Origin of the sequence: Paenibacillus sp. FSL H3-0333, assembly GCF_038002805.1 — a bacterium.
Classification (GTDB): Bacteria; Bacillota; Bacilli; order Paenibacillales; family Paenibacillaceae; genus Paenibacillus_AQ; species Paenibacillus_AQ silagei.
On sequence record NZ_JBBODG010000001.1, the window covers coordinates 2652889 to 2710559 of the forward strand.

At 52.8% G+C, this 57671-nt stretch carries 44 protein-coding genes (2 of these 44 only partly in view); 28 read left to right on the forward strand and 16 right to left on the reverse strand.

Annotated features, from left to right (window positions below; all coding sequences use genetic code 11):
• Together MHH78_RS11755 and MHH78_RS11760 are read left to right on the forward strand one after the other, a co-directional pair.
• On the forward strand, positions 1-485 hold the 3' portion of the coding sequence (locus tag MHH78_RS11755) for an amino acid ABC transporter permease (RefSeq protein WP_076076315.1). It extends 271 nt beyond the left edge of the window; only the last 485 of its 756 coding nucleotides appear in the window; the start codon falls outside the window, past its left edge; its stop codon occupies positions 483-485.
• Positions 485-1234 carry an amino acid ABC transporter ATP-binding protein gene (locus tag MHH78_RS11760; protein WP_076076317.1) on the forward strand — a complete coding sequence of 250 codons (750 nt, stop codon included), beginning with the start codon at positions 485-487 and terminating at the stop codon, positions 1232-1234. The genes MHH78_RS11755 and MHH78_RS11760 overlap by 1 nt, the downstream gene beginning before the upstream one ends.
• A gap of 450 nt (positions 1235-1684) precedes the next feature.
• Here MHH78_RS11760 and MHH78_RS11765 read toward each other — a convergent pair whose 3' ends face one another.
• Positions 1685-3082, reverse strand: a complete 1398-nt coding sequence (locus MHH78_RS11765; RefSeq protein WP_083684593.1) for a helix-turn-helix transcriptional regulator — start codon at positions 3080-3082, stop codon at positions 1685-1687.
• 245 nt (positions 3083-3327) lie between these two features.
• Here MHH78_RS11765 and hflK point away from each other — a divergent pair, with 245 nt between their 5' ends.
• The gene (gene hflK / locus MHH78_RS11770) at positions 3328-4371 is read left to right on the forward strand and encodes an FtsH protease activity modulator HflK (RefSeq protein ID WP_341170311.1); all 1044 of its coding nucleotides are present in this window, start codon (positions 3328-3330) and stop codon (positions 4369-4371) included.
• The gene (gene hflC, locus MHH78_RS11775; RefSeq protein WP_076076320.1) at positions 4368-5234 is read left to right on the forward strand and encodes a protease modulator HflC; all 867 of its coding nucleotides are present in this window, start codon (positions 4368-4370) and stop codon (positions 5232-5234) included. The genes hflK and hflC overlap by 4 nt, the downstream gene beginning before the upstream one ends.
• 116 nt (positions 5235-5350) lie before the next feature.
• Here hflC and MHH78_RS11780 read toward each other — a convergent pair whose 3' ends face one another.
• The 6 genes from MHH78_RS11780 to MHH78_RS11805 all read right to left on the reverse strand — a co-directional run bounded on the left by MHH78_RS11780 (position 5351) and on the right by MHH78_RS11805 (position 12230).
• Positions 5351-6163 carry an undecaprenyl-diphosphate phosphatase gene (locus tag MHH78_RS11780; protein WP_341167511.1) on the reverse strand — a complete coding sequence of 271 codons (813 nt, stop codon included), beginning with the start codon at positions 6161-6163 and terminating at the stop codon, positions 5351-5353.
• A gap of 31 nt (positions 6164-6194) precedes the next feature.
• Positions 6195-6788 carry a DedA family protein gene (locus MHH78_RS11785; RefSeq protein ID WP_076076325.1) on the reverse strand — a complete coding sequence of 198 codons (594 nt, stop codon included), beginning with the start codon at positions 6786-6788 and terminating at the stop codon, positions 6195-6197.
• Between the two features lie 243 nt (positions 6789-7031).
• Positions 7032-9074 (reverse strand): serine hydrolase domain-containing protein, encoded by a 2043-nt coding sequence (locus MHH78_RS11790; protein WP_341170312.1) that lies wholly within the window; start codon positions 9072-9074, stop codon positions 7032-7034.
• A 358-nt stretch (positions 9075-9432) separates the two neighbouring features.
• Positions 9433-10734 carry an ATP-binding protein gene (locus tag MHH78_RS11795; protein WP_341167512.1) on the reverse strand — a complete coding sequence of 434 codons (1302 nt, stop codon included), beginning with the start codon at positions 10732-10734 and terminating at the stop codon, positions 9433-9435.
• Complete coding sequence (locus MHH78_RS11800) at positions 10721-11476, reverse strand: LytR/AlgR family response regulator transcription factor (protein WP_341167513.1); 756 nt, start codon at positions 11474-11476, stop codon at positions 10721-10723. The genes MHH78_RS11795 and MHH78_RS11800 overlap by 14 nt, the downstream gene beginning before the upstream one ends.
• A 226-nt stretch (positions 11477-11702) precedes the next feature.
• Entirely contained in the window at positions 11703-12230 is a 528-nt protein-coding gene (locus tag MHH78_RS11805) for a cupin domain-containing protein (RefSeq protein WP_341167514.1), read from the reverse strand.
• A 650-nt stretch (positions 12231-12880) separates the two neighbouring features.
• On the opposite strand from MHH78_RS11805, the gene MHH78_RS11810 reads away from it, so the two are divergent.
• Positions 12881-14062, forward strand: coding sequence for a hypothetical protein (locus tag MHH78_RS11810; protein ID WP_341167515.1), 1182 nt, complete (start codon positions 12881-12883; stop codon positions 14060-14062).
• Between the two features lie 263 nt (positions 14063-14325).
• Here MHH78_RS11810 and MHH78_RS11815 read toward each other — a convergent pair whose 3' ends face one another.
• From MHH78_RS11815 to MHH78_RS11830, 4 genes are all read right to left on the reverse strand, one after another.
• A complete protein-coding gene (locus MHH78_RS11815) occupies positions 14326-15459 on the reverse strand; it encodes a response regulator (protein ID WP_076086856.1) in 1134 nt (377 codons plus the stop codon).
• Positions 15460-15502: 43 nt separating this feature from the next.
• Positions 15503-18553, reverse strand: a complete 3051-nt coding sequence (locus MHH78_RS11820; RefSeq protein WP_341167516.1) for a hybrid sensor histidine kinase/response regulator — start codon at positions 18551-18553, stop codon at positions 15503-15505.
• A gap of 492 nt (positions 18554-19045) precedes the next feature.
• A complete protein-coding gene (locus MHH78_RS11825) occupies positions 19046-20800 on the reverse strand; it encodes a collagen-like protein (protein WP_341167517.1) in 1755 nt (584 codons plus the stop codon).
• A 43-nt stretch (positions 20801-20843) separates the two neighbouring features.
• Positions 20844-22610 (reverse strand): pyocin knob domain-containing protein, encoded by a 1767-nt coding sequence (locus tag MHH78_RS11830; RefSeq protein WP_341167518.1) that lies wholly within the window; start codon positions 22608-22610, stop codon positions 20844-20846.
• A 199-nt stretch (positions 22611-22809) separates the two neighbouring features.
• On the opposite strand from MHH78_RS11830, the gene rfbH reads away from it, so the two are divergent.
• The 5 genes from rfbH to MHH78_RS11855 all read left to right on the forward strand — a co-directional run bounded on the left by rfbH (position 22810) and on the right by MHH78_RS11855 (position 27686).
• Positions 22810-24138 (forward strand): lipopolysaccharide biosynthesis protein RfbH, encoded by a 1329-nt coding sequence (rfbH, locus tag MHH78_RS11835; protein ID WP_076086327.1) that lies wholly within the window; start codon positions 22810-22812, stop codon positions 24136-24138.
• Complete coding sequence (gene rfbF, locus MHH78_RS11840; protein ID WP_076086324.1) at positions 24135-24911, forward strand: glucose-1-phosphate cytidylyltransferase; 777 nt, start codon at positions 24135-24137, stop codon at positions 24909-24911. Before rfbH ends, rfbF begins: the two co-directional genes overlap by 4 nt.
• On the forward strand, positions 24893-25993 hold the full coding sequence (gene rfbG, locus MHH78_RS11845) for a CDP-glucose 4,6-dehydratase (protein WP_340827461.1): 1101 nt from the start codon (positions 24893-24895) through the stop codon (positions 25991-25993). The genes rfbF and rfbG overlap by 19 nt, the downstream gene beginning before the upstream one ends.
• A 9-nt stretch (positions 25994-26002) precedes the next feature.
• On the forward strand, positions 26003-27103 hold the full coding sequence (locus MHH78_RS11850) for a glycosyltransferase (RefSeq protein ID WP_143803911.1): 1101 nt from the start codon (positions 26003-26005) through the stop codon (positions 27101-27103).
• 184 nt (positions 27104-27287) lie between these two features.
• A complete protein-coding gene (locus MHH78_RS11855; RefSeq protein WP_076086321.1) occupies positions 27288-27686 on the forward strand; it encodes a MerR family transcriptional regulator in 399 nt (132 codons plus the stop codon).
• A gap of 231 nt (positions 27687-27917) precedes the next feature.
• Here the strand turns inward: MHH78_RS11855 and MHH78_RS11860 are convergent, their stop codons facing one another.
• Positions 27918-28274 carry a hypothetical protein gene (locus MHH78_RS11860; protein ID WP_143803910.1) on the reverse strand — a complete coding sequence of 119 codons (357 nt, stop codon included), beginning with the start codon at positions 28272-28274 and terminating at the stop codon, positions 27918-27920.
• Positions 28275-28483: 209 nt separating this feature from the next.
• Between MHH78_RS11860 and MHH78_RS11865 the strand changes: the two genes are divergently transcribed.
• Positions 28484-28762: a hypothetical protein gene (locus MHH78_RS11865; protein ID WP_076086315.1), complete on the forward strand. Its 279-nt coding sequence runs from the start codon at positions 28484-28486 to the stop codon at positions 28760-28762.
• Positions 28752-29411, forward strand: coding sequence for a hypothetical protein (locus MHH78_RS11870; RefSeq protein ID WP_076086312.1), 660 nt, complete (start codon positions 28752-28754; stop codon positions 29409-29411). Before MHH78_RS11865 ends, MHH78_RS11870 begins: the two co-directional genes overlap by 11 nt.
• Before the next feature lie 24 nt (positions 29412-29435).
• Here MHH78_RS11870 and MHH78_RS11875 read toward each other — a convergent pair whose 3' ends face one another.
• The 3 genes from MHH78_RS11875 to MHH78_RS11885 form a co-directional block, all read right to left on the reverse strand.
• A complete protein-coding gene (locus tag MHH78_RS11875; RefSeq protein ID WP_076086309.1) occupies positions 29436-29993 on the reverse strand; it encodes an acyltransferase in 558 nt (185 codons plus the stop codon).
• 60 nt (positions 29994-30053) lie between these two features.
• Positions 30054-32237, reverse strand: coding sequence for a glycosyltransferase (locus tag MHH78_RS11880; RefSeq protein WP_076086306.1), 2184 nt, complete (start codon positions 32235-32237; stop codon positions 30054-30056).
• 155 nt (positions 32238-32392) lie between these two features.
• Positions 32393-33589 carry a glycosyltransferase gene (locus MHH78_RS11885; protein WP_076086303.1) on the reverse strand — a complete coding sequence of 399 codons (1197 nt, stop codon included), beginning with the start codon at positions 33587-33589 and terminating at the stop codon, positions 32393-32395.
• Positions 33590-33767: 178 nt separating this feature from the next.
• Here MHH78_RS11885 and MHH78_RS11890 point away from each other — a divergent pair, with 178 nt between their 5' ends.
• The 7 genes from MHH78_RS11890 (at position 33768) to MHH78_RS11920 (ending at position 45804) form a co-directional block, all read left to right on the forward strand.
• On the forward strand, positions 33768-34892 hold the full coding sequence (locus MHH78_RS11890) for a glycosyltransferase (RefSeq protein ID WP_083685800.1): 1125 nt from the start codon (positions 33768-33770) through the stop codon (positions 34890-34892).
• Positions 34889-36139 (forward strand): glycosyltransferase family 2 protein, encoded by a 1251-nt coding sequence (locus tag MHH78_RS11895; RefSeq protein WP_076086300.1) that lies wholly within the window; start codon positions 34889-34891, stop codon positions 36137-36139. The genes MHH78_RS11890 and MHH78_RS11895 overlap by 4 nt, the downstream gene beginning before the upstream one ends.
• 14 nt (positions 36140-36153) lie before the next feature.
• A complete protein-coding gene (locus MHH78_RS11900) occupies positions 36154-36927 on the forward strand; it encodes a glycosyltransferase family 2 protein (protein ID WP_076086297.1) in 774 nt (257 codons plus the stop codon).
• An 18-nt stretch (positions 36928-36945) separates the two neighbouring features.
• The gene (locus tag MHH78_RS11905; protein WP_076086294.1) at positions 36946-37977 is read left to right on the forward strand and encodes a sugar phosphate nucleotidyltransferase; all 1032 of its coding nucleotides are present in this window, start codon (positions 36946-36948) and stop codon (positions 37975-37977) included.
• 235 nt (positions 37978-38212) lie between these two features.
• A complete protein-coding gene (locus MHH78_RS11910) occupies positions 38213-39925 on the forward strand; it encodes a glycosyltransferase (RefSeq protein ID WP_076086291.1) in 1713 nt (570 codons plus the stop codon).
• Positions 39926-39930: 5 nt separating this feature from the next.
• A complete protein-coding gene (locus MHH78_RS11915; protein ID WP_341167519.1) occupies positions 39931-40950 on the forward strand; it encodes a collagen-like protein in 1020 nt (339 codons plus the stop codon).
• 159 nt (positions 40951-41109) lie between these two features.
• A complete protein-coding gene (locus MHH78_RS11920) occupies positions 41110-45804 on the forward strand; it encodes a beta strand repeat-containing protein (protein WP_341167520.1) in 4695 nt (1564 codons plus the stop codon).
• An 88-nt stretch (positions 45805-45892) separates the two neighbouring features.
• On the opposite strand, the gene MHH78_RS11925 is transcribed toward MHH78_RS11920, so the two are convergent.
• Complete coding sequence (locus MHH78_RS11925; RefSeq protein ID WP_445668039.1) at positions 45893-46426, reverse strand: hypothetical protein; 534 nt, start codon at positions 46424-46426, stop codon at positions 45893-45895.
• A gap of 265 nt (positions 46427-46691) precedes the next feature.
• Here MHH78_RS11925 and MHH78_RS11930 point away from each other — a divergent pair, with 265 nt between their 5' ends.
• The 9 genes from MHH78_RS11930 to MHH78_RS11970 all read left to right on the forward strand — a co-directional run.
• Positions 46692-47132 (forward strand): hypothetical protein, encoded by a 441-nt coding sequence (locus MHH78_RS11930; protein ID WP_340827455.1) that lies wholly within the window; start codon positions 46692-46694, stop codon positions 47130-47132.
• Positions 47133-47331: 199 nt separating this feature from the next.
• Positions 47332-48429, forward strand: a complete 1098-nt coding sequence (locus MHH78_RS11935) for a collagen-like triple helix repeat-containing protein (protein WP_341167521.1) — start codon at positions 47332-47334, stop codon at positions 48427-48429.
• A gap of 28 nt (positions 48430-48457) precedes the next feature.
• Positions 48458-49561 carry a collagen-like protein gene (locus tag MHH78_RS11940; protein WP_076086892.1) on the forward strand — a complete coding sequence of 368 codons (1104 nt, stop codon included), beginning with the start codon at positions 48458-48460 and terminating at the stop codon, positions 49559-49561.
• Positions 49562-49866: 305 nt separating this feature from the next.
• Positions 49867-51087 (forward strand): collagen-like protein, encoded by a 1221-nt coding sequence (locus MHH78_RS11945; RefSeq protein WP_076086889.1) that lies wholly within the window; start codon positions 49867-49869, stop codon positions 51085-51087.
• Positions 51088-51152: 65 nt separating this feature from the next.
• Positions 51153-52364 (forward strand): collagen-like protein, encoded by a 1212-nt coding sequence (locus MHH78_RS11950; protein ID WP_076086886.1) that lies wholly within the window; start codon positions 51153-51155, stop codon positions 52362-52364.
• A gap of 31 nt (positions 52365-52395) precedes the next feature.
• A complete protein-coding gene (locus tag MHH78_RS33930) occupies positions 52396-54696 on the forward strand; it encodes a hypothetical protein (RefSeq protein WP_445668040.1) in 2301 nt (766 codons plus the stop codon).
• A 348-nt stretch (positions 54697-55044) separates the two neighbouring features.
• A complete protein-coding gene (locus MHH78_RS11960) occupies positions 55045-55407 on the forward strand; it encodes a hypothetical protein (RefSeq protein WP_076084113.1) in 363 nt (120 codons plus the stop codon).
• A 46-nt stretch (positions 55408-55453) separates the two neighbouring features.
• Entirely contained in the window at positions 55454-56335 is an 882-nt protein-coding gene (gene rfbA / locus MHH78_RS11965; protein ID WP_076084192.1) for a glucose-1-phosphate thymidylyltransferase RfbA, read from the forward strand.
• A gap of 37 nt (positions 56336-56372) precedes the next feature.
• Positions 56373-57671, forward strand: partial view of a thiamine pyrophosphate-binding protein gene (locus MHH78_RS11970; RefSeq protein ID WP_340827976.1) — the 5' portion only. The gene runs 477 nt beyond the window's last position; 1299 of the gene's 1776 nt are visible here — the first part of the coding sequence; the start codon lies at positions 56373-56375; its stop codon lies beyond the right edge, outside the window.

The window sequence follows — 57671 nt, forward strand, 5'->3', positions numbered from 1 at the left end:
ACGGGACGGACTATAATATCAATGCCATTCCGGCGATGATCTTCGTGCTGGTCACCTTCGCGTTCAATGAAGCGGCTTACAACTCGGAGACGATCCGCGCTGCGCTGCAATCGGTGAACAAGGGCCAGATCGAGGCCGCTGAATCCCTGGGGATGACCTATCTTCAGGTGCTGAGAAGAGTCATCGTTCCACAGGCGCTGGTGGTGGCGATTCCGCCGCTGGGCAACGCACTGATCGGACTGCTGAAGGGAACCTCCCTGGCTTTCGTTGCGGGTGTGATCGAAATGACGGCTAAGGGGAAAATTATCTCCGGCAGCAACTTCCGCTTCTTCGAGGTGTATCTCGCGCTGGCGATCATCTACTGGGTGATGACGATTCTGATTGAGCAGCTTCTCCGATTCCTGGAGAAGCGGTTCTCCATTCCGGATTCCGCTGCCGGGGCTATGAACCGCGGCTGGTTCTCTTGGGGAAGGAGAGGAATCTGATGATCAAGGTAAGTCATTTATCGAAGTCCTTCCATGGCAATCTGATTCTGGACGATCTGTCGTTAGAGATTGAGAAGGGCGATGTTGTAGCCTTGATCGGTTCGTCCGGTGCGGGTAAGTCCACCTTCCTGCGTTCGCTCAACTGCCTGGAGCAGGCAGATCAGGGAATGCTGGATCTCGAAGGCTTCAAGGTCGATTTCAGCACGATCACGAACAAGCAGCGGCTGGAGCTGCGGAAGCAGACGGCGATGGTCTTCCAGCAATTTAATCTATTCCAGCACCGGACGGCGCTGGATAATGTCAAGGAAGGCCTGAAGATCGTGAAGCGGATGAACGACCGCGAGGCCGCGCAGATTGCACAGGAGCAGCTGGAGCAAGTAGGTCTTGCGGACCGGGCGCATTATTATCCGAAGCATCTGTCCGGCGGCCAGCAGCAGCGGGTGGGCATTGCCCGCGCCCTGGCAATGAATCCGAAGCTGCTGCTCCTGGACGAGCCGACCTCGGCCCTTGACCCTGAGCTGGTCGGCGAGGTGCTGCAGACGATCAAGAAGACCGCAGCTACTGGTCAGACGATGATCCTGGTCTCCCATGAGATGAGCTTCGTCTATGAAGTAGCGAATAAGGTGCTTTTCCTGGACAAAGGGAAAATCGTCGAGGAGGGAACTCCGGACGAGGTGTTCAATCATCCCAAGTCCGAGCGTGCGAAGGAGTTCCTGCAGAATTATTTCCGTAATAAATCTAGTATTTAAGAAAAGCACCATTGCAAGAGCCGAGTAGGCTCCTAACGGGCCTGAGGGCCGTTATTTGCAAGAAAACACCACTTTTTGCGGCTTAACGGACCGAGGGGACCTTAGAGTCTGTCTGAGAGACGTTTTTGGGTGAAAGAGCGGGCGATAAGGGCTGTGGTGTCCGTAACTTGTCCCAACGTGGAGTTTCAGCAGAGATAAGTACTCCTGAGTCCGTTACGCTTAGTATATGAGTTACCAAAAGACGTTCCCGACCTGCCGGGAACGTCTTTTGGTGTGCGCCCTTCGTTGAAAACGAAGGGCAGTGGAGGAAAAATGAACTCAAATCATTGCTGTACAATAAAGCTTCATCCCTAGTCTGTACTGTGCCCCATAAATTGCATCAACATTTGAGTACTAGTGTTTGCTACGGAGTAAATAGTACCTGCAGGTATAATAATTACGGCTGCCATACTACACAAAGCTAGAAGAAGAACGCACTTTCTTAGTATTAGATTTTTTTACTGTCCTGATCAGAAGTTTGTATCGCTCCATCTCTTCTTTACCGGCTTCATACTGATACTGCTCAAACAGATCGGCACAAGTGAGTGCTATATTCTCATTGTTAATCGTTGCAGCGGATTCCAAACTTTGCAGGATGAAACTAAATTCTTCATTTCGCTTATTGCGGAGGTAGTAGACTGCCAGCTCGACAAGGAACCGGGTATGTTGGTCCGATAAGATCAACTGGTTGTACTCACCGAATTCTGTAGCATATGTCCGGTAGGGGATATAGGCAGCAAACTGTTCCAGAATATGATCCACATCCCAACGATAGCGGTTAGCCGATGTAAGGATATTATATAATGCAACGAATATCTCATCACTTTGAGGTGAGATATGATCGACATACTCTGAAAGAACCTCCTGTTGACCAGACATGACCTGGTAGAGCAAGGTATTTGCTGCACCCCACTCCTGAAACTGAGCTATAGTCCGTTGTGCCTGTTCATCATCTTGAGATATCCAGCTTGCATCTGTGTAGAGCGTTACGAATTTCAGTGCTGATGTGAAGTCACCGTATTCCTCGCAGACACTTGCACGCATTAAATGTGAATAGTAAATATAGAAGCAGAGCGGCTTTTCTGGCTTCTTTTCGTTACTTGGTTTACGGTTTGAACGGCGCTGAAGATTATAGCGAAGTGTAGCCAGATGGAGCATTTCCTGAGACAGCTGATCTGCCTTTTCCCACTTGCGCAGCGAATAATAGACATTAATCAAGTACTTTATTCCATCCAACTGATCCGCCTCATCGAGCTTATCCAAATAACATTCAAAGATATGAGCCGCCTGCAAATTCCTAGTCTGATCGTCACCAAGGGCGATCCGGAAGAGACGGTACTGGCACACCGCCAGCCGCTCGGAATTCTGGTATTTCTCACAGTCGCTCACATTTTTGTAGAGCAGAGCCGCAGCTTGCCATTGCCCCTCCTGAAATAGCCCCTCAGCCACTTCGAACAGCATGGGAGCGTAGGTCAGCTTCTCCAGCAATTGCTGAACCACCTGTTCAATGCAATCCAGACGCCCAAGCTCGGCTGAACGCAAAAGAAACGGCCGCAAACGCCGCCAGGTGGGGGGTGAGTGAAGAAAGCATTCGTCTACATATAAGCTGTAGAAGTGGTCCTCCGGCAGCTCCATCCCTTGGGTAATCCGTACCAGATGGTCCATAGCAATAGGCTGCTGACCCTTAAGCAACCGGCTAAGTGTTCCTGAATTAATACCGGTGTGAATGGAGAATTGATGAATGGACATCCCCTGCTGCGACAGATACATTGCCAATGCATCTCGAATCGTGGCAATCGTTGGGACCATGAATACACCACCTGACTGGATTCCGAAAAATATTTATAATTGTAATAATATTCTATAATATTCCAATGGTCAATATTTCAAATGAGTACAAACAGTGAAATAGTGGCAATTGACAGAGAGAAACGCAGCAAAATGAAGAAAGCTTGAACAAAGCTGAATTAGTTGCGACTTTTTTGTTTTGTATCCGTATATATACCTTTAATACGACTAAAATACGCCAAAAGGAGCGATGCATCTTGAATTTCATGAACCAGAATGGCGATAATATCCCAGGGTTCAAGCTGCCGAAGTTGAAGCCGGGTATGTACAAGAGGATAGGAGTGGGGGTAGCCGCTGCGGCTGTGTTGCTGTATATCGGCGCCACCTCATTTTATACCGTGCAGGAGCAGGAACGTGCAGCTATTCTGACCTTCGGCAAGTATACGGGTGAGTCCTCGGCGGGACTACATTTCAAATGGCCGTATCCCATCCAGGATGTGATTACAGTGCCTGCGGAGCTGACCCAGCGGATACATATCGGGTACCGCCAGGAGTCGGATGGAGCTGTACCTGTGGATGATGAAGCTATGATGATTACAGGCGATGAGAATATTGTCTCTGCCGATGCGGTAGTCCAGTGGAAGATCAGCAATATCCGTGATTACCTGTATAACATTGATGACCCGGACAAATTCCTGCGTAACTCGGCCAGCTCCTCGATCCGTGCGGTCATTGGTTCCGAGAAGCTGGATTATGCAATTACCGACGGTAAGACAGTAATTCAGGATAAGGTCCGCGTGCTGCTGGTGGATCTGCAGAAGAAATACAACACCGGCATTCAGATCATCGATATCAAATTCCAGGATATTGAGCCGCCAAGCGGCCAGGTCGAAGAGGCCTTCCGCGAAGTCACTAATGCCCGCGAAGAGAAGAATACGAAGATCAACAACGCCAAGAAGTATGAGAACGATATCATTCCGAAGGCGCGCGGTGAAGCGCAGGCGCTGCTGGAGCGGGCCGAAGGCGAGAAGAAGTCACGTATCCTGAATGCGCAGGGGGATGTGGCGCGTTTTAATGCGATTTTTGCCGAATATGCCAATAATCAGAGCGTCACCGAGAGCCGGCTGGTCCTGGAGACCCTGGAGACGATCCTGCCTAACGCCAAAATATTCATTACCAACTCGAACAGTGATACTGTGAACTATCTGCCGCTGAATGAGCTGATGCGCAGCACCAAGGACAGCCCCTCTGCTCCTGCTGCTGTGAATCCGGCACCTTCAGCCGCACCGCAAGGAGGAGATGCCAAGTGAAAAGAAACCCGATCATCTTATTGATATCATCAATCGTCCTAATTATTCTGCTGGCCGGCTCTATGTACATCGTGAAGGAAGGGGAGTATAAGGTCGTCCTCCGTTTCGGTGAAGCGATGCGTGCGGTGGAGGAGCCGGGGCTGAAGTTCAAGCTTCCTTTTATCGAGAATGTCTCGGAGCTTCCCAAGTATCAGATGACATACGAGAGCTCGCCGACCAGCATTCTGACCAAAGACCAGAAACCGATTGTGGTCGATAATTATACGGTCTGGAGAATCACCAACGCCTCACAGTTCCTCAGAACCGTGCAATCGGTAGGGGGCGGGGTTCAGCGTATCGATGAAGCCGTCTATAACTCGGTGCGCCGCAAGCTGTCGGAGATTAACTATGAGAATATCATCAGTGAGGATACCGGACGGGGCAATATTAACGATGAGATTACCAAGGATGTAAGTGACGCCCTATCCCGTGATAACTATGGCATTGAAGTCATTGATGTTCGGATCAAACGTACCGACCTGCCGGAAGAGAATAAGCAGAGCGTATACAACCGGATGATCTCGGACCGCCAATCCATTGCTGCGCGTTATCTGTCCGAAGGGGATGAGGAATCCAAGAAGATCACCTCCAAGGCAGACCGCGCTTCCCGGGAGCTGATGGCCCAGGCAGAAGCCGACTCCAAGAAGATTATTGCCGAAGGGGAAGGGGAAGCCGCCAAAATCTACAATCTGGCCTACGGCAAGTCTCCACAGTTCTATAGCTTCTACCGTACGCTGCAGAGTTATGTGACCACGCTGAAGAATGAGCCGGTGATCATGATCCCGATCGATTCGCCATATGCGAAGATACTGATGGGACAATAGAATAGTGTTACAATAAAAAGAGCAGCACTTTTCCTGAGATGGAAGAAGTGCTGCTCTTTTAGTTGAGAGTATCGCCATTCGGGCAAGAGGTGGATTTCCGCCAGGGCGGCTCCTTTTTACAGGAAGATCAGCAGCAGCGTACCCACCACGAAGCAGTAATAGGAAAAGTAAATCAGGTTCCCCTTCGCCATAATGCCGATGAACCAGCGCATGGCATAGTAGGTGGCGACAAGCGTGGTGAGGAAGGCGATCAGGTAAGGCATCGCCAGCGCGGCGCGGTTAGGGTCATGCACGATGTCGGATGCGCCCATGATCAGGCCCCCGATACTGATCGGGATGTACAGCATGAAGGAGAACTTAAGTGCGGTCTCCTGCTTCATCCCCACGGCAATCGAGGCGATCACCGTTGAACCGGAACGGCTGATGCCGGGAATCAGCGCTACCGCCTGAGCCAGCCCGACGATGATGGCGTCTCTCACGGTGAGATTGCCGTCTCTTTTCTGGCCGCGCAGATTGCGGATCAGCCAGAGGGCTACCCCGGTAATGAGTAAGCTGATGGATACGGTATGTACGGAAGTGAAGACACGTTCGATCGTATCCTTGAAGAATACGGCAGCAACCGCTGCGGGGATCGTGCCGATAACGATGTAAATGCAGAACATGAACTCAGACCGGTATTTCGTATCGCGCGTCTTCAGATAACGGAAGAAGCCTGTGATTAAGTCCATAATATCTTTGCGGAAAATGAAACAGATGGCGATCAAGGAAGCCGTATTGGTTAAGATTTCAAAAGATAGCCCATTCTGCTTCATGCCGAGCAGACGTTGTACGATGATTAAATGCCCGCTGGAGGAGACGGGAATCGGTTCCGTCACCCCCTGGACCAGGCCTAAGAGCAGGTATTTCAGCCAATCGAATGCAGATTCCATATTTTCCTCCTAAAGTTGAAACGCATCATTATTAAGCCTGCCGTCTCCGGTACCGTTTGGAAAAGACGTACAGCCCGAAGCCGAGCAGGAACAGGGTTGCCGCCGGAAGGATGTAAGGCTTGACAATCTCGTCCACATGCTCCCACTGCGCCCCTAATTTGTAGCCCAGGTAGACGTAGATCGAGGTAATCGGCAGCATGGCAAGGAAGGTGTATAGACTGAAGGCAAACACATTCATTTTGGCAATGCCGCATGGGATGGAGATGAGTGTTCTCACACCGGGAATGAAGCGCCCGTAGAAGGCCACACCGCTGCCGTATTTATCAAAGAAACGGTCGGAGGCCTCCAGGTGATGCGGACGGATGAAAAAATACTTCCCGTACTTAGCAATCGCAGGTCTGCCGCCAAACCGGCCAAGGGCATAGAGCGTAAGCGGGCCGAATGTCCCTCCAACAGTACCGGCAAGAATCGTAAGAATGAGCTTCATGTCCCCCAGATACACCCAATATCCGGCAAGCGGCAGCACGATTTCAGCAGGTACGAATTCAAACGACAAGGCGATAACGATTCCTGCATACGACAAATCTTTGAAAAAGAGTATAAATTCCGTGATCCATTCTGTCATGCATTTCTCTCCCTTCTCAAACAAAAAGCCCCCTAATTAAAGGGGGCAGTCTCATCAACTGTCAGCACCCTCTCATCTTTGCAAGGCATCCTGGACGCCTCTAGTGCTGTACCTGAGATGCTCATTAGCATTCCGGTCACAGCGGTATCATCGGGCGAAGCCCTCCACCGAACTCTGGATAAGAGTATTATTCAATTTGATAACATTAAAACACACCTGTATACCATTAAGCAAGTTTGGGCGTTATCTCAGTTCAATCCTGAACACATCGCCCGCCTGACCGCCGAAGACGGCCATTCCGCCTTGCGGCAACTTGACCGACGGGGCCTGGCTCACTCTGGAGTGGCTTACGATCATCCCGTCCGCATCATAGACAACGTATCCGCCGCTTGAGGGAGCCGTAACGGTCATGGTTTTGCCGGCGGCCTTCTTATCAATCTTGAACCACACGCTCTGTCCGCCCGCCGGAACGGTGCTGGTAGAGGCCGGCCCTCCGTAGATCGGCTTCACGGCATCTTCGCTGATATAAGCATTGCCGTCGATGGTTAAGTATTCGGTACCGTTCTGCTTGGAGAAGGTCAGATCGAAGGCGTCTCTGCCGTTCATCACCGGAATCTCAGCCGCATTGACGGCGGTGTTCTCGTCCACAATCCGCGTCCCGGTGGCGTAGCCTTGTTCAACCTCAATTGTCTTTGTCAAGATGGAAGGGGAGAGGTAGAAGAAGGAATTGATTTTCTCATCCACAGCATAGTAATGCTTCCCGTCTCTTTGCGCCCAGGCCTGCTTCGTAGAAGCATTCAGCGGACTTACATCCAGCTTCTGATACTCATACGTGACCATCAGCATTTGACCGATACCGGGGATAGTCAAGTGGGTGTTCAGCTTCAGATACGTCTTGCCGTTCTTCTGCTTATCGAAGCTCACGGCTGCGCTGCCGTCCGGGCTTGTGAACTGTCCCTTGCCGGTATAGATATACTTCTGTGCAGGAATGAGTCCCCCTTCAAGCGCAGGCAGATCCAGTGCCCCGTCCTTAATGGCTATCGTGGTGGTTGCTCCGACGGTCCCGTATAATCCCGAATAGGCTCCCAGCTCAGCAGGCATAGCCGCTTTGACCGGAGGAGTGAAGGTAGCATCCGGCAGAATCTTCTTAATCTTCCCGGTATCCTTCAGGTAAGCCAGCAGCACATTGGTGGCGAAAATAGTGTTATAGATTGAGCTTCCGCCTGAAGAGAGCACCGCGATGGATATATCCGATTCCGGCAGGGTAATCAGGTCAGCATGATACATGATGGTATCTCCGCCTTTGGATAAGGCCTTGATTCCGTAATCACCGAAGGGTGCCAGATCTACGGCATCCCAGCCCAGACCGTAATTGAAGCTGTTTCTCTCCTCAGGCACCCAGAGCCCGTTCTTATATTCAGGCTGCTGCATCGCTGTAGCGGAGGCTTTTGACAGAATGTCCGGATGCTTTCCGTTCAGCATCTCGGCGAATGTAGTCAGATCCTCGGCTGTGGAATAGAGGCCGCCTGCTCCGAGGATATTGGCATTCTCGCTAGGCAATGCCTGCGTTAGACCAGGGAAGTAGGTCTTGGCAAGCTGCTGCCGATTAAAAGTATCCAGCGGCGTCTTGGTAGAGCTTAGCTTCAGCGGGCTGCTCATGTGCTGTTCCAGGAACTTTGTATAGCTGCTGCCGGTCACCTGCTCAATCATCAGCTCCAGCAGCTGAAAGCCGTCATTGCAATATACGGAATATGCGCCGGGATCGGATTTGAGCCGCTCAGACTGAAGCCTTGTCAGCAGGTCATCATGATTCTGTGTATCACTATCGTCCATCAGAATGCTGTTCCCGTAGTGGCTGCCATACAGGCCCGAGGAATGGTTCATTAACATGCGCGGTGTAATCTTCTTGTAGCGCTCGTCGGCCATCTTGAACTGCGGCAGATACGTAGTCAGCGGCTGATCAATGTCAATGATCTGATCTTCGGCAAGCATCATCGTGGCTGCGGAGACATGCATTTTGCTGACTGAGCCGATGCCGAACATCGTATCCTTCGTGATGGGGGTCCCGGCTGCCTGATTGGACACACCGAAGCCGCCCGACACTGTAATGGCACCTTTATCCCTGATCGCATACTGCATGCCGCTTACCCCATAATCGGATACGATCTTAGAGCCCAGCAGGCGGGCCGTTGCCTGCACCGGGCTCTCCTTCTCCGGTGCAGCGGACACCTGGGCTGCGGGGATCACCAGCATGGCCGCCAATACGACTGAAGTTAACTTGTTCATCATGAATTCCTCCTCTTGTGTCTCTTGGGTAATCTTCCTGAAGTTATCATACAGGCAGAAGAGAGGAGCGTGGTCTGAATAACCCTGAAACGTTAATAACGATCCCTTAACGTAGAAACTTAGATTAAAAGGCACAAAAAACGGTAACAAAAAGTGAAAGAAGCGGAGGGGAAATTTGGAACTGAAGGAGCGGTAGCGACCGCCTGAAAGCTTTCCGCAGGAAAGCTCGCATCGTAAGCATATGCTTGGTTTGGATTTCTACCGCTAAGAGCGGTCCAATCAGTAAATCCAAATACAACAGCGGCCGGAAGTCCAAATGTTCACCGCAGTGACGGCGAAACTTAATGTTTAGTGCATTTTATATAGAAGCTTCGCGCGTGAAGGGGAGGACCACCATATTGTTGAATTCCCGATGCCCGGCTTCAATTGTCATATTCCCGCCGTACTTCTCGCAGATTCTGGAGATATTGGTCAGGCCGATGCCGTGGTATTCAGGGTCCGGCTTCCGGCTCTGCAAGGGGGCAGTCTCCGGGACGGTATGATTCATAATGCGGATGAACAGCGCAGATTCACTGGAGTGCATCTGGATCAGAATGTAGCGGTCCTCGGCGAGCCGTACTTTTTTGGAGGCTTCAATGGCATTATCCAGCATGTTGCCCAGCACAACGCACAGATCATAACGGTCGATGTGAAGCTCACCAGGCAGCAGCTTAAGCCGGGTATCGATCCGGATGCCGTTCGCTTGTCCGATATTCAGTGTGTTCGTGACCAGCGCATCCACCGCCAGATGGCCGGTGTTGACCCGCTGGTAGGCATCCTCTACTTTATTCAGCGTAAGCTTGATATGCTCCAGAGCCGCGGCCGTATCATCCCGCCGGATACACTCTTCAATGTAGAGGAACTGCTGATGGGTATCGTGGATGATTCTTTTAATCGACTTGAAGCTGTGCACCGTCTTCTCATAGTTGGCGTCCTGATAGTTCATCTGGTGCTGGAGCTGGGCGTTCTCATGCATGAACTGGAACTTATCCGTTATCGTATCGAAGATATAGACGATCATCACATTCAGGAACAGGAAGCCGAGAATCGCAAAGAAATAATAGAAATCCTTCGTGTTGTTCACCGTAAGGACGTTGATCTGATAGGTGCTGATGAGCGGGACGAGCAGGAACATTACATAATACCGGTAGGGCAGGGATACGCTTCGCCGCTTGGAGATCAGCCGGATGATCTGAATGACAGGGAACATAATAATGCAGCTCAGGATCAGCCCCTTGATGAAGGCCGGCCGGTCAATCCCCGCACCCGAGTTCATGCTGGTGTAGTCTACCGAATCTATCATTGAGAAAATATACAGCGACATAAAGCTGACCACCGTCATCAGCACAGCGTACAGCAGGGAGAAGATCACCTGAGTCTTCATCTCCACCTTATAGGCTTGCGCCATACTGAAGATCATCAGCAGAGCTATGCCGGAGGAGAAGAGAGGGGACAGCGGGGTGACCAGATAGAGGAAGCAGAGTATCCCGTAGATGAGGAAGTACATGATCCGGTTAGGCTTCCTGGCGGACTTATCAAATACGGAGGCAAAGAAGAACTGGGTCTGAAAGCACATCACCAGCACCACACAGACGACAAGGGTCAGATTATAGTGAGTCATAGGAGCTGCCCTTCATGATCATGAATTTGGTGTAGAAGTCCTTGACCTCTTTGATTTTGGATCGGCCGATGGGGAACTCCTGCCCGCCCGACATCAGCACGGAGCCGCCCGCGAACTTGTGGACATGCAGCAGGTTGATAATAATGGAACGGTGGATGTGCAGGAAATGGCTGTCCCGCAGTGCTGAAGCATACTCTGCAATAATTCCTCTGGTCTCATAGATTCCTGTGGTGGTAATCACATTCAGCTTGCTCTTGACCGTCAGGCTCTTGGCCGCCTCAATGCCGATGATATCATCATGCCGCAAGACGACCTCCTCATACCCGGACTTGATGACCATGAACTTCTTATCCTGGGCCTGGAAGTAATCACACAGCTTAAGAATCTTCTCCTCCAGGAGCTGCGGGGCGACCGGCTTGATCAGATACTGGAAGGTAATCACGTCGAAGCTCTCCACCATATATTCAGGGTAGCTGGTCAGGAAGATAATCTGTTCGTCAAAATGCTTCCGGCTTCTGAGCCGGTGCGCCGCCTGAATCCCGTTCATGCCGCCCATCTCCACATCCAGAATCAGGATATGGAAGGGGGCTTCGTCCTGTTCATAGTGGGAGATTAAGTCCTCTCCTGAAGGAAACAGCTCTATTTCAAATTCGGTATTCGTCTTAACGGATAAGCCGACCAGAATCTTCTTCACCAGCTCCCGCTGCTGTTCTTCATCCTCACATATCGCTACTCGGTACATCCAAGTGCCCCCCCTTTATTCAGGCGCACGGCCTAAGTGGATAGTTGTACACAACATTATATATTATGGCCAGAGAAATGAGCAGTACAGGGGGCCAAACGCAGAAGTTAATCCCTGGACTGCACAAGCGGAGTGCTGAAAATCCGGAGATCAAGGCGAACGCTACGCTTTTACGAGGGTCGTTCCGCCCGCTCCGCTGTTTAAATATATGCTCCAGAAACTGTTGTCACTTCCACAGCCGCAGCAGCGGCCCGGCCTCGCCATAGACGGGATCACGCTCGGGCAGCGGGACTTCGCGGATCTCGGGGAGACCCGCAGCGAAGTCCTCCGGGGTGGCCTGGCGGGTGTTATAATCGGCTCCGCCGGGATAAGCGCCGGCGATGCGGAAGTCCGGCGAGGCCGAGAGCTTCTTATGCGCGGTGCCGGCAGGCAGCACCACAACGTCCCCGGCCTTAACCTCGGCGGTGTACCCGGCATCTCCGCCAAGCTGGAGCCTGGCGCTGCCGGAGATCACACCCAGCACCTCATGCGCGTTGCTGTGATAGTGGTGGTAAGGAAAGACGCCGTTCACCCAGCTGCTCAGCCAGCCGTTGGCATTGAAGATCTGTTCGGTGTCTTCCGGGTGGTCCCGCAGCACCCCTTTATATAGCACGGCAGGAAGCTGCGGATTGTTCGGCAGCAGGCCGTCCGCCTGGAAGCTGAGCTTCACTATAGATTCGTCCGGCTCCCGGCATACCGAATTGTATTCTGACACACGGATCATCTCCTACGTGAATTTTGGTATATATATAGAATTACCCTAATGTTAGTAATGTATCTTGTCCGTGTGAGAATTACTACAATTAGAAGAAGGACTCCCGTTTCGCTGTTTCTAGTTGCACAGAATACACTTATCCCTGTTTTTTCGTTACGAACGCAGCTTTATCCCTTACCAATATTGGGCTGATCCTGCACCCGATACCGATTTCTGTCCTTACATTCAAGTAGGTGATTGTATTTCCTGCAATAGAAAACGCATAGCTGACCGTAAAAGGAGATTCTATTGTATTTCATACAGTAGAATGTTGTGTTTCGGGTGAAAAATGGCCTTTGTTCAACATTCCATTGTACGGAATGCAGTAGATTCTATTTCGAAGCCTTTTTTCCAGCATTCCATTGTACAAAATGCAGTTACTGTCGTTCCAGCACCTACAGCATCCGAATGACTACTGTGCGAAGGAGAAGCTGGTTCGTTAAGGTCCGGTAATACCTTAATTTGGATATGGCATATCCTCAGCCTGCGATTGGTGAAATTATAAGTGCAATAAATATAGCGGGGCTATTTTCTATCTGCTTGTAAAAGGGTAATTGATGGCATACAGGTAATGTAGCTGTTATAGAGGGTTGTGAAAGGGAGGGGTTATATTGAGAATTATCCGTAAAATCAGTACCCTGCTGGCGGCTGCGGTTCTGCTGCCAGCCATCCTGGTGCCGGCGGGAGCAGAGGCTGCTCCGGTACAGGCGAAGGCTGCATCGGCCGGGACAGTGGCTGCTGCCGCTTCAGCAACACCGAGTCCGGTAACGAACGGCCAGGTGCCGCTCACAGGGGCGATCAATGGCAATCTGCCGATCCATATGTCCATCAAGGTGGAGAGCGGCGGCAAGCTGACCGGCAGTTATTATTATGACAAATACAAACAGACGATCAGGCTCACCGGCAATGTCAACGGCAAAATCGCGCATATGTATGAGTATGACGCCAAAGGCAAGGAGACCGGCCATTTCCAGGGCTGGTGGATTCCCGGCACCGGCTTCGCCGGGGTATGGAGCAACCCGGACGGTACCCGGCAGCTGCCGGTTGAAGCGCTGACGAGCGCAGCGGCAGCGGGTCTCAAGGTTCCTAAGGCTGCCGATTGGAGCGGGGAATGGTATATGGCAAGTAATTCGCCCTTCTATGGCTCTTATGTGGAATTCAGCAATGTGAAGAGCGATAAGCTGGTCTTCTCGGTGGATGCCTATGATGGAGCCCATTCCGGCCAGCTGTATGAAGAGTCGGCAGTAGTCCGCAAACGGATGGCCGTCTATAAGGAAGAGGACGGTTCGGTGGTCTTCTTCTATCTGCTGAACGGCAAGCTGTACGTAACCAGCCCTTCGCCGGTGTATTCTGCTGGGGCTAATGTAACCTACACTGGCGAATATACAAGAGATCCGAACGAGAAGGTCTACACGCTGAAGGACACCGGCGTCTTCAAGACGGCGGCGGAGGACAAAGCCTTCCGTAAGCTGGTAGGGGAAGATTATGATCTGTTCCTGTACAGTATGCAGCTGCTGGATGAGCCGAAGGATCTGGATGGTAAGGGGGCAAGAGTGGTACAGGGCGGCGTGAGAGGGCTGTTCACCCTTACGGAAGCCATCATCATGTATGATAAGCAGGGCCATTACTGGGCAGCTGCACTCGACTCCGATGAAGGGGATGAACTGGAAGACATCGCTGACCCCTATGTCCGGTTCTATACGAATGTTCCCGGCACCAGCAAGCTGCCGAAGACGATTGTGCAATGGATGGAGCCTTTCTCTGATTACGAGGTGGTCTACATGAATTTCTAAACCTCGGGCAGGAGCGTTTTAACTTCTCCCTACCGGGTACAATGAAAGAGTGAGGGTCCGCCTGACATGGGTAGCTACTGCATGAGAACCTGTGTACACCGGTTATGTCAGCGGATTCGCATGTCCCGCAGCTTCTCACTGAAAGGACGGGACAGCGCCATGCGCAGGTCCTCCCGTTGGAATGGAGCTGCGGGTGCAACAAGAAACGGTATGCCTAACCCCTGACCGGGGGTGCCGGCATACCGTTTTTGTATACATAAGGGTCAGGTATATAGCCGCTTCCAGTTCCCATACCAGCGCTCGACCTTCGCGGAAGGAGTGAGCTTCAGGTCCCGCCAGAGCAGGTTGCGGAGCTTCTCATATTGCTCCTGGACGAAGCTGAGCTCCCCCAGCCGGTTGTAGAATTCCATAAGCGCCAGGTAGCCCGGCTCATGATAGGGGTGTAGCTCCACGATCTGCTGATAGGTGTTGACGGCTTTGGTGATATTCTCCTTGGCGGTATAATAATCGGCCAGCTCTGTGGCATGCTGCAGGGAGAGATTTCTCAGCCGCTGGCGCTCACTCTCGGCCCAGAGGTAATCGTAATCGCCCAGGAAATCGCCTGTATAGAGCTTCAGCAGCTCTTCATGCTCTGTGACATTACGATCACCAACCGGGTCCAGCGAGACAATGCCTTCTTCCCAGAGGACAAAATCAATCTGTGCGTCCCCGCTCTCCAGCATATAACCTTCACCCACGCTTGCATTACTGATGACGAGGCTGATGTCCGACCGCTTCAGCGATTGCCGGAGCTGATAGATCGCCGTATACAGATGGGTGGACGCACGCTTGAGCGAGATTTCGGGCCACAGCAGCTCAACCAGCTTGTCCTTGACGACGATCCGGTCGTGGTAATAGAGCAGATAAGCGAACAGTTCCTGAGACTTGGAGGTCCGCCAGCGAAAGTCCCTGATCGGTATTCCATCCCGCTCGAACTGGATGGAATTGAAGCCGCGGATCAGCAGCGAGTGTTTTTTGAGTTCTTTGTGCATAGCTTTTTTGCGGTTCCTGATTCTCTGAATGGTTCTGCTGAGCCGTTCCCTGGGGACGGGCTTGAGCAGGTAATCCTGGGCACTGGCCTCGAACGCCTCCAGCGCGAAGCTGTTATGGGCGGTTACGAATACAATGGCTGAACGGGGGCAAATCTCCTCCAGCCTCTTCGCAGTCTCCATTCCGTTTATCCCGGGCATATCAATATCCAGAAAAATAATATCTGCATCCCAGTCTGACGCTTCGCTTAAGGCCAGCAGCGGATTGGTATAGGTTGCCGTTACAACGGCAGATCCCAGCGCTCTGAGTGTCGATTCCAACTGGATCAGAGCGAGACGTTCATCATCAATCAGCACTACCCGAAGCATTGCCTCACCTCCTCATACAGGATATAGCCGGTGGAGGAAGGGTTCACTCCATCCACCGGACGGGAACAATAAAGGAGACGGTGGTTCCATGGCCGGGACGGCTCCGGATAGACAAGCCCTGCCCGTAACGTTCAATCAGCCGCCGGTTCGTGTTCCAAATACCGATACCGGAGTCCGTGTCTTTGTTCTTCTTCAGCAAGCGTTCAATTTCAGCCTGCTCCATGCCCTTGCCGTTATCCTGAACCTCGAAGCGGACATGATCCCCCAGCTCTTCAATGCGGATCATGAGGGTGCCTCCCTCGATAAGACTAAGCAGTCCGTGCCGGACGGCATTCTCTACCAGCGGCTGCAGGATCAGCGGAGGGATTAAGAGCAGTCCGCTGTAATTCCGTTCCCACGCGACCTCCAGCCGTTCCCCGAACCGGACCTTCTCGATATACAAATAGGCTTCGACCAGCGACAGCTCCTGACGCAAGTGAACCAGCTTCCCGGTATTCATCAGATCGAAGCTCGCGCGCAGGAAGGAGGAGAAGGCGTCAATCAGCTCCTGCATCTGGCGGATATCAATCTGGCTGAGCGTCGAGATCGAATTCAGCGTATTGAACAGGAAATGAGGACGGATCTGCGCCTGGAGGTAGGCGATCTCCAGGCGCAGGTTATGCTGGATGCTCTGCTTCATCCTCGCCAGCCCCGTAACCCGGTACTTCAATTCCAGGCTATCGACCGGCTTGGTCACATAATCATTGGCCCCCAGCCGGAATCCGTAATAGATCTCCTCACGCCGCGCACGAGCCGTCAGCAGCAGCACCGGCAATTCGGAGGCCGAATACCGCTCCCTGACTTGCCGGGTAAGCTCATACCCTGACATCTGTGGCATCATCACATCCGTGATTAACAGATCCCAGGATTCCTCTCCCAGGTGCTTCAGCGCCTCCTCACCACTGAGCACCGGAGTCAGCCGGTAGATATCCTCATGCAAAATGGTGGAGAGCACCCGAAGATTCACCGGATCATCGTCAACCACCAGAATGTGGAGTATGGCTCCATCCTGATCCTCCTCAGCCGCCGGGAACAGAGGTGAACCGGCAGGGAGCGGCGTTTCGCCTCTGCCCTGGAAATAGGGCGCCTGAGCGTTCAACGAAACGTCCGGCCATTCCTCTGCTTCGCTCCCGCCGAACCTGCCGTCCGTGAAGAAAGCCCCGTCTGCCAGCGGCAGGCTGAAGCGGAAGATGGAGCCTTCCCCCGGCCTGGACTCCACCGTAAGCCTGCCCCCGTGCAGCTCCACGAGCTGCCGGGTAATACTCAGGCCCAGACCCAGGCCGCCCCTGTCCTGCCCGCCCGCCTGTTCATAGGGCTGGAAGATACGGCTGAGTTCTTCCAGGGCGATCCCTTCACCGGAATCGGCAACGCTGATCAGCAGCTGCCCGTCTGCCTCCTCAGCAGATATCCGTATACTGCCGGATTCGGTGAATTTCACGGCGTTATGGATCAGGTTGAACAGAATCTGAATCAGCCGTTTCTCGTCCGCCCATACGCTCGGGAGCGCTTCGGATGCGCTTACATGAAGTGTCAGGTTACGGCCTTCCGTCAAATAACGGAGCATGTCCGCAACTCCTGCCGCAATTGTATAGACCGATAACGGCACGGGGTGAAGAACCATCCGGTTCTCCCGCAGCAGGGTCAGATCCATAAGATCATCCAGCAGCTGCGACATTTGTCGCCCGATGCGGACAAGCAGCTCCAGGTCGCCGGATTCTTCCTCAGGGTAGGCTGTCCGCCTCTTGTCATATTCGGTCTCAGCAATGCTGATCATTCCATGCAGCGGAGTCCGCAGCTCATGCGAGGTGCTGATCAGGAAGCGTTCTTTCTGCTTATCTGTTTGCACCAGCTGTTCATAGAGCACTCTGCTCTCGTCGGAGCGCCTGATATATTGCTTCAGTCCGTAGGCGGAGAATCCGACAATAGCAGCCAGAATGTCAATAGAGTAGAACGGGAGGTTCTGCCGTTCACCGTTCAGCGTATTCCCCCATACGACCCCTGATACAATACAGGAAGCGATGAAGGTAAGAAAGCTGACGTCCCTTTTCCGTTTATATACCATTATTCCGAATATTACAAACATCCAGCAGGGGGGAATCATATACAAAAGGCTGAAATAAATAGTGGCATTGGACAATACGAGATGGATCGGCAGCACACTTATACAGAGAGTGTATAGAACAAGGAGGAAGCTGTAGATCTTGAAGGCCCACCCTACGGCTTGAGCGCTGTAGAATTTGTAGGTCAGCAGCAGCATAAAAAAGACCATCCATACATAAGACAGGAGCCTGATCTTGATCATCCACGTATAGTTAAGCGGCAGCACAATTAGCAGCAGGACATCGTTGTCCGCTGCAATGGAGAGAGCTGTCGTAATCAGCATAAGAGCAAACAGCAGCAAGACCCGCTGTTTCTTGGCAAGCGCATACAGGATGCAGACATACAGGGCGTGGAGCAGAAGGATGACGATAGTGGTTAGCTGAAAAGCGGTGGAGTACCAGCGCTCCTTCTGAATGGAGGATTGGGCGCCGAAGCGGATGGAGTAAGAGATTCCTCCCTTCTCCCCATGCTCGAAATTGGCTGCCTGGATCAGCACAAGCATCTCCTGCTCTCCCGCAGGCAGGGGGTAGTCAACCGTATATGAAACAGCCATCGGCCGGTGTAGCTCCCTGTCTACAGCAGGCTGACCCATCGCCGGATACACCTGGCCGTTGACTTCGATCCGGGAAGAGGCCTGGATCTGCTGTACCCAGAAGGAATAGGGCTCATCCAGGGGCTGATCCACTAGAACACGCAGAGCATAAGTCCCGTAGCCGAGAGAAGAGCCGGACAGGGCGGACTTCCAGTTACCCGGAACATTCATCATGAGCGGAGCTCCGGCAGTCCCTGAGCGGATATCGCTCGCTGTCACGAGCCGGTTCGGATAAAAGGCCCATTCACCGTCGAGAACCAGCGAGTGGGCATTCTTGAGATGCCAGCCGCGCAAATCCAGCGCGCCTCTGGACGCCCCGGGCTGCTGCGGAGCAGCAAAAATCTGCTGCCATACCGTGTGCATTCCCAAGAGCAAAGACATATATAACATTGTTAAAGTCAAATGTTTGAAGTAATATTTGGAATTTGTATTCATCATAGTGTAATGAGTTCGACAAAGGAAAGGCTTAACCTTCTACAACATCAAATAAATTCTTGAACAAACTGGAGCTGCGGCGGCGAATTGTCACTGGAACCTTGACTGGTGTCAGATTCGGTCTTTTGTCCTGCTTTCCAGGCTGGCCAGTAGTGCTGCTTGCACAACCCTTTCGCATAATGCCTTCTGTCGCAGTTCTCTATCGTGCATTTTCTTTCATTAATGGCCCTGAGTCTCCCCATTGTATATCCCTCCATGAAAGTTTCGTTTCAAGTCAAGCCCATTATAGAGAGACCTCATAGACAAGAACTGAACAAAATTGGAATTTAAATTCCAATAATTCTCAATACAGAAATAAGCAGCCCCCTTGTGCAGAAGTGTCTTTGTCTGCCAGGAGGGGCTGCTGTATTCAAGTCAAATCTATTGTAACTCGTAAATACTTAGGTTTGACAGGTCTGTATTAAATGTCTGAGTTCCTCCTCCAGCGCTTAATACAGCATTTGCTCTGAGATAGAGTTCTATTGATGCCGTCGGTTTGAGGATACCCGCTGATTGAACCGTATAATCCCAGTTACCTGTTGTAGAACCTGCTGATTCAGTGCCGTAATAGGTAATATGCATAATTTGACTACCGAGATTAGTTAATACTTCTACAAGGGTCACATCACGATTTGCAGGTGCTGTTATTCGAAAAGAAAAAGAAACGTGATACACGTGATTTTGTAGTAGATCTATACTCTGGCCAGCGCTAGTTAGTGTAATACTTCCATTACTGTCATTATATATTTCTTGAAATACCAGTCTTGAAAGGGTACTGGGTGCGGTGGTAGTAATAAGGCCGAACAAAGCATTGGGGTTATTTATATTTAGGAAAATCCCTGTAGCCCCGGTGAGGCCGGTGAGGCCGGTGAGGCCGGTAACGCCGGTGAGGCCCGTAGCTCCAGTCAATGCGATGCCGGTAGCGCCGGTAACCCCAGTAGCGCCAGTAGCACCGGTAGCCCCAGTAGCACCGGTAGTGCCAGTAGCGCCGGTAGCACCGGTAGCGCCGGTAGCGCCGGTAACCCCGGTAACCCCGGTAACCCCGGTAACCCCGGTAACCCCGGTAACCCCGGTAACCCCGGTAACCCCGGTAACCCCGGTAACCCCGGTAACCCCGGTAATGCCTGTAAGGCCAGTGAGCCCCGTAACGCCAGTAACGCCAGTAACACCGGTAGCGCCCGTGAGCCCCGTAACGCCGGTAGCGCCCGTGAGCCCCGTAACGCCGGTAGCGCCCGTGAGCCCCGTAACGCCGGTAGCGCCCGTGAGACCCGTGAAGCCGGTAGCGCCAGTGACTCCTGTAGCTCCGGTAACGCCTGTAAGACCTGTGTTACCGGTGGCCCCTGTTTCTCCTGTGGCTCCCGTGAGGCCCGTGACTCCTGTAGCGCCGGTAATACCGGTAATGCCAGTCAGTCCGGTGTTTCCGCCTGTTCCGACTGGACCGGAACCTGTCGGGCCTGTAGGTCCTGTAACCCCGCTCTGTCCGATCTCTTCCCACGTTGTCCAGGTGCCCCCTCCGTCCTGGCTGCTGCGGTAATACAATGCAGGGTTCGAGATATAGAGCTGCTGTACATAAATTCCAACCCTGGAGACATACAGTGTCCAGACCTCAGGATGGACGACCGGCGGATTGAACGGGGGCGCCGGTCCATTAGGATCATCAGAGCTGTAGACGCCTGGTTGATTGAAGGATTCCAGAGGGGAATCAGAGTCCTCCTCGTTATAGGACACTGCGCCAACGTCGGCAGCGTCCAGAACAACTATACCGGCTTGGCCGTTGACGATAACTGCCCCACCGGGGGCACCCGTAGGCCCTGTAGGTCCGGTGGCCCCGATGACGGCAACGGGCAGATCCGCGGCGGTATCCATCTTCGAATCCAATATCATTTCCAGCATGGAGGTTGTGTTGAGCATGGATCGCACGTTGTTGTTAACCTGCAGTAACTGCGCTACTGTAGCGGGCGGTCCGCTTAGGCCCGGCAGGGTCCCCAAGGCATACTGGATTTTCTCACCTTCTGCATTAATAATGTGTGCCAGACCCAGTTCTTCCATAGCGATGGAAGAGAAGATCAGATTAACGGCATCATCCCGTGTCAATGACACGGACGGTGTTATATTGGGTAGATTGGGTGTTGACAACGAAAACCCTCCTTCGCTCGTACTTTCTCTTACCTCAAGAAGCTTACTTTACCTGAAAGATGCTTACATTGGACCAGGTGCTATTGAACACTGCTGAAGAAGGAGCTGTGGAAAAAGTAAAAACTGATTGTAGTATTAGGGCTTGCGTCGTTGTAGCATCCGTTTTAATTAACCCGCTGGATTCCAGCGTCATGGCTGTTGTGCCCGTGCCGCCAGCAGGAGCTTTGCTTCCAACATTGGTGATGTGTAGGCGGGTACCGTTCAGGCTGGCGAATACTTCCCCTGAAGTTACAGTAATGGTACCAGGAGTGATCGATACTCTCATGGAAAAGGACATATAGTAGGTGGTGTTAGGCTGTAGATTAATCGTGTTTCCTCCAGATAACGTAATGGTGTTGTTGCTGTTATCAATTAACATAGTGAGTGGTATGGTTGCGGTAACACCTACGGTTGCTGCGCTTGGCTGGAACATAGCACTCAAGTTCGCGCCGGTAGCTCCAGTCATGCCGGTCATGCCGGTCATGCCGGTCATGCCGGTAACGCCGGTAACGCCAGTAAGACCGGTCATGCCAGTAACGCCGGTCATGCCGGTCATACCGCTGACGCCGGTAACGCCGGTAACGCCTGTGAGACCCGTGAGGCCCGTGAGGCCGGTGAGACCCGTGAGGCCAGTAACGCCCGTGAGACCGGTGAGACCCGTGAGGCCGGTGAGACCGGTAAGGCCGGTGAGACCGGTAACGCCCGTGAGACCGGTGAGGCCGGTGAGGCCGGTGAGACCGGTATCGCCCGTGAGACCGGTGAGGCCGGTGAGTCCGGTGGCGCCGGTAAGGCCGGTCATCCCGGTGAGGCCAGTAACGCCGGTAAGACCAGTGAGGCCAGTAACGCCGGTCATGCCGGTCATACCGCTGACGCCGGTAACGCCGGTGAGTCCGGTGAGACCGGTGAGGCCGGTAAGACCCGTGAGGCCCGTGAGACCTGCGGCTCCGGAGAGGCCGGTGAGTCCGGTGGCGCCGGTGAGTCCGGTAAGACCGGTGAGTCCGGTGGCGCCGGTAAGGCCGGTGAGACCTGTAAGGCCAGTAAGGCCAGTGACCCCTGTCGGTCCGGTAACCCCTACCCCTGTGACCCCTGTAACGCCAGTCTCACCCTGTTGTCCAATTGGGACCCAGCCGCTAGGCCACGTGGCCCCGTTATCCTGACTACTGCGGTAGAAGAGGGCAGGGTTCGAGATATAGATCTGCTGTACATATTCCCCAACCCGGGAGACATACAAGGTCCAGACCGGCGGATGCGCTACTCCCGTCGGACCATTCTGGGGTGCTGGGCCAGTGGGGTCATTGGAGCTATAAACACCGGCCTCTATGAAGGAGTTAAGATCAGAACCAGAATACTCCTCAGTTATGGGAAATGCGCCTACATCTGCAGCGTCAAGTACCACATCCCCGATCTGGCCGTTGACGCTGGTGACCTCACCGGGTTCACCTGTGAAACCGGTAGCACCTGTGGGTCCAATCAGGGTGGGTACACTGGCGGCCGTCGACAGCTTTGAGTCCAGCATCATTTCCTGTCTTAGGATCATATTCAGCATGCTTTGCGTACTGCTGTTCACATCCAGCACCTGCTGCAGGGTGGCCCCTGGTCCGGTAATTCCCGGCAGCGTACCCAGGGCGAACTGAATTTTCTCTCCTTCTGCATTAATAATATGTGCTAGACCCAGCTCCTCCATTGCAATGGAAGAGAACAAGAGGTTCACGACATCATCCCGTGTCAATGTAATCGTCGGGGAAATATTAGGGATATTCGGTGTAGACAAAATAAAAAACCTCCTTATTTGATGGGATCATACAATGTATTCCTGACGGTTCTTGTCTGTACTAGACAGTAGCCTAAGTACAAGGTCCAATTAAATTTCATTAATTTTCATTCGTATTTAACCTCCGCTCTGCATATAAATGATTTACTAAGTCCGTTAAATCCACCAAACGCAGACACCTAGTGAAGGAGGGGATTGTTTGTCCACAGAAGCTTCAACCTTGCGTGAACAGATTCTGAAGCTGACCAGCCAATTCTACAGCAGCCGTTGGCCTGGCCGGTCATTCGTGCCCGGACGCGATTATGTGCCGGTCAGCGGCAAGGTGTTCGACGGGGATGAATTAATGAGTCTGGTCGATGCTTCGCTCGATTTCCATTTAACGGCAGGCAGATACACGGGTGAATTCGAGAGGCGCTTCGCCCAGATCATGGGAAGAAAGCACACCCTGCTGGTCAACTCCGGCTCCAGTGCCAATCTTCTAGCAGTTGCGGCGCTGACTTCACCGCTGCTCGGTGAACGCCGGCTGCTGCCGGGCGATGAGGTGATTACCGTTGCCGCCGGATTTCCGACCACGGTCAATCCGCTGATACAACATGGACTTATTCCAGTATTCGTCGATGTCGAGCTGCCTACTTACAATATAAATACAGCCCAGCTGGACGCGGCGCTCAGCCCCCGTACCAAAGCGGTTATGCTGGCCCACACCCTGGGCAATCCCTTCGACCTGGCCAGCGTTAAGGCCTTCACGGACCGGCACGGCCTGTGGCTGATCGAGGATACCTGCGATGCTGTTGGATCGCTCTATGAAGGGCGCCCGGCCGGTTCCTTCGGCGATCTGGCGACCGTCAGCTTCTTCCCTGCGCATCATATGACTATGGGTGAGGGGGGGGCCGTACTTACCTCGGGTGCCCGGCTCAAAAAAATTGTCGAATCTCTCCGCGATTGGGGCAGGGACTGCTGGTGCCAGCCGGGAGACGACAATACCTGCGGCAAGAGGTACGACTGGACCAAAGGCGAGCTTCCGTCCGGGTATGACCACAAGTATACCTACAGCCATATCGGCTACAATCTGAAAGCTACGGATATGCAGGCTGCGATTGGCGTCGCCCAGCTTGATAAGCTGGATAGCTTCCATACTGCACGTAAACGTAACTTTGATTATCTTAAGGCTGCGCTGAAGCCTGCCGAAGAATGGCTTATTCTGCCGGAAGCGACTCCCCGGAGTGAGCCTAGTTGGTTCGGATTTCCGATAACAATGAGAGAGGGTGCTCATCTCTCCCGTAATGATCTCGTGCGAAAGCTGGAGGAGGCGCGGATTGGCACCCGGCTCTTATTCGCCGGGAACCTGCTCAAGCAGCCGGCTTATTCCGGTGTAGCCCACCGCATTGCCGCGCCGCTGACCCAGACGGACAGGATCATGAACGACACGTTCTGGGCAGGCATCTATCCAGGACTAACTACGGAGATGCTTGATTATACTGCCGAGGTGCTGCTTGGCTTGCTGAAGGGTAAGGAGGTTAGACCATGAAGGTGGTTATTCTGGCTGGGGGATACGGGACGCGCATCAGCGAGGAGACCGATGTGAAGCCCAAGCCAATGATTGAGATCGGCGACAAGCCGCTGCTTGTGCATATTATGGAGAACTATGCCAATCAGGGATTCGATGATTTTGTCATTTGTCTGGGGTATATGGGGCATGTCATTAAACAATATTTCGCCGATTTCTATCTCCAGAGCTCGGATATTTCTTTCGATTTCGGTAATGGCAACCAGATCACCCGCCATAACCGTCAGTTACGGAACTGGAAGGTAACACTTGCAGACACAGGCAAAGAGACGATGACTGGAGGAAGAATCCGGCAAGTCCAGAAATACATCGGCAATGAACCCTTCATGCTGACCTATGGGGATGGTGTTGCGGATATTAACATACAGCAGTTACTGGACTTCCACCGTTCTCACGGGAAGCTGGCGACTGTGACTGCGGTTCAGCCGTCGGGTCGTTTCGGAGCGCTGGATATTGTGGAGGAGACCAGAGTAACCGGCTTTGTGGAGAAGCCCAAAGGGGACGAGGGCTGGGTAAACGGCGGTTTCTTCGTACTGCAGCCGGAGATCTTCTCACTGATCGAGGGGGATAGTACGGTCTGGGAACAGGAGCCGCTCCGGGAACTGGCCCAGCGGGATGAACTCAGAGCTTACAAGCACCACGGCTTCTGGCAGCCGATGGATACGCTCCGTGATAAGCGGTATCTGGAGCAGCTATGGCGGGAGGGAGGTCTCCCGTGGATGCAAACACTCTGACATCAGCGGATTTCTGGAAAGGGCGGCGCGTGTTCGTGACCGGACACACCGGCTTCAAGGGGAGCTGGCTCTGCTTGTGGCTGACGATGCTGGGTGCACGGGTAAGCGGGTACGCCTGGGACCGGGATGAGCATAAGCTCTTCACGCTAACCGGAGCCGAGCGGGAGGTCAAAACCGTCTGGGGGGATGTGCGGAATCGGCAGCGTCTCGATGCAGCATTGCGGGAAGCGACCCCGGAGATAGTGTTCCATCTTGCCGCTCAGCCGCTGGTCCGCGCTTCTTACCAAATCCCCGCAGACACCTTTGAGGTGAACGTGATGGGTACGGTGAATCTGCTGGAGGCTGTATGCAGCGCCGTGGATTCCGGAATGGGAATTAAGGCTGTCGTCAATGTTACAACAGATAAATGCTATGACAACCGTGAGTGGATTTGGGGCTACCGCGAGACTGATCCGCTGGGCGGATATGATCCCTATTCTGCCAGCAAGGCGTGTTCGGAGCTGGTCACACAGGCTTACCGGAGCAGCTATTTCCTGCCGGCGCGTTATGCCGAGCATGGAGTCGCTGTCGCAACCGCCAGGGCGGGCAATGTCATTGGAGGCGGCGACGATTCACCGGACCGGCTGGTACCGGATTGTCTGCGGGCATTCGCTGCGGGGGAGCGGCCGCTGCTACGCAGTCCGGGGGCAACACGGCCCTGGCAGCATGTGCTGGAGCCGCTTGGCGGCTATCTGCTGTTAGCCGAGCAGCTGGTGCGGGGAGGGGCGGACTATGCAGCCGCCTGGAACTTCGGTCCCGAAGAGGAGAGCATACACTCCGTGGAGAAGGTTGCGCTCCGGCTGGCAGGGATCTGGGGAGAGGGAGCCGGCATTGATATTGCGGCTTCCTCCGGGCTGCACGAGGCAGGCGAACTGCAGCTCGACAGTACCAAGTCCCGCCGCCTGCTAGGCTGGCGCTCGCGCTGGAGTGTAGAACAGGCGCTGCAGAAGACAGTGGAATGGCACAGGGCGCTGGAAGCAGGGCAGGATATGCGGAGGATCAGTGAGCTTCAAATACGCGAATATATGACAGAGAACCATTAGGAGGGCGAAATGATTACTATCAGTCTATGTATGATCGTACGGAATGAAGAGAACGGCCTGGGCCGTTGCCTGGATTGTGTAAAGGATATTGCTGACGAGATTGTAATTGTCGATACCGGTTCGACAGATCGCACTAAGGAGATCGCAGCAGAATATGGTGCGGTGATCTATGACTTTGAATGGATTGATAATTTCGCCGCAGCACGTAATGAAGCTTTCAGCAAGGCGACTAAGGAATACATTCTGTGGCTGGATGCTGACGATACCATTGAGGAAATAGATAAGGTGCGGTTCAAAAAGCTGAAGGAGACTTTGTCACCGGAATACCAGTCTGTGACGATGCCCTACAATCTGGGATTTGATAGCGAAGGCAGAGTGACCACGAGCTTGAGACGGAACCGGCTGGTCCGGCGTGAATGTAACTTTCAGTGGGTGGGACCGGTACACGAGTACCTGGCAGTCGCCGGTTATACACTGGACAGCGACATCTGTATCACCCATAAGAAGGATAAATTGCATACTGACCGTAATTTGCGTATCTACCGTGGACGTCAGGCCAAGGGTGAGGACTTCTCTCCACGTGATCTCTACTATTTTGCCAATGAACTTCGGGATCATGCTATCTACGAGGAAGCATTGGAATATTACGAAAAGTTCCTGCAGACCGGCCAGGGGTGGATCGAAGACAACTATCAGGCTTGTCTGAAGATGTCTGAATGCCATGGGCATTTAAAGAACAAGGAAGGTAAGCTGAATTCGCTTTACCGCACCTTGAACTATGATATTCCACGTTCGGAATTTTGCTGCCGTCTTGGTGTGGAGTTCTTGGAGGCAGGGCAGTATCAACAGGCCATTTACTGGTTTGAACTAGCGGTCACACTGCCAAAAAGATCGGAATCCCTGGGGCTGCAGGATATGACGTCTACAACCTGGGTGCCACATCTGCAATTGTGCGTCTGCTATGACCGTCTGGGTCAGTACATGAAGGCTAATTATCACAATGAATCTGCGCTTTTCTATTATCCCTCACATCCCAGTATGCTGCACAACCGGAAATATTATAAAGAGCTTCTGGGTGAATCCTTTACTGAATTATTTAAAGTTTCTTAGAAGCAGCATCCGCTGCCCGGAAGCAGTACAACAGACAGGCAACGTTCTTCGGAACGGGGCCTGTCTTTCTTTTTTTGGGGTAAGAATCACACAAATAGGTATTTTTACACATTTATTTTGAGGCACATGAATACCATTAAAGTAAATAAGTCCATTTATCCACTTAATAGAGGAGAGATGTTATATGGTACGCCACTACACGCAACTGGAAATGATCAATTTATCGAAATTGCCCCCCACTACAGTGAAGAGATGGTTGGAGTATTTCTCTTATTTTGTGCCGGGAACCCGTCAGGGAGACCAGGTGCTCTATCCCTATGAAACTCTGAAACTGCTAAAACGGATCAGTGAGCTGCGAATGGAGCGTTATCATCTAAGCACCATTGTGCGTCTGCTGATTGAGGAAGGATTCCCGATGTACGGCAAGGGAGAACAAGAAGCACCCGCTATAGAGCAAACGGAAATCGACGCTGCCGAGTCTCCACAGCCTGACAGGCAGCAGCAGCTTGTCGCCTCTCTATCGTCCCTTGCGAGTGAGCTTGTCCGAATTGCGGATCATCTGAATCACTGGAAGGTGCAATAGCTACACAAGTCCTGGAGAATTCCTTGAGCTGCTAATTCTGTGATTAAGGCTTGTCCCTCTCTAGGCACCAGCGTGCCTGTCGGTTCGAGTATACACCAAGACTGAGGGCTCCAGTCCCCGGAACAGGCAGAAAGCGGGTCAGCCGCCTGTTCTTAGCATCGGGTGTTCCGCTGTTGCGCCGCAACCCTCAGTATATTGTTACGAGCTGGCTGAAGAATTGACGGAGACCCGTTATTCTTCCTCCTCTTCAATGTCTATTTCAAGCTCTTCTTCCAGCAATTTTTCCGACAAGGCACCAGAGTCGCTGAGCAGGCGCAGAATCCGGTCCATCTTGCTTAGACTCAGCCATTGGCCCTTGGTGATCTCTTCCAACAATCTGGCAGTTGTATTATTTAACTGGATCATATTGCGGAAGTTCATATTTCCGGGATTGGATAGTACGAAGGCCTGCATAGCTTCCGCTTCTGCATTGATGATGTGAGACAATGACATCTCGTTGATAGCGATAGAGGTAAGCAGGAGAGAGATGCTTTCCTCCCGCGTAAGCGAGATATCAGGGGTTATATTGGGAATGTGGGGCATTGACATGCAGATCTCCTCCAAAACGTGAAAGGTTGCATTGCGCTTAATTGTCCGGTCATAGCTATGTATACTTCAGGCACAGATTGTCCTATTCCTGTTATTCTTTGAAATCCGTCAAATCCGATATACCTTGGACTAATGGTGATAGGGACAACTCAAAAGCACATATATATAATGGTATAGAAATGATGCTAAGCGGCGGAGGTGAACAAGCGATGCAGAAGCGTGAACAGTTGATCAAAGCGATTATTCTGGCTGCGGCACTGGAAGAGGAGGCGGTCTCAGCTTTGATCGCGGCTGAAATCCGCAAGCTTGAATATATGATGGCCGCCGAAGGAAGCTTGTGGACAGAATCGAATATAGAGAATCTCAGCGCTCTGCGGGAGGCGGTAGCCAGAGTCATCCTAGCCTTGGCGCAGAAGCAGGCCATGATCTGCAGGACACTGGATACCAGCAGGCGCCTGCTGGGAGAGGTGAATGATTATGAATACTGAATCCCGGAAATCGGAGGATGAACTGCTGGTGAACGCGATCCATAAAACCATGGGACAAATGGAGCAGCTGAAGCACGCCTGCCTGCGCCTCTCAGTCAATGCAGATGAGGAACTGGCGCTGTTTATGCAGGAGACCCGCAGGCTGCTTGACAAGGTTCAGACATCCGGTCAGGAGCCGGAGAAGGAATGGAATGAGCCCGAAGAAGAGGTTGCGGCATTCATTAAGAGCGCCGTCCAGAACGCCGTACGTCCCGCCGCTGCTCCATTTGTATCCATGCGTAAGCCTGCCTTTGCCCAGCGTAAGGCAGGCCGGTTCATACAGAAGCGCTCTCCGCAGGTTAAGCGCAAACGCACTTCCAGCGCGAAGAGAAGCAGGACGGAACACGTGCGCGCAACAGGAGAACGTACAAGGTCGCTGCGGCAGCCGAGTGTGCCTGAGCCGAAGGTGATAAAGCCTAAGCAGGAGCCGCAGTCGCCGAAGAAAAAGCTGGAGTCGCAGCCGCCGAAGCCGAAGCTCGAGCTGCAGTTGCCGAAGCCGAAGCTCGAGCTGAAGTCACAGCCGCCGAAGAAGACAACAAACCTGAAGGCAAGTGAACCCGTAGAATATTCAGGAATTATAACCTCGTCCAACCTGAAGCGTTCCTTCTAGAGTATGCCGGTCCGCCGGACGTTGTCATCTGCCGGGAAGCTGCCATACTCCGGCTTCCGGGTCATAACTATCCACAATTCTGGCGGGATTTCCCGCCGCAATGCAGAAATCCGGCAAATCTCTGGTCACTACACTGTTGGGTGTGATTCTGCATCCTTGACCGATACTGACGTTGCCCACAATGACGCAGTGGGCACCGATCTCACTTGTGGCACCGATCCGTACGCGTTGGCTGCTGGAGGTGATCCACTGGTCGCGTATAGGAACGCCGACCTGGCTGTACTGATGGTTGGTATCGGAGATATAGACATCAGGTCCGATGATGACATTCTCTTCAAGCACAACGCTGTTCGCAGCGGCGATAATCAGATTGCGGCTGCAATAACAGCCGTCTCCAATGGTGATGGCGGGTGGCTCCCCTTGACCGGGGTGTATCACGGTGAACCAACTGTTCTCAAGGATATGCACTTTGCTGCCGATAGCGACTTTCTCCGGACAGTTGATATCGGTTTTTTGTACGATCAGGCTGCCGGGACCATATTGGTAAAAACGATTTTGAAAATCCTCGCTGATGAAGTCCATCCACAATCCACCTTTCATTAATTGGGCGAGCCATCTTCAGACCCGCCCAGCGTTGCAGATTTACTGGTGTCTGGCCTGAATCGTTTTGATATGTGTATGGAGATCCTCAAAGTATGACTCGTTGCGGTAGGCCTCGACTAAGACCTCTTCGAAATCTGCGGGTTGCAGTTGCTGGAGGTTGTTCTCCAGTAAATAGTTGTACCACCAGAGCAGAAAGGAGTAGGCAATATGTTTTTTCTCGGCCGCAAGCGCGGCTTCACTCAATCCTTTATCCAAGAAGTAATTTAGAATATTCAAATAAGAATGAATGAACGTCTGGGCGAAGCTGTATCCGCCGGTTATCTTGCCGCTGCTCGTCAGCAGCTTGCGGCGATAGACGCAATAATCCGGTGTGATACCGAGAATGGAGAACTCCAGATAGACCTGGATAAGATTGGAGCCAATGAAAAGCTCTGGCGTGGGAATCTGTTCAAATTCCTTCCTGCGCATGGTGATTCCGGATACAAATGTGCTGTAGATAGAGACATGCCTTACATAATTGCTTATGCCAGCCCCCCGATCGACCCGTCCGGTGTTCTGAAGTATATCCAGGAAGATTAGGCTGCAGTCTTTGTTTTGTTCTATAACACTGTACAAAGCCTCAAGAGAGCCCGGCAGCCAGTAATCATCGTCACCGTGCAGCTTGATGAATTCACCGCGGGCATAGCCGGCACATTTCAGGAAATTGTAGTCCGCGCCTTCGTTATGTTCGTTGCGGTAGTAGCGGAGGTTGGGGTAACCTAATTGATACTTTCGGACGAGTTCCTCAGTGCGATCTGTGGAGGCATTGTCCGAGACGATCACCTCGAAGTCTTCCATTCTGGCGTTCTGGCTGTAAATACTGTTCAAGCAGACATCAAGCTCCTCTTCGCGGTTATAGGTTGGAATGCAAATGCTGAAGAGGAGGGGCTTGCTGTGAATTTCTGAAGGCAGGGTATCTTCTATTGTAGGCACAACATCTTCCAACACTGGCAAATGCTCTATTTCACCGGAGAGTACACCGACCCTTCTCCATTTCCTGATCATAGGATCATATTGTTTGATTACCCGGGCCGGAGCACCGACCGCCACGCAGTAATCGGGAATCACCGTGCCGGATACCACGACCGCGCCTGCACCAATGACACAGTTTCTGCCGATGGACACTTGTCCTGTTATCACGGCATTCATGCCGATCCAACTTCCGGAGCCAATGGTTACGGTGTGGCTCCAGGAATCCACGCCCTGTTGCATGATGGGAAGATCAGGGTTCTGATAGGCGAGGTTGTGGTCCGAGATATGGACACCCGGCGAGATGATTACCTGGGAACCAATTTCGATACGGTTGACCGCAGACAGGCAGCACCTGCGTCCGATATCACTTCCGGAGCCGATCACGATCCGCGGCTCACCGATGTAGTTGTTGTAAGGCAGCATCATCCAGCACTCAGCCTGCAGTTTGATTTCATTGCCCAGAGCTATGCCCTGCGTACCAAATAAATCGCATGTGGAATGGATGTCGCATCCGCTGCCCAGCCGGTGGAACTGGTGCGGTCCATAGCTTTGGCCATAGCCATAACGTTCCAGAAAGACCTGCTTGGCTTCAGCGAAACCGTTGGCCGTATTCGGAATACCGCAGTCATGCAGACACCAGGAAAGATGCTGCTTGGGTATGCCTACTTCATAACCGTTTGCGAGAAACTCCTGGCATTGCGAAATATCATAGAAATGCCATCCGTCAAACCAGTCTTTACGCCAAGGGATATCATATTGCGTGACCAGCATCAGTCCGTCGAGACTCTCCACACTTTCATAATCTCCCGCCGGCTGCAGAAATTCCATGGGCTTGAGCATACCCGTATGGCTCTCAACCACTTTGCCATATTTGTGTGGGGCCTCCCACCAGGTGCCGGAAGACGGAAGTACTTTAGCACCTACGACTCCAAGAATACCTAAAGACGGATGATCGGTGAACAGGCGTACGATGTCTGCAATAAAGTGGGGGTTAAGGATATGGACGTCCTGATGAATATACACCTTGTATTTGGCATCCGATTGGCGCATAGCCTCATCGTAGCCTGCTGTCAGGCTTACGGCTCCCCTCACCATTTGAATATCTGCTTCATATCCGTCCGGGATGATTAATTGCTTCAGATTCAGTTCGCTGCGTTGGGCCAGCCCCTCGTCGTTTACACAAATAATGAAACTTATTTTACAGTCATCCATGTCGCTCGATCCCTCTCTTTTAACCCTCCAGGTCCGGCATCTTCCTTATTTACTGGACTTTGTGGACCCGAGGCTTTCGGTTTTGCCATCTGTCCGGGCATAGTCTATGTATATTCAGACAATGCCCAAACATCAATGGAATTTGTCAAAGGTACTTATAATATCTGCTGCAAATGGATTGGTGGATCAGTCATTTTATAGCGACAAAGGCAGAAATGCGGATTGGATTGCAGTAGTGCATATTGTCGGGACACCCACGGGTTGACAAAATTCCCCGCTTGCACCAAATCGGCAGTCCGCTCCCATTCCCGTCTGTTTAGAACAAGCGGAAGAGGCGGAGAAGCGCCTGTTGCAGCATGTCTGACAAACTCGGATAATCCCTCCAGCCGTTCTGTCTGCGGGGAGCGGTGGATAAGCTCGGGCTGAATCAACACGATAGCACACTCAGGATGAGTGTGAAGCACATTCAGAAAACGATTGAGAGAGCCATTAAGGAAGGAGATTCCAGGCTCATGCACCATTATAAATTTCCCGCGCGCCATATCCGCCGCCTGAATGTTAAGGAGACCTTCTCCTGCATGTGCCGGATTGCGAAGGTAGCGGAAGCTGTGGTGATGATCTTCATAGTGGCGCGCCACTTCCTCAGTCTCATCTGCCGAGGCATCGTCCAGAACACAGACTTCGATTATTCCGGCATCATCGGTCTGTGTATAGATCGATTCCAGAGCTCGCCGCAGCTCGCCGGCCTGATTGTGTACCGGTAAGCAAATGGATAGCAGCGGTTCCTTGCTCCTGCGCTCCAATACCTCCCGGGCTTCCCCCTCACTGTGTACCCTGATCCATTCGCCGCTTGTCGGCTCGTAGATCCGGCGAAATTCGGCTGGGTTGCCGGCGACCACGCAGTAATCCGGTACATCCCGCATAATAACACTCCCTGCTCCTACCACGCAGCCTTTACCAATCTTCACATTGCCCAAGATGGAGGAATGTGCTCCGATCCAGGAGCCTTCACCGATCACTACTGTAGAAGCGCTGCTGCTCTTCTTATCCCATACTTGTCTGGCGTCAGTTATAAACACATGGGGGCCTGTTATTACATCTGCCTTCAGTACCACCTTGCCGGTTGCAGTAATGGTCAGGAACCGGTTGCATTCGCAACGGTCCCCGATCATGATTCGGGGAGAGCCATTCATGGCCGGAGAAGGGATATTCCACCGGTAGCCCTCCCGTACCAGCACGCCTGCACCGAAAGCCGTCTGTTCCGGCAAAGATAACACACCGTCTGAGGCTATCCTACAGCCTGTTCCGTAAGCATAGAGACGATAATAGAGCGAGGGGGGGATAGTATCCATATCTTCCTCCTTGTATCAGATGGAATACACACAGTGTGAAGACTCTGTACTAGCTTATGAACCGGAACAGGAATCATGCAAGTAAATCCGGTCGAATGATCCGCCAGGGCTGGCATATACATATACGAGAAATCCGTTAAATCCGAATTTTCAGAATCTGCAAGAGGGAGGAGAAGAGTTGCCGACCATCAGTCTATGCATGATTGTACGCAATGAAGAGCAGAGTCTGGGGCGATGCCTGTCATCAGTCGCGGACCTTGTGGATGAGTTAGTTATTGTAGATACTGGCTCGACTGATCGCACCAAAACAATAGCGGCCAGCTTCGGGGCAAATATCTATGATTATGAGTGGATCCAGGACTTCGCAGCAGCACGTAATTATTCATTCAGTAAAGCGACCTGCGAGTATATTATGTGGCTCGATGCGGACGATGTCATTGAAGAAACCGACCACGAACGCTTAAAGGCCTTAAAGGCCACTTTGTCTTCCGAATATCATTCGGTTAGCATGGCCTATATTCTATCCACCGATGACGAAGGGAAGCCGACGGCAAGCTTGAGGAGAAATCGGTTGTTCAGACGTGATTGCCAGTTTCAGTGGAGTGGCGCCGTACATGAATTTGTTGAAGTTACACCGCCAACGTTTGAGAGCGACGTCTGCATCACTCACAAGAAAGATAAAGAATTTACAGAACGAAATTTGCTGATTTACCGAAAGATGCAAGCTAAGGGTGAAGAATTCACCCCAAGAGACCAGATTTATTTCGCCCATGAGCTCTACGATCATGGTTATTATCAAGAGGCTCTTGAGAATTATCAGATCTTCCTGTCCCGCGGTGACGGTTGGATAGAGGATAATATTCAAGCTTGCATGCGCCTTGCGGACAGCTACGGTGCGCTGGGGCAGAAAGAAGAGCAGTTATTGTCGCTGTGCCGCACCTTCGAGTATGGCCCCCCTCGCCCGGATGCTTGCAGCAAAATAGGGTTCTATTTCATGGATTTACAGCAATATGAACAGGCTGCTTACTGGTTCGAGCTTGCGGTGTCCCTGCCAACGAGAAGTGACCCGGGAACGGATGAGGAAGCTGCAGGTTCATGGCTGTCCAACTTGCAGCGTTGCGTCTGCTACGACAAGCTGGGTCAGACCAGTTACGCTGACTTTTGCAATGAGATTGCACATGCGCAATACCCGAATCATTACAGTGTCCAATATAACCGGGATTACTACCGGAACCTGCTGGGGAACAGGCATGTGGAAATAGACAGACCAGTGCTTGAAGAACGAAAGGAGTTGACCCGATGAAGACAAGTATCATTATTCTCACACTTAACCAGCTTCAGTTAACGGTTCAATGTCTAGAGAGTATTAAGCGCGGAACTCCTGAGGAACATGAGATTATTATTGTCGATAATGCTTCAAGTGATGGAACCGTGAATTTCCTGAAGCATCATTATCCAGAGATGAAATTAATTGAGAACAAGAAGAATCTCGGGTTTGCTAAAGGCTGTAACCAGGGAGTTCAGGCAGCGCAAGGAGAGTCGATATTATTCCTGAACAATGACACTGTAGTTCCACCCGGCTGGCTGGCACCCATGCTTGATGCATTGCACAGTGACAGTACTGTAGGCATGTCGGGACCCGTGACGAATTACATTAGCGGACATCAGCGTATTCCAGTGACCTACAGTGATTTGAAGGATATGGAGAATTTTGCGCAGGAGTACTGTGAGAGCAAACGCGGGCTCGTGAAGGAGGTTGACCGTCTGATTGGCTTCTGTCTGATGGTCAAACGCAGCGTCTTGGATGAAATCGGCTTGTTCGACGAACGTTATGGCCTTGGAAATTACGAAGATGATGATCTGTGTCTCCGGGCGCTTCAGCATGGCTACAAGCTGCTCATCGCAGAAGACTCGTTCATCCACCATATCGGTCATGCCAGTATGGGACAGAATCCTTCCTTTGATCTTACTACGCTCCTACAACAGAATAAGACAAGAGCCTTTCAGAAATGGGGAGCGGACATTCACTCTTTGATCTATGCTCCTCCCGTACGTCTGTGTGTGGGTATTATTGCATCCGGCAATGAATCTGCACTGGAGAAGACACTAGATTCATTTGTAGATGTGGCAGAGCAGATGATTGTACTAGATCCATCGGGAAATGAAGACATTGCACGTACAGTTGCCCGTTATACCCAGTACATCTATTGCGTGAAGGGGGAGATAAGTGAGCAGATGTGCTTGGAATGGATCAGTCATATGGCGGTAGAGCCTTATATTCTCTGGCTCCAGGAAGGCGATGTCCTAAATACGGAAGAACGCCGGAGATTTGCTGGGCTCAAGCGTTCTTTATTCCACCAATACCATGTAATTTCTCTCAACTGTGCGGACGGTGTACGTTATATGATCAGGCAGTCCGGGGAGAAAATTTACCCGAAAGATATCGAACAGCCAAGGAAGAATCCATTTTTTGGATATTCCAGCGGAGCTACCATCAGCCGGTTCATAGACATTGAGCATGCGGACCGTGAGACTGCCAAACCACTTTGAATCGGAGGTTAGTTATGGAACAGGATTTGGTTACTATTGCGATATTGGCGAAGGACAAGGCACATGTGCTGCCGCTCTATCTTAAACTGATTGAGAAACAGACCTACCCGGCTTCCCGGATCAATCTGTATATCCGTACAAACAACAATAATGACCGTACCAAGGAAATTCTCGAAGAATGGGTAGAGCGGGTAGGTGAAAGATATCATGAGGTGTATTTCAATGCAAGCGATGTGGAAGAATCTGTACAAGACTTCACTCCACATGAATGGAATGATCTTCGCCTTAGGGTGATAGCAAAGATACGGCAGGAGTCCATTGAATGGGCCAAGGCGAGAGATTCCCATTATTTTGTGCCGGATTGCGATAATTTCATCATTTCCGATACGCTGGAGAGCCTGCTCTCTACCCATCTGCCGGTAGTTGGTCCTCTGCTCAAGTTGGCTGAGACGCCTTTGAGTTATTATTCCAATTTCCATGATAAAACAGATGACTATGGGTATTACGGATCATCCCCTTTCTATCTGGAGTATTTATTCCAGCATATAAAGGGACTCATTGAGGTCGATGTTATTCATTGCACCTATCTGATGCGCCGTGAGATTCTGGAGCATGTCCAGTATGAAGACGGCAGCGGCCGGCATGAATATGTCATTGTTAGCCACGGCTTGAGAAAAGCAGGGGTGCCGCAATATCTGGATAATCGCAAAGTCTATGGAAGTCTGACCTTCTGTGACACGGAAGAGCAAATTCTCGGAATTGGAATTACAGCAGATAATTTTGAATAGGAGAACGGGGGTGGAACCATGAAGCTGGTACTTCTATCCGGCGGGTCCGGCACACGCTTGTGGCCGCTCTCCAGCAGTATCAGGAGTAAGCAGTTCCTTCAAGTGCTGCCCGCTCCTGGCGGAGGCCGGGAATCTATGCTGCAGCGGGTTTGGCGGCAGTTGTCGGCTGCGGGTCTTAACCATGAAGTGTACATCGCAACGTCAAGCGGACAAGAGTCATTGATCCGGAAGCAGCTTGGTTCAACGCCGCCTATCATTATGGAGCCGCGGCGCAGAGATACATTTCCGGCAGTAAGCCTTGCTTCGGCTTATTTATATTCCGTGGAGAAGATTTCCCCGGAGGAGACGGTTATCGTCTTGCCGGTGGATGCTTATGTGAACGACGATTTCTTCTTCAAGCTGGCTGAATTAGATCATGCCCTCCGTCACTCGGGTGCAGAAATTGCCTTACTTGGGGCAAGGCCAAGTGAACCGTCAGAGAAATACGGATATATTGTTCCGGCCATTTCTCCAGTCTCTTCTACAAGCAATCAGGAGAATCAAGCATATGTGCATGTGGAGTGTTTCGTGGAGAAGCCGGATCGTAAGGCGGCTGAGACCCTAATGGCACAGCAAGCGATGTGGAATTGTGGCATCTTTGCCTTTCGCCTTTGTGATCTGCTGAAGCGGCTGGAGACAGTTGACATCCCGACAGATTACGCGGAATTACTGAAGAAGTATCAATGCCTTCCCAAGAGTAGCTTCGATATTGAGGTATTGGAGGGGAACAGCCGTCTTATCTGTGTACCCTATCTGGATAACTGGAAGGATCTGGGGACCTGGAATACTCTATCTGAAGAATTAGCTTCCTCAGTTCTGGGATGGGGCCAGATCAGCGCAGATTCACTAAATTGTCAGATTGTCAATGAGCTGGATATTCCGGTGATGCTTGTGGGACTGGACGATGTAATTGTTGCAGCAGGTCCAGCGGGGATCCTCGTTTCCCATAAAGACGCTGCGGATCATCTGAAGCATCTGCTCCCTACACCCGATACTGAGACCAGGAAATAGACGCTTCGTAGCGACTGATACCTGCTGTCTAAAGATATACACAAGGCTGTCCGACTTTATCCGACAATGTTCTATGCGGGCGGGAACTGTCATAAGGTAGAGAGGTGATGTCAATTGGCATCCATATCATCCTGTCCGGTCCGTCCGCACAGTCCGGTAAATCCATTATGGAAAGGAGGCAGCTCCAGCATGACAGACAGTAACGAAGGCGACCGTCCCTCTAATCTCTTTGTGTATGATCGTCAAAGATGAAGAGCCGTGGATTGCGCGCAGTCTGCTGAGTGTACAGGAGGCTGTGGACGAAATTATTGTCGTGGATACAGGTTCCGGTGACAGAACGATGGACATTGCCCATAGTCTCGGCGCGAAGGTTCTCCAATTCCCCTGGCCGGAGAGCTTCGCAGAGGCCCGCAATTACAGCCTCCGCCATGCGACAGGGAAATGGGTGATGTGGATGGATGCCGATGAAGAAATTGCCCTTGCTGAAGCCCCGAAGTTGAGGCAGGTAAGCAGCATCGGGAACAGTAAGCTGGCTTCTCTCGAAACGGTCCATTTCAGTAGTGTATTCCGGCCCGAGCCGAATGAAGCTTACCGGCTGAATCAGTGCCGTCTATTCCGCAATGGAGAAGGGTTCCATTTCACTGGCGGCATCCATGAACAGTTAAGCTTATCCGGGCGACATGACGGAGAGGACATAGATACTCCGTTCCCGCTTCCGGTCCGGCTATTCCATTACGGCTACCTGCAGTCCGTGACCTCACTTAAGTCCAAACATGAACGCAATCTGAAGCTGCTCCAGCAATCCACTGCAGATAACCCGAATCCCGATCCGTGGAGTCTTTATCATATAGCGAGTGAATATCAACGGATTGGGGAATATGCGAATGCCTTCAGGCAGGTCAATCTGGCCATAGCCGCCTCGCTTGGCGAGAAGAAGCTGCCACCCTCGCTCTTTTACAAGCTTAAATATGGCTGTCTGCTGGCGCTGGGCAGCTTCAGGGAAGGCTGGCCCGGCATTGACAAAGCCATCGGCCTCTACCCGGATTATGTGGATCTGCATCTCAATAAAGGATGCATTCTGATGAATATCGGGCAAGTGGAGGCTGCAATCTCCGCTTTCGAGCATTGTCTTACTCTTGGGGAGAATGCTCTTCATTATATGGTTCTCACAGGTGCGGGAACCTTCTACCCCTGCTATTATCTCGGTGATTGCTATGAAATGCTCGGAAAACTTGATGATGCCAAAGCTTGGTATCGCAGAGCGCTGGAGTACTCGCCTGGATTCGGGGAAGCTGCGGTTAAGCTATCGAATCTGAATCAAGATGTCAAAGCGGCTGAATGGCTTCCTGCAGTCAACCGCCGCCCCCCCTTACCAACTCACCGTCCCCCCCTCCTTCGTTCAAGTGCAACTCCGGAGAATGCATGGTGCATAGCAGTGTTGCTTAGCAGGGAAGAGGGTTCGTACCCCGCTCTGTACAAATGGGCTGAGAAATGGGGGTCGCTTGGGGATGAATGGATCATTATCGATGCAGATATGGGGGAAGAAGGCAAGCAGCTTGCCGATGAACTACAAGCACAGGTACTTCATTTCCCCGCCAGCGGAGATCTGTTTCAGCTCTGGAAGACTATACAGCAAATTCTCACAACTCCTTATGTGCTGTGGTTGAACCCTTATGATGAACTTAGTGGAGAGGATCTGGACGCACTCGGAAGTCTAAAAGAATCGTTAGTAAGTCAGAAAACTATGATTTCTCTTAATCTATGCATGCAGGAAGAAAAAATAGACCAGAAACTCTGGATGGTTCAGAGGAATCGTCTGGCCCACCGTGAGACAGTACTGGGCTGTAATCCAATCAGTGGAGAGCTTGTCGCTGTACCTGGAAGTATGAATAGGAACAGCCCCGTTACTTTAATGAATCGCAGGCCATCCGGACAAGACGGAAATTAAAAATCATGTTGTTTGGTGAAAGGGGAAAAAAGGATATGAATATCGGATTTACTGGACCAACGGGGCCTACAGGAACAACAGGGGCGCCGGGGAGAGGTAGTGTCGGAGCACCCGGTCCGCGTGGTTATGATGGTGATACAGGGGCAACGGGCTTCACAGGACATACGGGAACGACAGGATTTACAGGAGCGACGGGACATACAGGAGCAACAGGATTTACCGGGGCGGGAACAACGGGGGCAACAGGCTTCACGGGACACACGGGAGCGACAGGATTTACCGGAGCGGGAACAACGGGGGCAACGGGCTTCACGGGACACACGGGAGCGACAGGATTTACCGGAGCGGGAACAACAGGATTAACAGGAAATACGGGGATGACAGGACATACAGGAGCGACAGGATTTACCGGAGCGGGAACAACAGGATTAACAGGAAATACGGGGATGACGGGGCATACAGGAGCGACAGGATTTACCGGATATACGGGATATACGGGATATACGGGAATGACTGGGTATACAGGAATGACGGGGTTAAAAGGAGATACGGGAGCCACTGGTTCGATCTCACTTATTTTTGGAACCTTTATTGGCGGTGATACAACACCAACCGGGGATAATGGGCCTCTCTACGGCTTTATGGAAAGTGAGTCTGTTTCCGGAATAGAATTGATTGACGACGGAACTACTTTTAGATTACCAGGAGGGCATTTCTACTACTTCACATGTCAAGCAGCGGTGAATTTTCCACCAGGAACTGCGCCGGGTCTTGCATTGGCGATTTATGATAGTTCTAGCAATAGTTACGTAAGGGATGATGGTTCGATTTTCTTTTCTGGGGCAGTCAGTACTACCGCTAGACCAGTTGTTCCAGTATCTATCTCACGAATTCTAAATGCTACGAACGAAGATATGTTAGTGAGGGTTGTGTTACCTCTAGCTGGTACCTATGCCTCTTCAGATATCCAGAATGTTCCTTATGGATTCTATAACACCTCTGTTAATGTTTTTGCTCTGAATTAATTTTCAGAATCAAATATTTCTTTATGATTAGCCTCGGAAACGAATGCCTTCCTTATCAAAGGAATGTTGCATTCGTTTCTTAATAACTTAGAAACAAAGAAAGGTTTCTAGGAAGAAGGGTAGACCTGCTAGCTTAGAACAGCGAGGAGTTGATAACGCATGAGTACAGGAGTAACCGGCTTCACAGGTCCTACGGGTACAACCGGCCCGGCAGGACCAACTGGAACTACAGGGGTGCAAGGAAATCCAGGTATAGCTACCAGAGGGGCTTGCGGGGCGACGGGTCGAACAGGTCTAACTGGACGTACTGGTGTCACGGGAGTGACCGGTGTAACAGGGGTAACAGGGGTAACAGGTCTAACAGGTATGACAGGTATGACAGGTATGACGGGTGTGACAGGAGTAACAGGTGTGACCGGTATGACCGGTGTGACAGGTATGACAGGTGCTACGGGTGAAACAGGAGCGGGTGGAGCTACAGGATTAAGTGCTACGGGACTTACCGGAGAGACCGGGGCTACGGGACTTACCGGGGAGACGGGAGCAACGGGACTCACGGGAGAAACCGGGGCGACAGGACTTACCGGAGCGGGAGAAACGGGAGCGACAGGACTGACCGGGGAGACGGGAGCGACAGGACTGACTGGAGAAACGGGAGTAACAGGCCTCACGGGAGAAACCGGTGTGACAGGCCTCACCGGGGAGACCGGAGCAACAGGCCTCACCGGTGAGACTGGGGCAACAGGACTCACTGGTGAAACCGGAGCGACAGGCCTCACGGGAGAGACTGGGGCAACAGGCCTGACCGGAGAAACCGGGGCGACGGGCCTCACGGGCGAAACGGGATCGACGGGCCTCACGGGAGAGACTGGGGCAACGGGTCTCACGGGCGAAACGGGAGCGACGGGACTCACGGGGGAAACGGGAGCGACAGGACTCACTGGGGAAACGGGAGCAACGGGTCTCACGGGAGAAACCGGGGCGACAGGACTGACAGGAGAAACGGGAGCGACAGGACTCACGGGAGAGACTGGGGCAACGGGTCTCACGGGCGAAACGGGAGCGACGGGCCTCACGGGGGACACGGGAGCGACAGGACTTACTGGTGAAACGGGAGCGACAGGACTCACTGGGGAAACGGGAGAAACCGGGGCGACAGGACTGACAGGAGAAACGGGAGCGACAGGACTCACGGGCGAAACGGGAGCAACAGGCCTCACGGGAGAAACCGGAGCAACAGGCCTCACGGGAGAAACGGGAGCAACAGGCCTTACCGGAGAAACCGGGGCGACAGGCCTTACCGGAGAAACGGGAGCAACAGGGCTCACCGGAGAAACGGGAGCAACAGGACTCACTGGGGAAACTGGGGCAACGGGACTCACGGGAGAAACCGGGGCGACAGGACTCACGGGCGAAACGGGAGCGACAGGACTCACCGGGGACACGGGAGCGACAGGCCTGACCGGAGAAACGGGAGCGACAGGACTCACCGGTGAAACGGGAGCGACAGGACTCACGGGAGAGACTGGGGCAACAGGCCTGACCGGAGAAACCGGGGCGACGGGCCTCACGGGCGAAACGGGATCGACGGGCCTCACGGGCGAAACGGGAGTAACAGGCCTCACGGGAGAAACTGGGGCAACGGGCCTCACGGGAGAAACGGGAGCGACAGGACTCACTGGTGAAACCGGAGCAACGGGTCTCACGGGAGAAACCGGAGCAACAGGCCTCACGGGAGAAACGGGAGCGACAGGACTCACCGGAGAAACGGGAGCAACGGGTCTCACTGGGGAAACGGGAGCAACGGGTCTCACTGGGGAAACGGGAGCGACAGGTCTTACTGGGGAAACGGGAGCAACAGGCCTCACGGGAGAAACCGGGGCGACAGGACTGACAGGAGAAACGGGAGCGACAGGACTCACCGGAGAAACGGGAGCGACAGGGCTCACTGGGGAAACGGGAGCAACGGGTCTCACTGGAGAAACCGGGGCAACGGGACTCACGGGAGAAACCGGTGCCACAGGACTCACGGGAGAAACGGGAGCGACAGGGCTCACCGGCGAAACCGGGGCGACAGGACTTACCGGAGAGACAGGAGCAACAGGACTCACGGGAGCAACGGGAGCAACAGGACTCACGGGCGAAACGGGAGCAACAGGCCTCACGGGAGAAACCGGGGCGACAGGACTCACTGGAGAAACCGGGGCGACAGGACTGACAGGAGAAACGGGAGCGACAGGACTCACCGGAGAAACGGGAGCGACAGGGCTCACTGGGGAAACGGGAGCAACGGGTCTCACGGGAGAAACCGGGGCGACAGGACTGACAGGAGAAACGGGAGCGACAGGACTCACCGGAGAAACGGGAGCGACAGGGCTCACTGGGGAAACGGGAGCAACGGGTCTCACGGGAGAAACCGGGGCGACAGGACTGACAGGAGAAACGGGAGCGACAGGACTCACCGGAGAAACGGGAGCGACAGGGCTCACTGGGGAAACGGGAGCAACGGGTCTCACGGGAGAAACCGGGGCGACAGGACTGACAGGAGAAACGGGAGCGACAGGACTCACGGGAGCAACGGGAGCAACAGGCCTCACGGGAGAAACGGGAGCAACAGGCCTCACGGGAGAAACGGGAGCAACAGGCCTTACCGGAGAAACCGGGGCGACAGGCCTTACCGGAGAAACGGGAGCAACAGGGCTCACCGGAGAAACGGGAGCAACAGGCCTTACCGGAGAAACCGGGGCGACAGGACTGACCGGAGAAACGGGAGCAACGGGACTCACGGGAGAAACGGGAGCGACAGGGCTCACCGGGGAAACGGGAGCGACAGGTCTTACTGGGGAAACGGGAGCAACAGGCCTCACGGGAGAAACCGGGGCGACAGGACTCACCGGAGAAACGGGAGCGACAGGGCTCACCGGAGAAACGGGAGCGACAGGGCTCACTGGGGAAACGGGAGCAACGGGTCTCACGGGAGAAACCGGGGCGACAGGACTGACAGGAGAAACGGGAGCGACAGGACTCACGGGAGAAACGGGAGCGACAGGACTCACGGGAGCAACGGGAGCAACAGGCCTCACGGGAGAAACGGGAGCAACAGGCCTCACGGGAGAAACGGGAGCAACAGGCCTTACCGGAGAAACCGGGGCGACAGGCCTTACCGGAGAAACGGGAGTAACAGGGCTCACCGGAGAAACGGGAGCAACAGGTCTTACCGGAGAAACCGGGGCGACAGGACTGACCGGAGAAACGGGAGCAACGGGACTCACGGGAGAAACGGGAGCGACAGGGCTCACCGGGGAAACGGGAGCGACAGGTCTTACTGGGGAAACGGGAGCAACAGGCCTCACGGGAGAAACCGGGGCGACAGGACTGACAGGAGAAACGGGAGCGACAGGACTCACGGGAGCAACGGGAGCAACGGGACTCACGGGAGAAACGGGAGCGACAGGGCTCACCGGGGAAACGGGAGCGACAGGTCTTACTGGGGAAACGGGAGCAACAGGCCTCACGGGAGAAACGGGAGCGACAGGACTCACGGGAGCAACGGGAGCAACAGGCCTCACGGGAGAAACCGGAGCAACAGGCCTCACTGGAGAAACCGGGGCGACTGGCCTTACCGGAGAGACGGGAGCGACTGGACTCACGGGAGAAACGGGAGCGACAGGGCTCACCGGCGAAACCGGGGCGACAGGTCTCACTGGGGAAACCGGGGCGACTGGCCTTACCGGAGAGACGGGAGCGACTGGACTCACGGGAGAAACGGGAGCGACAGGGCTCACCGGCGAAACCGGGGCGACAGGTCTCACTGGGGAAACGGGAGCAACAGGCCTCACGGGAGAAACCGGGGCGACAGGCCTCACGGGAGAAACCGGAGCGACAGGGCTCACCGGCGAAACCGGGGCGACAGGACTTACCGGAGAGACAGGAGCAACAGGACTCACGGGAGCAACGGGAGCAACAGGACTCACGGGCGAAACGGGAGCAACAGGCCTCACGGGAGAAACCGGGGCGACCGGACTCACTGGAGAAACCGGGGCGACAGGACTGACAGGAGAAACGGGAGCGACAGGACTCACCGGAGAAACGGGAGCGACAGGGCTCACTGGGGAAACGGGAGCAACGGGTCTCACGGGAGAAACCGGGGCGACAGGACTGACAGGAGAAACGGGAGCGACAGGGCTCACTGGGGAAACGGGAGCAACGGGTCTCACGGGAGAAACCGGGGCGACAGGACTGACAGGAGAAACGGGAGCGACAGGACTCACGGGAGCAACGGGAGCAACAGGCCTCACGGGAGAAACGGGAGCGACGGGACTCACTGGCGAAACGGGAGCGACGGGTCTTACAGGTCAGACCGGGTCGACAGGACTTACCGGAGCGGGAGAAACGGGAGCAACAGGTCTTACTGGTGAAACGGGAGCAACAGGCCTCACAGGAGCAACGGGAGCAACAGGCCTCACGGGAGAAACGGGAGCAGCAGGCCTCACAGGAGAAACGGGAGCAACAGGCCTCACGGGAGAAACGGGAGCGACAGGGCTCACCGGCGAAACGGGAGCGACAGGGCTCACGGGAGAAACCGGGGCGACAGGCCTCACGGGAGAAACGGGAGCGACAGGGCTCACTGGGGAAACGGGAGCGACGGGACTCACTGGGGAACGGGAGCGACGGGTCTTACAGGTCAGACCGGGTCGACAGGACTTACCGGAGCGGGAGAAACGGGAGCAACAGGTCTTACTGGTGAAACGGGAGCAACAGGCCTCACGGGAGAAACCGGGGCGACAGGACTTACCGGAGCGGGAGAAACGGGAGCGACGGGTCTCACGGGAAGAACGGGAGCGACAGGGCTAACTGGATCGACAGGTCTTACGGGTTCTACAGGAACAAGAGGACCTCAAGGGAGTCAAGGTTTACCCGGAGCTCCAGGTCCACGTGGCTATCAAGGTGATACGGGACCTACGGGATTCACGGGATCGACCGGAGCAACGGGATTCACGGGAGAGACTGGATCGACAGGATTCACGGGATCGACCGGAGCAACGGGATTCACGGGATCGACCGGAGCAACGGGATTCACGGGATCGACCGGAGCAACGGGATTCACGGGATCGACCGGAGTAACGGGGTTCACGGGATCGACCGGAGTAACGGGGTTCACGGGATCGACCGGAGTAACGGGATTCACGGGATCGACCGGAGTAACGGGGTTCACGGGATCGACCGGAGTAACGGGGTTCACGGGATCGACCGGAGTAACGGGGTTCACGGGATCGACCGGATCGACCGGAGCAACGGGATTCACGGGATCGACCGGAGTAACGGGGTTCACGGGATCGACCGGATCGACCGGAGCAACGGGATTCACGGGAGAGACCGGATCGACAGGATTCACGGGATCGACCGGATCGACAGGGTTCACGGGATCGACCGGAGCAACGGGATTCACGGGAGAGACTGGATCGACAGGATTCACGGGATCGACCGGATCGACGGGTCTTACCGGAGCAACCGGATCGACGGGTCTTACTGGAGCAACCGGAGCAACGGGTCTTACCGGAGCAACCGGATCGACGGGTCTTACTGGAGCAACCGGAGCAACGGGTCTTACCGGAGCAACCGGATCGACGGGTCTTACTGGAGCAACCGGAGCAACGGGTCTTACCGGAGCAACCGGAGCAACGGGTCTTACCGGAGCAACCGGAGTAACGGGTGTTGGTATTGTAGGTCCAACTGGCTACTTGTCTCAGAATTATGCTCAATTTGTTTCCAATCAAACATTAATTGTAGCAGACACAGATGACTTTCCAATTCCTCATTTCAGTTATCTTGCTAGTTCAAGTAATGGTGTTGCTATTGGGCCGGATAGTGAAGACACTGATGAATTTGTGGTTCAAGCCGGGAATTACCTGATTATCTATCAAGCTACTGTTCAGTCCACCCCTACCAGATCGGCTGGTCTGGAACTTATTATAGGCGGTTCAATAGCGTATGACACCCAAATTGCGGCTCCAATTAACAATAATGTTTCATCCTTACAAGGCACCTATATATTGTTGGCTACCGAACAAACAACAATTCAGTTGGCACTTTTGTTTAAGGATACTGCTGTGACTAACGATATCCGAGGTTTATCTTATGGCATTTTTGCGGCAAAAGTCACAATTATTATGCTTGGCTGAGACTGGCGTGACTTAAGCAATCATTGTAATTCCGTTCTATTAAGGCCAGCCGAAATCAGGGCTGGCCTTAATTTGTATCTGAAGGTGGGAGCTGAGCAGGACGTTTATGTATTCTTTACATAGCTTGGATGAATTAACGAACCATTTGCTGTGAGCGACATATGATGGACTATTCTAAACAAGAAAGGAGAGGATTGATTTGTCACAAGCCAATCTGCCGAACATTACACCAACCATTTCTCTCACCAGAAACGACGCTGTTAACATGATGTTGTCGGCAATTGCTATGGAAGAATTAGGACTTAGTCACGTTATCAATGCAGAAGGGGAGAAACTGCAGTATGTGCTGGGAACTCTTCCGGGAGTAGCCGCTCCGGTGGTCAACTTATCCAATCTTATGGACATTACATCGAGCATAAGGAATCTGTTGGGAGAAACCCTCAAAAGCGCATGGTTGCAGACCAGTCAATTAGAGAGTCTGCTGTCGGTGCCAGTTGATTACGGCGCTACAGGAGCACCTGGTCAAACAGGTCCAGACGAAGGTCCAATAGGTCCACGAGGTCTGGTAGGTGAAATAGGAGAGACCGGAGATAAGGGGGAAACGGGGAGTACCGGATTTGCCGGAGTTACAGGCTTAACCGGTTTTACAGGAGAGACAGGGGCTACGGGACTTACAGGTGCAACAGGGTTAACTGGGGCTACAGGTATGACCGGACTTACAGGAGAGACAGGAGCTACAGGTCTAACAGGTCTAACCGGAGTTACAGGTCTAACCGGTGCCACAGGTCTGACGGGAGAAACGGGATTGACCGGTCTAACCGGATTGACCGGTCTAACCGGTGTGACCGGCTGGACCGGCGCTGGCGGTGTATCTGCAGCAGACCGACTGCTGTACTATGTCGAGGCAGGGACTGCGGATGCTGGTGATCCGGTAGTTTTTACTAGTCCAGGTATAATATTGGGTACGAGTATCGGCCTTGGGACTGGAGGATCCTTTAATTTGCTTAATAATGATGTGGGAGGGGTAAATGAGCCGGCGATATACTATGTCCACTATTCGGCAACCGCAACTTCTGCTGCCGGACAGGGAATGACACTATCGCTGTCGCTTAACGGAAATGGCATTCCCGGAAGCGAAAGTTCCTCTGCTATTCCTGCAGCGGTAAACATGGTGTCGGGCGGCAGCGTCTTTCCAACAGAAACTACTCCGAATCCTAATGCATTAACGTTGATCAACACCGGCGCAGGCGGTCTAAGCGGTATAGCAGGAACGATTTCGATTATCAAATTGCTCTAACCCAACTTAATACAGAGGAGTTGATTCCATGTCTCAGGCGAACTTGCCTAATATCACCCCAACGATAAATCTTACCAGGGATGATGCCGTCAACCTGTTGCTGTCCTCCATAGCAATGGAAGAATTGGGACTCAGTCATATTATCAATGCGGAAGGAGAGAAGCTGCAGTATATTCTGGGTACTCTACCGGGAATTACAGCTCCTGAAGCTACCATTGGTGATGTGCTGGCCATGAATGATAGTGTAAGGAATATGATGCGCGATATTGTCAAAAAGGAATTCATTCTGACCAACAAACTGGAGACGGTACTCAGCGCTTCCATCATGGCGGGTCCAACCGGTCCAACCGGAGTAACGGGTAATCCTGGAGGACCTCAAGGACCTCAAGGAGCTCAAGGTGATCAAGGTGCTCAAGGTCCAGAAGGTGCAGTCGGTAACACTGGGTTGACCGGAGAGACTGGAATGACCGGGGCGACGGGATTGACCGGAGTAACTGGGCTGACTGGAGGGACCGGCGCTAGCGGAGCAACCGGAATGACGGGTCTTACCGGATTGACTGGATTGACTGGCGTTACGGGACTTACAGGTCTAACCGGGGAGACCGGTGCTACCGGCCTTACGGGTCTAACTGGAGAGACCGGTGCTACCGGAATGACGGGAATGACGGGTATGACTGGGATGACGGGGCTGACCGGTATTGCATTCTTCGCGGATTATGCTTCTTCTTCAACCACTGAGTTGGGCGTAGGACCAGATAGTCCTATCCTATGGGATGATCCGGGACCGTCAGATGGAGAGATTATAAATAACACCTCATACTTTGCTTTACCTGCAAATGCAACAATTTTCGTACAATTCTATGTAAGTGGCCAGAATCCCTCTCCTGCAGGTCCGATGGTCTTCCAATTATATTACACGGATGCAGCAGGAACGGTGGGAGCCGCTGTCACTGGAGGGTCAGCAACCTCTTCTATAGACAATGACGGTATTGCAGCCGTGTCAGGCGGAGGCATTATACAGACAGACGCAACCGCGGTGCGAGGTGTAGCCTTATACAATAACACCACCGGGGAGCCTATCGGGGAAAGTGCGAATCTCTCTGCCAACATCCAACTAATCAGAATTAATTAATTCCCTTGTATTAAGAAAAGCAAGGCACCGAGAAGCCAAAACTCGGTGCCTTGCTATGTTAAGATTCGGGAGAACATCCGGTGATTCGCCTCTTTGGAGCTTCTGCCAGCATTATCCCATACTTAATGGATGGAGCAGCATAGAATATTCCATGCTGCCGGACCAGAAGGATGTATAGGATTCCTTCATTGATACTGGACTTGGACAATCCGGCTTCAGCATACAATAGTACTGGAGGTGTAGTTGGGCAGTTGTCAATCAGCGGGAGGTAAGCAAATTGAAAGAGAAAGAAGGGTTGTGTCGACATGTCATCATTGATTCCGGTTCAACTGGGAAGTCCGGGAGCGGCAATCAGGCTGAATAGTCCTGTATTTTTTGAAATTAGCCATCCCTTGTCCCAAATAGATTTCAGCGTACCTCTGTCGTTCAGGCCGGCAGTGCCCGGCAGTTATCACTTAATTATCGGATTAACGATTCTGAAAGACGGTCAGGTCCTTCATACCTTTAATGATCCGTATATAGGCAACGCCAATACCGCTGGCGATTCCCTGTCTACTGATGTAAATGCAAGTGTTACAGGAAGATTTGACCAAGGGGAACAGCAGTTTGAACTGGAGCTGAGGGTTCTGTCGTATCAGAATATCCAGGGGAACCCGCTGCTTGGTGTCCCAGCCGTTTCCGTCCAAGGTTACTCCGTGGCAGCCGAAGAAGTTGGTCCCACGGGTCCAACAGGAGAAACAGGGCACCCCGGTAATCGGGGATTGAAAGGTGCTACGGGGACCCGGGGGCCAACTGGGCAACTAGGCGGTACTGGTATTACCGGAACGAAAGGGATGAGGGGCGCTGTAGGAGCGTCTGGTATCGTGATTAACTTAGGGAGCGAAACCGGTGAAACCGGAAATACAGGGGTCACCGGGCCAGGTATTATCGGCCTGACCGGGGCCACAGGAATCGGCCGGACAGGTCCGACCGGTGCTGGTCCAGCCGGGCCCACAGGAGCGACTGGAGCCAAGGGAGTGACCGGACAGACCGGTCCTGGATCATCCATTACCGGACCAACTGGTCCGACAGGAGCTACAGGCGCGCCTGGACCAAGCCGATCGTTGCCAGTGGTCGTGAGTGACACCTTACTATCGAACAGCCCAAGTGAAGGAGTGCTTGTTGGCCAGCTTCCGCCGGTGCAGATTGATGCGGCTGACCGCTGTGTAATGATTGAGGGGACGCTTCAGATCAGCTATGGGAACCCTCCGGATCGTGAGTTCCGGAATGCTTTATACTATCAAGTCCATCGGAACGGCCAACCTGTGGGTAGTCCCCAGTTCTGGGTATTACAGTACAGTTACAGTGATATAGAAAGTTCCACTCCGTCCAGCGATGGGTTAGCATTCTTTAGTATTGACCCTAATCCGCCGGTTGGACAGAATGTGTATACGCTGACAGTTCAGGTCTATACAATATCTCTTAACACATCCATCGCCTATACATCGTTCAATGCAACGGCAAAAGTGTTCCTGGATGGAAACTGACCTTATACAAACCGATTATTGGAATAGAAAAGAAACGTATCTTAGGTATAAGGAGATGAACTTACGTGACGGAGATCTATTCGTCGCTTCTTCTGGGAAGCGGCAATATGCTGGCCCTTACGGGAATACGGACGGATGTGGAACAGCAGATTGCTAACGCAGATTTGCGGTTGGCTGTCCCCCTGTTGCTGGATATCCTCAGTCCGGGGGAATACCACCTGCATCTGGATTATGAGCTGTGGAGAGACAAATCGCGTATTACAGCGGGTGCCGTATCGGTTGAATCGCAGACCTCTACAACGGGGCTGGTCCAGACAGAAGCAATCATAAGATTCAGGGATCAGCTGTCAGCAGGGGTTCACCGCTATGAACTGAGGCTGAAGGGGCTTCATGACCAGAATATCGCTTCCGATATCCGGGTGGGGTCGCCGCTGCTGCAGACCGGACCCGGGCCGATCATATTGGCCGGTCCTATAGGTGCCAAAGGTCAAACTGGTCTTACGGGTCTAACCGGGCCAACGGGTTCACAAGGACTGCCAGGGTATCCGGGAGATCCAGGTCCGTCACTCTCCGGAGCTACCGGACTAACAGGCCCGACCGGAGCAACCGGAGCGACCGCATACATTGGAGGATCTCCCGGACCGAAGGGTGCGACAGGAATAACAGGCGGAAGCATTACCGGCCCTACGGGAACGAACGGAGTGGGAGCCACTGGAGCTACGGGGATTGGAGCTACAGGCAATACAGGACTCACTGGCTGGACTGGAGTGCCAGGTGACCCCGGTCCGGCCGGATCAGGGAATGAGCCGGGAGACATGGGACCCGCCGGGGCCAGGGGACCTACAGGATCTCCAGCAGACGGCTCCTACATTCCAACATTAACCTACGCAATTAATTCAGTTATTTTACAACCAACTCAGTTCAATGGGCCTGTTATTGTTGTAACACTACCGGCGAGTTCCCCGGAAACGGGACGCTGCCAAATTGCCGGCGGTGTGCAGCTCCGGTGGAATGGCCCACAGGCTCAGATACCTAACAAGGGTATAAAGATATATTTCGTCCTCACCGATAGTGATGGGACGATCTACTATCAATATAGTGATTCCAGTGGGACACAAGGTATTAATTTAAGTCAGTTTATCCCATTCGTTGCTATGTATAGTGGGTCGCCGACAGAGATGAAACTTGTTCTGATGGTAACGGCCGATATATCTGATCAGTGGTTAGTAACAGCTTTGGGTACCTTAACCGCAACTGTACTTCCCGATAATACATGAAGACCGGAAAATATAAAGGAGTGGTGAAGTGATGTCAAACCTTACGTTTCTTCCGCTGGGAATGCCGGGACCGGCAGTCCATCTGGCTGAGACACTTCAAATCGCAGCAGCACAGCCTCAGACGCAGGTTACTTTCCATATCCCGCTCGTCTTCCAAAGCCTCACAGCCGGGCCATCCCAGATGGGGATTGAACTGGAGACCACGCTCTCCGGACATCCTGTTCAGACCCAATTGGTTACGCTGTCCGATAACGGTACAGAGGAAGCGGCCAGAACGCTACAGGTTACAGTCAACCATCCGGGAAATCCGGGAACGTATGCTTATAGCATCCAAGCCAGGGTGGTCAGCTATAGCAACATTAAGGCCAATCCCCTGATAGGGAGAGCCGTTGCCGGTATTGCCTCGGTAGCCACAATCAGAGCGGATACCGGCATTACCGGTCCGACCGGTCCGACCGGTCTAACGGGGGTCACGGGCTACCCGGGGTTCCTCGGTGGGGGGGGGCTAAAGGGGCCGGTGGGACCGACAGGGTACGGCCCGACCGGTCCCACCGGAGACACGGGTACTACCGGAGCCGATGCTACCGGAGGGACCGGCGGTGCTGCCGGGGCTGCCGGTCCGACCGGCCCGACGGGGCAGACTGGAGCTGGCGACCGTGGGGCGACCGGGGCTGCTGTAACCGGGGCTACAGGCGGAGGCCGCAAGGGGACCACTGGGGCCAGGGGCCTCACAGGATTAACGGGCGACCGGGGAGCGACAGGTACGGGGGATAAAGGCCCAACCGGCCCGGTAGGTTTGACAGGAGCTGCAGGTGCTACTGGAGAGCCGTTGCTTCCTCCCCAGTATCAATATAGTGCCGATCCATTAGGCTTGACTTATGACTTTCAGACTGTTCTGACCTTACCTCAAGTGGTCTTTGAGGGTGGACCGAATGTCGTATTACAGGGGAATGTTCTGGTTACTTTTCAGCCGTATTTGACCGCCACGCGGGTTCCCATTGTTATCAATGTACTCTTCAACGACACCATCCTCCAAGACTTCTCTTTCTATTCTATTCAGCAGAGCTCTGACAGCTTCCCGGGCGGGGAGCGGGCGAGTGTGGACTGCCCGTTCAGTCTAACTCATTATAACGCTGGTGGTCTCGGGGCGTATTCTGTACAAGTAAAGATAGATCAGCCTGTGCCAGATGGTTTCGACTTGAGGGTAGAAAGCCGTTATTTATATGCTGAACCAACAGAACGGGGCCAGCCTTATGTCAAGGACAGAACGATCTATTATCTTGCTTCAGGTGCAGTCCAGATTTTTGATGCGGCCAATGGTCTGACAAATTCCGTCCCGATGTATGACAATACCATTAGGCCTTTATATACTGCCTATGCCGCTACAGTGGACGGCCGTTATATTTACTATGGAGTAGTTGGCAGGTTGTACCGGTTCAATACGCAGGAAGAGAGGGTGGATTGGGGAGTCGATCTGATTCCAGGTATGTATGTTACAGGTATGCTGCTGATGCCGGATCAGAGATATCTCTTTATCTGGACTCAGAACAGTACTCAGGTACAGATTTATGATCTGGATAACACCGCTATAGTCAACACGGTGACCCTGGAATCCAATGTTATCTACGCTGCAGCTTCACCTGACAGCCGCTATGCCTTCTTTTACACTTACTATGGAGACATATATGGCTATGAGATCGAGACGAATTTGCTTACTCAGAGTATTCTTCATATAGGCAGCGATAGTAGTCTGACTACTGCCACCCCGCTGCTGGTGGTTACGCCGGACAGCGAGGAGCTGCTGGTTACACCTGGAGCATCGGGTATCTACTACACCCACACAGAGATTGGAAACTTCAGCAACACCGGCAGCATTACATCCTCTCCTAATGCCACTACGGGCATACGGATTTTGAAGACGGGGAATGTCTATGTGCTGGATAACGGATTATTTACTACCGACACGCGTTATGTCAGCCTGCTTAACGCGCAGGGAGAACTGGTGAACACCTGGACGATTGTAAATGCTGGTAATAGTACTATGTATCTGTCTCCGAATGAACAGTGGATAGCCGTTCTGGTGCAAGTACAGCTCATACTGATTTCAACTGCTGATCAGAGTGCACAATACATTCCCTTATCGGATTATCAGGGCCCTGGTCTTGCTGCTTTTACAGGAGACAGCAGCTATTTTGTCAATATTGGAACTCAGGTTCAAGCTGTAAGCCTGGTAGATTTCTCCGTCCATAGCTTTGACATTCCAAGTGGATTCCCCGATTTCCCGCTCTCCAACTCTGTATCCAGTGGAAGATACCAGACGCAGAGCGAATAATGAGAGTATTGCCCGAAACAGGGCTATCATGAAGAGGCAACTCCCCTTCTCCGGTTACCGGGGAGTTGCTCTTCATTTCATAACGGGTGGACAAGTGAGAGAAGTCATACAAGCAGTTCAATGCCTTGAAGTTGCAAAAGGAGTGGTGAAGTGATGTCAAGCCTTACGTCTCTTCCGCTGGGAATGCCGGGACCGGCATTCCATCTGGCTGAGACACTTCAAATCGCAGCAGCACAGCCTCAGACACATTAAGGCCAATCCGCGGGGGGCGCGGGCTACCCGGGGTTCTTCGGTGGGGGGCTAAAGGGTCCGGCCCGACCGGAGAACGGCTATCTTTACGCGGAACAGGTGGAGCAGGAAGGTGCTTTTGCGTGGGCTTCCAAGGTCTATTTTGTCGGTAACGGGGCACTTAAAATTTTTGACGCAGTTAATGGTGTGATTAAATCCGTCCCGATGTGGGACACCACCAATCTTCCAAGAAACCCCTTCTTTGCTACCTATGCCGCTTCACCGGACGGCCGTTATATTTACTACGGAGTAGGAATTACGCTGTACCGTTTCAACACGCAGGAAGAGACAATCGATTTGAAAATGGATTTGATCCCCACCATAAATATCTCAGGTATGCTGCTCACGCCTGATGCAATGCAGACACTCCAGTATTCTACAATTCCGTATCCAGTGGAAGATATGAGTCGCAGAGCCGTTTAGAGAGAGTTTAGCCCAAAACCAAGGGGAGTAGGGAGTGTGGACAATTATGAAGGGAATCATTCTGGCAGGCGGCTCGGGGACGAGGCTGCATCCGCTGACGAAGTCGATCTCGAAGCAGATTCTACCGGTGTATGACAAGCCGATGATCTATTATCCGCTGTCTGTCCTGATGCTGGCGGGCATCCGGGACATTCTGCTGATCTCCACCGGGCGGGATATCCGGCTGTTCCAGGATTTGCTTGGTAACGGTGAACAATTGGGGCTATCGCTGCAATATGCGGTTCAGGAGCAGCCGCGCGGACTCGCGGAGGCGTTCCTTATCGGCGAAGAATTCATCGGCACGGATCAGGTGTGTATGATTCTGGGCGATAATATATTTTATGGGCAGAGCTTCGGCGCCATTCTGGAGAAGGCTGTTTCGCGTCAGGAAGGTGCCACAATATTCGGCTGCCGGGTACAGAATCCGTCTGCTTACGGTGTTGTCGAATTCGACAGCTCGGGCAAGGCGGTTGCACTGGAGGAGAAGCCGCTGTATCCCCGGTCCCACTATGCGGTGCCGGGCTTGTACTTCTACGACCGGCAGGTAGTGGAGATAGCCAGACACATCAAGCCCTCGCGGCGCGGCGAAATCGAGATTACCGATGTTAACATAGAGTATCTGAGAAGAGGACAACTACACGTGGAACGCTTCGGCCGGGGAATGGCCTGGCTGGACACCGGAACGCCCGAATCGCTCCTGGAGGCGGCCAATCTGGTCGAGACTATCCAGAAGCGGCAGGGGCTGTATGTAGCTTGTATAGAAGAAATTGCTTTTAACAAGGGGTATATCACCAGGGAACAGCTTCTGGAGCTGGCCAAGCCGCTGCACAAGCTGGCGTATGGACAATACTTATCAAGCATAGCCGAAGAATCCCTTACTGCGAACTGAGGTATATCTGATTCAAGACCATTAATGTAAGGAGTGAGTGTGCTTGAAGGTATCTGATTATGTAATAGATTATCTTAAGCAACAAGGCATATCGCATGTCTTTGAATTTATAGGCGGAGCCATTGTCCATCTACTTGATTCCGTTTCGGTTAGAAATGATATCGAATGTGTTTCGGTTCGCCATGAACAAGCAGGTGCTTTTGCGGCTGAAGCTTATGCCAGGATGAACGGGAAGCTCGGTGTGGTTATGGCCACAAGTGGACCGGGGGCATTGAATTTGCTTACCGGAATAGGCAGTTGTTACTTCGATTCAGTTCCTTGTTTGTTTATCACGGGACAAGTGAACACTTACGAATATAAATTTGAGCGGCAAGTAAGACAAATAGGGTTTCAAGAAACCGATATTGTCAGCGTAGCGAAGCCGTTGACTAAATATGCTGTCATGGTTACAGAGCCGGATCAGATCAGGTATGAGCTGGAGAAGGCAATAGTTCTGACTCAGCATGGCCGGCCAGGGCCAGTCTTATTAGACATTCCGATGAATCTTCAACGGGCACAGGTTGAGCCTGAGACTCTGAATAGCTTCTACAATAGCAAAGAGTACAAAGCGCTTATGAAAGATTCAGGGGACGTAAGCGATTCTGTCATTGAAGATGTTATTAAGATGCTAGGTGCAGCCAAGAGACCGCTGATCTTAGCGGGCGGTGGTGTAAGAGCCGGTAATTCTGCAGCAGCACTGTCCCGATTCATTGGCAAGACAGGAATACCCATAGTTACATCATTAATGGGGCTTGATGTGATCTCGCATGATCATCCGCTGTATACAGGTCTGATAGGATCCTATGGTAACCGGTACAGCAATCTGATTCTTGCTAATTGTGACCTGTTGCTCATCTTCGGTTCAAGACTCGACAGCAGGCAGACCGGAACCAGACCGGATACCTTTGGGCGTGGGGCCCAAATGATACACGTGGATATTGATCATAATGAGCTTAACAGCAAGGTTGCAGCAACACTTGCCATCAAGTCTGATCTGAAGGTATTCCTGGAACGGATGGATTCTGCACTAACCGGGTATCACCCGCCGGATATCACTGAGTGGTTAGCATATATTGCCGGTCTCAAAGGGCAATATCCTACGTATTCTTTCACTCCGAGTGCCAATGAAATTGAACCTAACCGCTTCATGGGGCTATTGTCCTCCAGATCTGCGAAGTTCAAGGCAATCTGCCTGGATGTGGGACAGCATCAGATGTGGGCATCGCAGTCATTCTTATTGTCCGGGAACCAAAGACTACTCAATTCCGGCGGGATGGGGGCGATGGGATTCGCCTTG

What these genes read in the sequence shown, in the direction of transcription:
- MHH78_RS11885 (WP_076086303.1), bottom strand. Translation starts at nt 33,589, where the DNA reads ATGGATACTATCCCCCCCTCGCTCTATTATCGTCTCTATGCTTACGGA.
- rfbF (WP_076086324.1), top strand. Translation starts at nt 24,135, where the DNA reads ATGAAGGTGGTTATTCTGGCTGGGGGATACGGGACGCGCATCAGCGAG.
- MHH78_RS11790 (WP_341170312.1), bottom strand. Translation starts at nt 9,074, where the DNA reads ATGAACAAGTTAACTTCAGTCGTATTGGCGGCCATGCTGGTGATCCCC.
- MHH78_RS11765 (WP_083684593.1), bottom strand. Translation starts at nt 3,082, where the DNA reads ATGGTCCCAACGATTGCCACGATTCGAGATGCATTGGCAATGTATCTG.
- MHH78_RS11905 (WP_076086294.1), top strand. Translation starts at nt 36,946, where the DNA reads ATGAAGCTGGTACTTCTATCCGGCGGGTCCGGCACACGCTTGTGGCCG.
- MHH78_RS11780 (WP_341167511.1), bottom strand. Translation starts at nt 6,163, where the DNA reads ATGGAATCTGCATTCGATTGGCTGAAATACCTGCTCTTAGGCCTGGTC.
- MHH78_RS11910 (WP_076086291.1), top strand. Translation starts at nt 38,213, where the DNA reads ATGATCGTCAAAGATGAAGAGCCGTGGATTGCGCGCAGTCTGCTGAGT.
- MHH78_RS11865 (WP_076086315.1), top strand. Translation starts at nt 28,484, where the DNA reads ATGCAGAAGCGTGAACAGTTGATCAAAGCGATTATTCTGGCTGCGGCA.
- MHH78_RS11800 (WP_341167513.1), bottom strand. Translation starts at nt 11,476, where the DNA reads ATGTACCGAGTAGCGATATGTGAGGATGAAGAACAGCAGCGGGAGCTG.
- MHH78_RS11915 (WP_341167519.1), top strand. Translation starts at nt 39,931, where the DNA reads ATGTTGTTTGGTGAAAGGGGAAAAAAGGATATGAATATCGGATTTACT.
- MHH78_RS11920 (WP_341167520.1), top strand. Translation starts at nt 41,110, where the DNA reads ATGAGTACAGGAGTAACCGGCTTCACAGGTCCTACGGGTACAACCGGC.
- MHH78_RS11860 (WP_143803910.1), bottom strand. Translation starts at nt 28,274, where the DNA reads ATGTCAATGCCCCACATTCCCAATATAACCCCTGATATCTCGCTTACG.
- MHH78_RS11900 (WP_076086297.1), top strand. Translation starts at nt 36,154, where the DNA reads ATGGAACAGGATTTGGTTACTATTGCGATATTGGCGAAGGACAAGGCA.
- MHH78_RS11880 (WP_076086306.1), bottom strand. Translation starts at nt 32,237, where the DNA reads ATGGATGACTGTAAAATAAGTTTCATTATTTGTGTAAACGACGAGGGG.
- MHH78_RS11820 (WP_341167516.1), bottom strand. Translation starts at nt 18,553, where the DNA reads ATGCACACGGTATGGCAGCAGATTTTTGCTGCTCCGCAGCAGCCCGGG.
- rfbA (WP_076084192.1), top strand. Translation starts at nt 55,454, where the DNA reads ATGAAGGGAATCATTCTGGCAGGCGGCTCGGGGACGAGGCTGCATCCG.
- MHH78_RS11815 (WP_076086856.1), bottom strand. Translation starts at nt 15,459, where the DNA reads ATGCTTCGGGTAGTGCTGATTGATGATGAACGTCTCGCTCTGATCCAG.
- MHH78_RS33930 (WP_445668040.1), top strand. Translation starts at nt 52,396, where the DNA reads ATGTCAAACCTTACGTTTCTTCCGCTGGGAATGCCGGGACCGGCAGTC.
- MHH78_RS11760 (WP_076076317.1), top strand. Translation starts at nt 485, where the DNA reads ATGATCAAGGTAAGTCATTTATCGAAGTCCTTCCATGGCAATCTGATT.
- MHH78_RS11940 (WP_076086892.1), top strand. Translation starts at nt 48,458, where the DNA reads ATGTCTCAGGCGAACTTGCCTAATATCACCCCAACGATAAATCTTACC.
- MHH78_RS11785 (WP_076076325.1), bottom strand. Translation starts at nt 6,788, where the DNA reads ATGACAGAATGGATCACGGAATTTATACTCTTTTTCAAAGATTTGTCG.
- MHH78_RS11850 (WP_143803911.1), top strand. Translation starts at nt 26,003, where the DNA reads ATGATTACTATCAGTCTATGTATGATCGTACGGAATGAAGAGAACGGC.
- MHH78_RS11895 (WP_076086300.1), top strand. Translation starts at nt 34,889, where the DNA reads ATGAAGACAAGTATCATTATTCTCACACTTAACCAGCTTCAGTTAACG.
- MHH78_RS11870 (WP_076086312.1), top strand. Translation starts at nt 28,752, where the DNA reads ATGAATACTGAATCCCGGAAATCGGAGGATGAACTGCTGGTGAACGCG.
- MHH78_RS11945 (WP_076086889.1), top strand. Translation starts at nt 49,867, where the DNA reads ATGTCATCATTGATTCCGGTTCAACTGGGAAGTCCGGGAGCGGCAATC.
- hflK (WP_341170311.1), top strand. Translation starts at nt 3,328, where the DNA reads ATGAACCAGAATGGCGATAATATCCCAGGGTTCAAGCTGCCGAAGTTG.
- MHH78_RS11875 (WP_076086309.1), bottom strand. Translation starts at nt 29,993, where the DNA reads ATGGACTTCATCAGCGAGGATTTTCAAAATCGTTTTTACCAATATGGT.
- MHH78_RS11795 (WP_341167512.1), bottom strand. Translation starts at nt 10,734, where the DNA reads ATGACTCACTATAATCTGACCCTTGTCGTCTGTGTGGTGCTGGTGATG.
- MHH78_RS11855 (WP_076086321.1), top strand. Translation starts at nt 27,288, where the DNA reads ATGGTACGCCACTACACGCAACTGGAAATGATCAATTTATCGAAATTG.